Here is a 54500-nt window from a genome sequence, read left to right as displayed (position 1 = left end):
CCTCGGCCGTCAGGAAGCCATCGGAGGCAAGGCCACGGCGCAGCAATTCGCGTACCGCCGCCGAGCGGCTGGGCATGCGTTTGTCGAAACGCCAGTTTTCCAGTGCGGCCAGTTCATCCTGGGTCAACATGATCTGCAGTCGTTCCGGGCGTTCCAGGTCAGCCATGTGCGCCTCCAAGCGCAAAGATCAGGCGAGTTAGTAACCGTCTCATTCTACTTACAGTTAGGAATTTCGGCATCCTGCGTCAAGCGCGGTCAGTGGGTGAATGCAGCGTCGTACCAATGATGATCATCCAACGCAGGTTGCCCATTCGTGTAACTATGCTAACTAGCTGATTTTGTTAACACTTTTTTCACTTTTAACTTGCCATGCGCCGCCATGGGGCGCATCCTGCCAGCTTGAGGAAACCAACTCGCTTTGGGAGGTTTCAATGCGATACGATTATTCCACGCGACTGCGTGAAGACGTCTATGCGAGCGTCCGCGCAGCGTTCAAGACCGCGGGCATCATCAACGTGTCGGTGGTGGCGGAAAGGATCAGGGTCAGGAACCTGGCCGAGAACGTCGCCCTCGAGGACATTGAACATCTGGTCCTGCAGGCTGCCCAACTGGTTGGCGCTGCGATCGAATTCGACGCTTTGGGCAACGGATTGGCCCCGCCTGCAGCCGGATTCGTCGAGAACCGTGATGAGAGCTCGATGATCCCTCTCGGTCTGCATCGATCAGGCTCGATGCAATAACCAGAAGCGCCAAGGTGCGCCGGCTCCATGCGCCATGGAACCAGTCCGGCCTTCGGAGATTACCGCATCGTCCAGCAGAGGAGGATGTCGTGAAGGCCCTGCGCAGTCTGCTTGCCGAACTGTCGTCGAGCTGGCTCCAGCGCCGCAAGGCGCAAAAGCCATCCGCTGGAAATTCAGTCAAACCCGTGTCCCGCGTCCCCCGCCAGGCCGCGACGGTGAGGCCGGTACACAAGCCAAGGTCGCCCTCCTCCCGCGATGTCGCTTCCAATATGTGAACGACCGAGATCGACCCAGTCTCTGAGATCAGCCGGCACCCACGGCTAGGTCGAGGCCGCCGAGGCCTTTCGGGAGGTGGCGCGCTGTCGCCGCATCCGGCGTTTGGCGACGAGCTTGAGGGCAATTGGCGGCTCGTTCGACAGCGCGCCGACCACTGCGTCCACCATGCCATGCGCCACGAAGTCCGCGTTGATGTCACGGGCGAGCTTTTCGGCCGCTTCCTTGTCCTCATTGGCGGCTTGCGACCAGAATACGATTCCCACCCTCAACGCCGCTTTCGCCCGCTTCAGCCGGCGAACCAGAAACCGGGCGTGCTTGATGGAATCCCGGTTCAGGAAGCCGACCACCACGGTATCGATGGTTTCGAGCTCGAGACGGCGGATGTTGGCGGGTTCCATATCGGCAAAGCCGGCCTTCGACACCGTCGTGCCCTGGACTTCCAGCACCTGTGCCAGCATCGCGGCGGCGGCATCGTCCAGTTCACCGCGCCCGCCTGTGCAAAGCACCGACAGATCCGTGCCGTCCGGCAGTTCGGTCTCGTCTTCGCCGGAAGGATCCTTGTCATCCGGCTCCTCTTCGGCCGGCGGGTCATCCTCTTCCTCTGCTTCCTCATGCGCGCTGTCGTCGAGGTTTGCCACCATCACCAGGGCGCTCTCGGCCACCTGACGCCTTTGCTGGTCGCCCATGACACCGCGCGCACGGTCCTGCTCGCCCAGCAGCAGGGCGGGAATGGCCACCTTGTCGTAGAACTCGACCAGATATTTCTCTTCCAGCATCTCCTCGGCGTGATCCGTGGCTTCGTCAGGGTCACCGGCCAGCAGACGCTGGTAGAGGCGTGCATGAGGTTCGAGCACGGGCTCGTTGCCAAACAGGACATCGAGGAACTCAAACTGCGGCACGTGCCTGCCCAGCACCACCAGGCACACGGTGAGCGGCGTTGACAAAACCAGCCCGAGCGGGCCCCACAGCCACGTCCAGAAGATGGCCGCAACGATGATGGCCAGGGACGACAGCCCGGTTCGCGAGCCATAAAGCCAGGGTTCCACGACATTGCCGGTGATCAGTTCCATCACCACGAACAGGGCGGCTGTCCACAGCACGAGCGACCAGCCTGGCGCCACGGCCAGCGCCAGGAACAGCGGCAGCAGCATGCCGATGGCCGGGCCGATATAGGGAACGAAACGCAGGCCAAGTGCCAGCAACCCCCACAGCAAGGCATTCGGAATGCCCAGGACCCACAGGCCGGCCGCGATTGGTACGGCATACACGATGTTGACGACCAATTGCATCAGCAGGTACCGGCCAACACGCTTGCCGGCATCCTGAAGCGCCTCGGTGGTACGGTGAAGGTCGCCATACCCGACAAGGCGAATGAAGCGGTCGCGCAAATCCTCCCGCTCCAGCAGCATGAAGATGACGACGACGATGATCAGCCCGGCCGATCCGAGCGGGCTGATCAGCGGCCCGACTATGTTCTGCAGAACCTCCAGGGGTCTTTCGCGCGAGACGATCTCGACCGGCACCGGTTCACGCGGCTTTTCCGGGGTGGCGGCCGGCGGCGGCGTCTCCTGCCTGTCGATCTCCTGGCCGACACGTTCGACCACCTTGCTCAACCTGGCAATGATCCCTCCCCCAACGCCAGTCTCCTTGAGCGATCGGACCTTGGTCAGGATGTTGGCCTGGTAGACCGGGATGTTTTGCGCCAGTTCGCTGACCTGCGTGGCGACGATGAAGCTGAACAGGGCAAGTGCGGCGAAAGCCCCCAATACGCTGACGATGACGGCGGCAATCCGGGGAATGCCGGCCCGTTTGAGCGCGGACACAAGAGGGGCAAGCGCGAAAGTCAGCAACAGCGCGATCGCTATCGGTAGAAAAACCTCACGCCCGAAATACAACGCTGCCACCGTGGTGACGATGGTGGCTACATTGGGCAACGACGTTCGGGGGTGCGGGGCGGCGGGCGAAAGAATATCCTCCAAGCCATGCGCGGGCGACGCCATCCCGTTTCGACGATTGGCCGCCATTCCATGCCTCCCCTGCCAGTCCCATGATCGGGCATATAGAGCCGGCCAGCAACATTAGCCAGAGGTGGAAAGACACGCCGTCCAAAGGGCGGTTTATCCGATGCGGCGGCCGCTGACTCGGATCAGCGCGCGCCGTGCCGCGCCAGCGCATGCTCGATCAAGATATCGATGACCTCGCTGTAGCCGATGCCGATCGCGGCCAGCGCCTTGGCGTACATCGAGATGTCGGTGAAACCGGGCAGCGTGTTGACCTCGTTGACCAGCAGGGAGCCGTCGGCGCGCAGGAAGAAGTCGACGCGCGCCATCGCCTCGCAGCCGAGCGCCTTGAAGGCTTGCCCAGCCATTTCCCTCGCCCGGTCGATCACTGCTGCCGGCACATCGGCGGGCACTTTGACCACCGCGCCGTCGGCGTCGAGATATTTGGCCTCATAGGTGTAGAAGCCGTGCTTGCCGGCCGGGATGATCTCGCCGGGCAGCGACACCGTGAGCGAGCCGTCGGCCCGTTGCAGCACCGAGCACTCGATCTCGCGGCCTTCGACGAACGCCTCGATCAACGCCTTGCCGTCATAGCGGAAAGCCGTTTCGAGGGCTTGATCGAAACCATCCCTGTCGTTCACCTTGCTCACTCCGAACGACGAGCCCTGGCGCGCCGGCTTGGCGAAGAATGGCAGCCCCAGCGCCCCGGCGATCTCCTGGAAGGAACCGACGTCGTTACGATGGACAGTGACCGAGCGGGCGACGGCAAGCCCGGCCCCGTGCATGAGCCGCTTGGCGACATCCTTGTCCATCGCCGCGGCCGAGGCGAGGATGCCGCAGCCGACATAGGCGACGTCGGCAACCTCCGCATAGCCCTGCACCGAGCCGTCCTCCCCGAAAGGACCGTGCAGCACGGGGAAGACGACATCGACCGGCGCCAGGTCAGCCCGCGTTCCCTTAGGCGACGCTGAGATCAGCCGGCCCTTGCCGCCGGGCAGCAGGGCTATCTCCACGCCATCCTGCGACACTGGAGCTCCCGCCCCTGCGCCGATGGCCTCGGACGCCGGCTGCAGCAGCCATCTGCCCTCCCTGGAAATGGCGATCGGCACCACCTCGTAGCGCGTCCGGTCGATCGCCTTCAGCACATTGGCGGCCGAAAGCCGCGACACGTCATGCTCGGCCGAGCGCCCGCCATAGAGGATCGCAACCCTGATCTTTCCGGTCATCGAAATCCCTCAACTGTCAGAATCAAGTGGCGACGGCAATGCCGCGATTGGCAAAGAAGCGGTCGAAAGCGGCTGGCGCCAACACTGCGTTGACCTGTGTGGCACTGGTATGGCCGGATGGGTTGTGAAAGCGGAACCCTTCATCCGAGGCGGCGGTGACCAGAACCAAATGTCCGCCCTTCGATGGCGGCTCGCGCTCGGGCCAGCGGATCGAACTGCTGACCGAAGCGATGAAGAACCGCGACCGGCCGAGGATCGACCGAATGTCCGCCGTCGCGACACCGGTCATCACCTCGGCATCGAGGCCGAATTCCGCCTTCACGAAGGTGACGAAGGGCGCATAGATCAGCCCCTTGATCGAGCCTTCATTGACGACATAGCCGCCATACGGAGTGCATCGCCTGGCCAGTTCGATCGTCGGCACGATCTCGCCGCGCGTCGCCAGGATCATCTTGAGACACGCCATGCCGCAGACATTGGCGGCCCAGGCCGCGTATTCGTCGAGCGTGGCAGCGCCTGATCCCTGCCATAGCGGATCCCGCCGCAACGCGGCTTCGGCGCCGTCGGCGAGCACCGCCAGCGTCATGTCAGGCGTCTCCCACTGACTGAAAAACGGCACGGTTTCAGGCAATGGACTCATGCGAACTCCCCGGGTCTCCAACTCGTATACGAGCATACAAGATTGGAGAAAAGCCGCTCGGACCTGTCGAGGCGCGCGGCGTCTACTCGACCTTCGTCCAGCCAAAAACCAGCCAGGCGTATTTCGATTTTTCGTCGGGAGAGATCGGTCGGCGCACCGTGCGGCGTCACCTCGCCTTCGAAGCGAAAAACGTGTTTTTCCAGGACGCGCCGCGAAGGCGGCATCGGCCGTGCGACCAGTCCGATAACCCGCTCGGCATGCCAGGTCGAAGGCAAAAGCCAGGTCGCGCCTTTCCAGTCGTGCCGCCGGCTCACTTCGTATTGATCACCGAAGCGGCCCGATAGGTGTCCATGGTCGCGCCGTTGCGGTCCTCGTCGAACAGCGTATCGCTGCCGAAGCTGGCGCGCAGGCCGATGACGACCTTGTTGGCTCTGGTGTCCTGCGTAGACGTTTCGAACTTCCTCCGCTCGAATTCATAGCGTCCGAACACCGCCCATGGCGTTTCGTCGAACCGGTACATGGCCTGCACGGCGGCACCGACCACGTCTTCGTTGGTGCCGTTATAGTCGGTTCGGTTGAAGTCGAGCTCCGCATCGAGGCGAAGGTTCTTCCGGACGAAGTAGCGCGCCACCGCGCGTACGCCCCATTGGTCGCCATGAAAGTCGCTGATGGTGAGCTGGCCGAAACTGGCCTGGCCATAGAGGGTCAGATCGCCGAAATAGAGTTGTGCTTCCGGGCCGACCGCATAGTTGTTTACGGTCACGCCGCTTTCGCCGACAGATGTGTAGGCGGCGAAAATGCCGGCGGCGAAACGGTCGGGATCGCGGTAGAAGCCATGGACCGCACCGCGCGTGTCATCCAGGGGATCGTAATGGCCCCAGATGCGGTCGTAGGTCAGGTCGCCCTGCAAATTCCAGCGCTCGGCAAACGGAATGTTGACGCGCACGGCGCCGCCGCCGGCCCGGGTCGTGTAGTCGTCGCCGACGAAGCGAAGCCCGCCGAGATAGAGTTCGCCGTAGCCCGAAACATGCGGCGTCACCACCGTCTCCGCTGCCAGCGGCTGCTGCGTATCGGCGGCGTAAGCGGAGGTCGCGGCGACCAGCGACGACGCGGCGAAGATTGAAAAGCGATGCATTAGAGCCCTCGAATGCGAATTTCCGGACCAGCGTCCGGCCGTGGAGATCAGAATTTGTAGGCCACGCCGATCCGCAGATCCTGTGTCGTCAGTTCGATGGCATCCCGATTGAGGGGAGCGCCATTGGAGAAGGCGTGGCGCACGGAGGTGTGGCGGCCGAAATCGGCGAACCTGTATTCGCCCCGAACCACCCAATTGTCGGTGACGGCGTATTCGCCGCCCGCACCCAGCGTATAACCCGCGACGGTATCTCGGACGTCGGCATAGGGACCGCCCGGAATGTTGGTGGTCGTGTGTTTGTAGCTTGCCACCGCCAGGCCGCCGGTGACGAAAGGAAGCCAGCGATCGATCGCATAACCGGCTCTGAGGCGCACGGTGCCTACCGCCTCAAGCTCGAGCTCGCCACCAAAGGCGGGGTCGTCGACGCCGAGCGCCCGGTAGAGCGTCGTGTCGTTCACGCTTGCAAAGCTGTAGTCTCCCTCGACGCCAACAACCAATCCGCTGTCGAACTGCTTGTTGTAGCCGGCAAACACACCGCCGAAACCGCCGGACGGGCTGTAACCCCAGCCGTAATTGTCGAAGCTGCCCGGCGCGAAAGTCTGTCCGACCCTGGCGTCGCTCCGGGCATATCCGGCCTGTGCTCCGAAATAGCCGCCGGACCAGTTGTAGCTGGCCGCGACCGGCAAGGTCTCGGTGGGGTCGGCGGCCAACGCCATGCCGGCGGGAACGAAAAGAAAGGCAGTGGCGAGAAGAATCGTTTTCATTGCTTGTCTGCTGTCCCCGGGATGCTGCACCACGACCGACATGGTCAGTGGCGGTCAGTCGAAGCTACGGTGTTGCATTGATCGCCGGCGGCGTCTTGGGCTGGACAGCATCGGAATTGTCTTGGAGCGCGCCGCCGCACCCCGCCCGGCCGGTGTGGCCGTTCAGCATCAGCCGCGGCGCAGGCAAAACCCCGGCGCGGACGCCAGGGTTTTGTTCGAACCGGCGTGTCAGAACTTATAGCTGAGGCCGACGCGTAAATCGTGCGTCTTGAGATCGATGTTCGAAACCGTGCCAAGACCAAAAATCGGCACCGAGAGATCCTCTTTGCCAAAGTCGGAATAGCGATATTCGACGCGGGCGATCCATTTGTCGGTGAAAGCGTGCTCGACGCCGGCCCCAACCGTCCAGCCAAGATGGGTTTCGTCGTGGATTGTTACTGTACCGAGGGGACCACTGCTGACCACACTCATTTCATACTTGGCCGCTGCCACGCCGGCACTGATATAAGGCAACGTCCGATCGAACGCATAGCCGGCCCGCAGCCGGGCCGAACCCGACCACTTGAGTTCGCTCGACAACAACGCGCCGGCACCGGCGAAGGTCCCCACCGCATCGACATTGCTGTAGGCAAGGTCAGCCTCGGCGCCGAGCACGAAACGGTTCGCCAATTCCTGATTGACGCCGATATGGACGCCACCAATAAAACCGTCCGGATCGAAGGCAGCATTGACGTCGGTGCCCCCAATGCCGGCGCCGCCGATGAAGAGATTGGATTTCCCGGCTACGTAACCGAAGTGAACGCCGGCATAGAGGCCGGACCAGTCATAGCCGGCAGCAACCGGCAAGGTTTCGTTGACGTCCGCCGCGGACGCCATGCCGACCGGCGCAAGCGCGAGGATGGTGGCGAGAAGAATCGTTTTCACTGTTTGCTACCCCAATGATGTTGCTTTCCCCGGCCGTGGAAAATACTCTGCGGCGACCCGGGTATCGTCGAGGTTTTGCATTGTTCGCGGGCGGCGTCTTGGGCTGAGCCGCATTGGAATTGTCGTGGAGAGCGCTGCGGCACTCGGGCCGATCAGTGTGGCCGTTCGGCATCAGTCGATCGGTTCGAAGACAACTGATCCGACTCGCTTCGAGTCCTTGTCTTTGGTGCCGCGCTTCCGCCCGGAATTGCGAAAACAAGGAGTTAGAGCGGCCATCGATTCTGTGAGACGATGATTCGCTCTAACGGGCGGCGTTCGGCGTCGAGCCGAAGCGGCGGCGGAAACAGCGATTGAAGTAGGAGACGTCGGAAAAGCCGCTCAACAGCGCGATCTCGCTGACCCGCATGCGGTCGTTGCGCCGGTCACGCAGCATGCGGTGGGCCCTCTGCAGGCGCAGTTCGAGAATATGCTCGGCGAAACTCGAGCCCGTTTCCTGCAGGAGATCATGGACGTAGCGCGCGGAAAGCCGCAAACGCTGGGCGATGTGCTGGGCCGAGATGCCGGGATCGGCGAAATTGTCCCGCATCGTCTGCAGGATGGCTTGCAGCCTTGCCGCGCGCAGGCCTCGCACGCCCGCCAGCTCGGCGGTCTCGCCCTTGGCGCCCGTCGCCAATCCGATCAGGTCGACGATCGTTTCGGTGGCATGGGCGACAAGATCGGGCAAGAGCAATGCCGGCCCCGCTTCCAGGAAGCCGCAATAGCGCTTGAGCATGTCGAGCGCTTCATTGTCGACGCCGATGGTCAGCGCCAGGCGGTCCTCGACATGGGCGAAGGCATTTTCCATGATTTCGCGGGGCACCACGACATTGGTCCAGACATTGCGGTCGCCGCCGGTCATTTCCAGCGCTTCCGAAGCCGAGACCAGCGCGCCTTCGCCCCTGCCGATGCTGTAGTCGCGGCCGGTCTGCACACCGCTCAGCCTGGTGTCGCCATCGTTGACCAGCAGCAGATAGCCGTCGCGGCCGTCGTCGGCGATGTTGCGCGTCTTGCGGCTCGCATGCTTGATCGTCCCGGCCATCCGCCCGAGCACCAGCGGCCCGATGGCGGTGGCTTCGATATCCGCCTGGAACGGCACATTGCCGGAGATGGCATATTCGACCGACCAGATCTCGGCGACATGAATGTCCTGCCAGAGCGCGAAGCGCGCGCGGTCGTCGAGATGCGACGGCAGATCGAGCGAAGAGAAGACGTTCTTTTTCAACGAGCAACCGGCCTTTCCCGCGCACGCGTCTTCCCTGAAGCCGCACCGTATGGGACCGATTTGCCTCTTGTCCAGAGACGGCGCCATCCATGCTCCGCAGGACAATTTCAGTGCCGCCCAGGCCAAGAATCCGATCGGATTCGCCGGTGTGGCGTCCGAGTCTCCGAAATACCCCGGAAATGCGGCATCGGAATCACCTCGCCTCGACGCGGTCGATCGATTGCTCCTAGAACGTGATCTTCACCGACGCGGCGCTGCGGTTGGCCGGGCCGTGGTGGACGGCCTCGATGTTGTTGCCGTCCGGGTCGAGCAGGAAGGCGGCATAATAGCCGGGATGATAGGACCGCTCGCCAGGCGCGCCATTGTCCGTGCCGCCGGCTTCGAGCCCGGCCTTGTAGAAGGCATCGACCATGGCGTGATCCCTGGCCTGGAAGGCCAGATGATGACGTCCGGTCAGCTTTCCCAGCGCGGCCCGGCTGTCGGCGCTGGAAATGAACAATTCGTCGGCCCAGAAATAATCCTCGCCGGTGCCGCCGATCGGGACACCAAGGACTTGGAAAACCGCCTCGTAGAAACGCCGGCTGGCGGGGAGATCCCGGACCACGAGCTGGAGGTGGTCGATGAGCCGGCCGCGATGCAATTCCTGGGTTTCCATGAAAGCGCCTCCTCGCAAGGCCTCGAATTTAGGCGCGGTTGGCAGGGCGTCAACGCGGGGCGCGAGCCTCTGCTGACAGCCAGCGACAATTTTTCGAGCCCGATGGAACTTTTGCACCGATGGCAAGTTTGGAGGCGCGGCGGGAGAATTTTCGGTTGGATTGTTTTCAGAAGCTTGAAGCGCTGGTCGACGGCGCCAATGCCGATGCCATCGAGGAAGCGAACGCATTGCTGCGCCGGTTCAAGGACAGGTCCGAACAGACGACGCGGGCCATCGACGAGTTCATGCTGGACTTCAAGACATTGGTCTTCGTCGTCGAAGCCGGCGAAGAGGGTTTCGAAAAGCCGATCCGCAAGCTCGCCCGCGCCAGGCTTGCAAAGCTCAAGCAGCTGGTGAACGTGCCGGCTTAGGCGCATGCCGCTCTTTGCTATTACGCAATTCCTAGGGAAAGCGCTGGGCGCTTTCCCGGGAAAACCGTTTCACACTTTTCCTGGAATTTGCTCTACCCCTTGAGCAGCGCCGCCAGCCGGGGAATGCCTTCGCTCACCGCGCTGCGGGTGGCCAGCGTGAACGACAGCCGCAGCGTGTTGCGCCCGGTGCCGTCGGCGTAAAAGGCGTTGCCCGGCACGAAGGCGACCCGCGCCTCCTTCACCGACCGTGCCAGGAGATCCGTGGCGTCGGTGCCCTCCGGCAGCGTCACCCAGACGAACATGCCGCCTTCCGGACGGCTCCAGGTCACCCCCTCCGGCATGTTGGCTTCAAGCGCGCCGAGCAGGCCGTCGCGGCGCTCGCGGTAGGCGCCGATGAGTTTTTCCACCTGGCCGTCGAACACGGCTTCGGCGACGCGGTGCATCACCATCTGGTTGACGGACGGGCTGTGCAGGTCCGAAGCCTGCTTCATCAGCACCAGTTTTTCCACCACGTGGCGCGGCGCGCAAACCCAGCCGACACGCATGCCCGGCGACAGAATTTTCGAGAACGAGCCGCAATAGAGCGTGCGCGCCTTGTCGATGCCGCCGGACCTGATGCAGTCGAGCGCCAGGATCGGCGGCACACCCTCGCCGTCATAGCGCAGCGCCCGGTAGGCGGCATCCTCGATGACGGCGATGTCGAGCTCGCCGGCAAGGTCGAGCACCGCCTCGCGCTGCTTTCGGTCCAGCGTGTTGCCGGTCGGGTTGGCGAAATCGGGCACCAGATAGGCGAATTTCACCTTGCCGCCATGAGCGGCGGCAGCAGTGTGGTAGGCATCGGGCGTCATGTTGCCGCCCTCGGGCCGCAGCCGGTCGTAGCGCGGCTCGTAGGCGTTGAAGGCCTGCAGCGCGCCGAGATAGGTCGGCCATGTCACCAGCGCGGTATCGCCTGGCGACAGGAACAGCTTGCCGAGGTAATCCAGCGCCTGCTGCGAGCCGGAAGTGATGAAGATGTTGGCCTCGTCGCAGGCCACGCCGAGCTTGCCCATTTGCCCGGCGAGCCAGCGCCGCAGCGGCAGATAGCCTTCCGAAACCTGGTATTGGAGTGCTGCCCCCGCTTCCGGCCCGCCGAGCACGTCGGCATAGGCATCGCGGATGGCGTCCGCCGGAAACAGCGACGGATCGGGAATGCCGCCGGCGAAGGAGATGATGTCGGGCTGGTCGAGCAGCTTCAACAGCTCGCGGATTTCGGAGGCCTTCATGCGCGATGAGCGCGAGGCCAGAAGGTTCAAAAGGGTCACGACACGCCTCCCCGGACGTTTTTACAATAGGTCAACCTGACTGACCTATATCCGCTTTGCCAGGCGATTTGAATAGTGCCTGAAGGGCTTCCGCTATACGCCAGTCACCGCCAGGCCCGAACCGGCACGGGTTTCCGCTAAAGGCTCTTCTTGTAACCAATATGGCTGGCACTGAAGCCGAGCCCTTCATAGAAGCGGTGCGCATCCGCTCGCCCCTTGTCGGTGGTGAGCTGCACAAGGCCGCAGCCCCGCGCCCGGCACTCGTCGATCGCCCATTCGAACATCTTCTTGCCGACACCGTCGGAGCGCCTGCCGCTGACAACGCGAACCGCCTCGATCTGCCCGCGCCAGCCGCCCTTGCGCGAAATACCGGCAAGGAAGCTGATCTGCAAGGTGCCGATTACCTCCGCGCCATCCACGGCCACGGCAAGCAGCTGATTGGGATCGGCATCGATGGCGTCGAAGGCATCGATATAACCCCGCGCCAACGGCAACGAGGCGTCTTCGCGGGCGGCACCCAGCGGATCGTCGGCGAGCATGGCGACGATGGCTGCCAAGTCGGAGGCTTGCGCCTTGCGGAATTGGATGTCGGTCATGGACGTGAGATACGGCCGCCCGGCGCCGGCGGCAAGCCGCTGATGGAATGGAGATCAATGGGCGGCAGGACAACGAGGGGGGCGCAACCTCTCGAGGTTCAATCCCCGTCGCCCGCGGGCTTCGCCTTGCCGCACTGCGCCAGCACCTTGCCGATTGCCCCACTGGAACCCTTCAGCGCAAAACTGATCGAACCATATTTGGCAGCGCTGACCGACACGTCCCCCTTGGACCGCAATAGGTCGAGCAGCGGGTCCCCCTTCTCCAGATCGACCACGAAATAATTGTACATCGCCTCCAGCTGCAGGGTTTTCGTCACCGTCTTGCCGTCGGCCTTGAAGTCGAAAGCGCCGCTGATGCCCGGCTCCAGTTGTTGGCCGCTGGCGCCCAGATCGTAGCTCAGCACCGGTGTGTCGTAGCAATTGAGCATCAGATAGGCGTCGCCCTTCGGCCCGCCGCAGACCGAAGCGGTCAGCACGCTGCCACCCTCGTCTTCCTCCATCTTGGCGCTCCAGCCGCCGCAGGATGCCGCGAAGGCCGATTGCGAGCCAAGCACCGCCGCCAAGGCACCGGCGGCAACGAGATTTCTTCTCATGACTTCCCCCTCCGGGCCATTTGCAGCGCCCGCCGGCAGCATATAGGAAAAGCCGTTGAACAGCGTTGCCTGAATGGCAGGGCCGCGCGCCTCGGAGAGAGCAGTGTTGAGAGCCTGTGTTCGCCTGTATCTTCCGACCGCCGCCCTGGTGGCCTTTCCGCTTGCGGCGCATGCCGAGTGGAAGCCTGTCGAGAAGGTCGAGACCTACGCCATTTCAGGCCAGTCCGGGCTCGAGCTCTACCGGTCGATCGGCGAGAACGGGCCGAATGTCGGCATTACCCGCGCCATTGCTCACACCAATTTTAAGCTGACCTGGACCAGGGATTATCAGCCGCGTGCCGGAGCCTGCGTGCTGGTCTCGGCCAAGCCAAAGCTCATCATCACCTACACCTTGCCCAGCCCCTCCTCGCCGCTGCCGTCCGCCATCCAGAAGAACTGGGAGGTTTTCCTCGCAGGCGTCAGCGCCCACGAAAAGGTGCATGGCGCGACCATTGTCGACATGGCGCGCAAGATCGAGGCGGCGACGGTCGGCCTCACCGTTCCCGACGATCCCAAATGCAGCAAGATACGGGTCGAGATGACCAAACGCCTGTCCGCCCTTTCGCAGGCGCAGCGGCAGGCAAGCCGCGATTTCGACCGCATCGAACTCGGCCAGGGCGGCAATCTGCAAAAGCTCATTCTTGCCCTGGTCAATGGCGGCTGAGCCACCGCGCCTCGCGGCGCGGCGGCATATTCGCGGTTCGCTCCGCCCTAGCGGCTGAGATCAAGCGCGGCTGACAAATCCCCCATCGGCGGCTCGCCATTGGCGGCCAGCGCCTTGTCGCGGGCGACGATGCCCGTCAGCACCGGCAGATCGTAGCGCGCGGTGATGAAGCGCAGGATCGACGTCGTATCGTATTGCGTGTGGTCGACCGTGCCCATCCTGGCATAGGGCGAGACGATGAAGGCCGGGATGCGGTTGCCCGGGCCCCAGCGGTCGGCCTTGGGCGGCGCGACGTGATCCCAGAACCCGCCATTCTCGTCATAGGTGATGACGACCAGCATGTGGCTCCATTGCGGGCTCTTCTCCAGATGCGCGACGAGGTCGGCCAGATGCCGGTCGCCCGATGTCACGTCGGCATAGCCTGAGTGCTCGTTGAGATTGCCCTGCGGCTTGTAGAAGGCGACCTGCGGCAGCTTGCCGTCGTCGATCGCCTTGATGAACTCGACGCCATCCAGGCCGCCATCCCTGAGATGCTCGGTGCGCGCGGCGGTGCCGGGCGCGTAGGCGGCGAAATAGTTGAACGGCTGGTGGTGGAACTGGAAGTTCGGCACCGGCGTGGCGTTCTTGCCGTCGAGGGTAGCCTGCCAGGCGCCGGCGTACCAGGCCCAGTCGACCCCCTTCAGCGACAGGAGATCGCCGATGGTGATGTCGTGCTGCGGCGGCAGCGTGGTGGGCGCGGCCGGATCGGCCAGCGCCTTGTCGCCGCCCTCGGCAGGCTTGTTGGCGCTCGGCTGATAGGGCGGCTGCATGGTGTTGACGGCGTAGAAATCGGGCGTGATGGCGCCGTCATTGACGAATTTCGGCACGCCGCCCAGCGCCGACGGCGGCGAATTGTCGGCCACCTTCAAGGTCGTTCCGTCGGCCTCGACCACGGCGATCTGGCCCTTGATCGGACCGGTATCGGCATGCGGATAGACCGGCGTACAGGCGCAGGCGAGTTGGAAATGGTTGAGGAAGGAACCGCCAAAGGCGCCCTGGAAGAAATTGTCCGCCAGCACGTATTTCTTGGCTATCTGCCACATCGGCAGGATCGAGCCGTCATAATGGCCCATGACCAGCCCGCCGGAATCGGCCCAGGCGACGAATTTATCGTTCTTGCCGCCGTCGATCTGCATCTGCTCCTGGTAGAAACGGTGCCACAAATCGTGGGTGATGACATTGGTGCCTTCGTTGAAGCCCTTGGGATCGTCGATGGCGAAGGCGGCGTTGGCGAGATGCGCGGTCTGCGCCTCCGTCACCACGGGCGTGACGCCCTTTCCGGTCAGCCCGCCCCAGGCCGGCGGCAGTTCGGTCAGCGGCTTGCCGTCGCGGTCGAGCTGACGCGCCTGGTCGGCCGAGACATTGGCCAGTCCATTGGCGCCGGGGAAGCCACCATAAAGATTATCGAAGCTGCGGTTCTCCGCATAGATGACGACGACGGTGTCGATCTTGTCGAAGCCGGGAGGGGCGGCATTGGCGGCCGCAAGGGGAAACAAGGCCGAACCGGCCAGACAGAAGGAAGTGAGGAACTTGAGCCTCGTCATGGGAAGACCTCGTGGCTTGACTGTGGCTATGGGGCTATAGGGCTATGGGCTATGGGGCTACGGCGCGGGAACCATGGGCAGCTAACGTGGAGGCCTTGTCACCTTTGTGACATCCGCCGCCGCGGCGAACACGGTTTCGTGAGCACTGGGACCGGTCATCAATCCGTTGCACTGCGTTCTTATTTCCGGGCCAAAGCGGACCGTGCCCCATGATGACGAGACGATGGAAAAGCCTGGTGATCGCGAGTGCCGCGATCTCGACCTTTGGCTTTGCCGCACCCCCGAATACGGCGGGGCCGGACGGCGTCCATCCCGGTCCGCTATCGCGTGCGCAAACCTTCGCGCGCGCCGAGGCGCTGACTGCCTTGGGGCGAAAGATGTTCTTCGACCCGGCGCTCTCGGCTTCGGGAAAACAGGCCTGTTCCTCCTGCCACGATCCACGCCATGCCTTCGGTCCGGCCTCGGCAGCTCCCGTCGAGATGGGCGGCCCGAACCTCGACCAGTCCGGCGTGCGCGCGGTACCGTCGCTGCGCTACATCCAGGCCGCGCCCGCCTTCACCGAGCATTTCCACGATTCCGAGGACGAGGGCGACGAGAGCGTCGACAATGGCCCGACCGGCGGTCTGACCTGGGACGGCCGCGCCGATCACGGTGGGGACCAGGCGAAAATCCCCCTGCTCTCGCCGTTCGAGATGGCAAACAAGGATGAAGCAGCCGTCTCCGCGGCCTTGCGCAAGTCAGCCTATGCCGACGAGTTCAAGGCAACCTTCGGCAATGATGTCTTCGACCGCCCGGGCGATGCCTTCGACGCCGCCGCCGAGGCGCTTGGCACGTTCGAGCAGAGCGCGGTCGACTTCTACCCCTATTCCAGCCGCTACGACGCCTTCCTCGCCGGCAAGGCGACATTGTCGGCGCGGGAACTGCATGGCCGCGAACTGTTCGAGGACGAGGCGAAAGGCAATTGCGCCTCCTGCCACCTCAGCGAACCGGCCAATGACGGCGAGCCGCCGCAATTCACCGATTTCGGCCTGATCGCCATCGCCGTGCCGCGCAACCCGGCGATCCCGGCCAACGCCGACCCGGCCTATGTCGATCTCGGCCTGTGCGGCCCGCTGCGCACCGATTTCCGTGGCCGCACCGACTATTGCGGCCTGTTCAAGACACCGACCCTGCGCAACGTGGCGCTGCGCAAGAGCTTCTTCCACAACGGATATTTCCACACGCTGCGCAAAGCGGTGGCCTTCTACGCCAGCCGCGACACCGACCCCGGCCGCTGGTACCCGAAAAACGCTTACGGTACGGTCGATAAATATGACGATTTGCCAAAGGCTTACTGGCCGAACTTGAATCAAGACCCGCCCTTCGGCGGCAAGAAACCCGGCGACAAGCCGGCGCTCAACGACGCCGAGATCGACGACATCGTGGCGTTTCTGCAGACGCTGACGGATGCCGATCAGGCGGCGAAGCGGTCGCAGTGAACTGGGAAGCCGTCGTAAGGGTCGCTAGTTGACGTGGGGATTAGCCGAAGCCCTCCCTCGCTTCGTCATCCTAGGGCGGAGCAAGGAGCGAAGCGACGCGGCGCAGACCCTAGGATCCATGCCGCGACGCTTGCGACGGGTAAAAACTGTGCCGAACCTGGCTCCAACCTCCGACGAAACGCCATCAAACCGCGACCAACCTGTTCCGCGAAACAGCTCGAACCATTCCGGATTGGTCTTCTCGATCAGTTCGATCTTCCATTGTCGCGACCAGCGCTTCAGCGATTTCTCGCGTTGAATGGCGTGACGAATGTCGAAATGTTCCTCGTACCAGACCAACCGCTGCACACCGTAGCGCCTGGTGAAGCGCGAACCTTCGCCGGATTTGTGCTCCGGCATGCGGCGACCGAGATCGTTGGTGACACCGATGTAGATGGTGCCGCCCTTCTGGCTCGCGGTCATGTAAACATAGCCGGTCATGCGTTGACGGTAACCGCCAACCCGTCCGGGGACTATCCTCGTTCGCCGTATTTTTTCGGCCAACGTCGCGGCATGGATCCTAGGGTCTGCGCGGCGTCGCTTCGCTCCTTGCTACGCCTAGGATGACGAAGGCAGGGAGGGCTTCGGCTAATCTGAGAGGTATGGGATCGCCGCCAGCCGCCCCTCACAGCGCCCGGATCACACCCCCATCCACGCGGATATTCTGCCCGGTAATATACCCTGCCCCGTCCGACGCCAAAAACGCGATCGTCGCGGCGATCTCCTCTGATGTGCCATAGCGCTGCATCGGCACGTTGTCGCGGCGCTCTTCGGTGGCGGGCAGGCTGTCGATCCAGCCGGGCAGCACATTGTTCATGCGCACATTGTCGGCCGCGTAGGTGTTGGCGAAAATCTTGGCGTAGGCGGCAAGGCCGGCGCGGAACACGGCCGAGGTCGGGAACATCGCGTTCGGTTCTGCCACCCAGGCCGTCGAGATGTTGATGATGGCGCCGCCCTTCTGCTTGACCATCTGCGGCGCCACGATGCGCACCGGCCGGATGACGTTCATCAGGTAGACGTCCATGCCGGTGTGCCACTGCTCGTCCGTGATCTCCAGGATCGGCGCGCGCGGTCCATGGCCGCCGCTGTTGACCAGCACGTCGATGCGGCCATAGCGCTCCAGGGTCAGGTCGGCGAGCCGCTGCAGATCGTCGTTCGACTGGTTGGAGCCGGTGACGCCGAGCCCGCCAAGCTCCTTGGCCAGCGCCTCGCCCTTGCCGGACGAGGACAGGATGGCGACCTTGAAACCATCCGCCGCCAGCCGTTTGGCCGCCGCCGCCCCCATGCCGCTGCCGCCGGCCACGATGACGGCTGTCTTTTCTACACTCATCGGATTTCCTTTTCAGATTGGCGGGAGCTACGGTTTCAGCGGTCCTATAGCCGGTTTCGCCGCGCAGTTCGAACGAGAAAGCCTGAATCGAGCTGCAGAAAACTTGCGCGGTGAGCTGCGCCCTATCCTTCAACCGTCTCCAGCTCGCTCAGCAGCGTGCCTTCCATGTCGGGCTCGTCGCCGGAGCAGACGCACAGCATCTCGGCGTCGCCCTCGCCCACCGATAGATAGGCGTGGCCCATGGTGGAATCGATGTAGACGCTCTCGCCCGCTTTCAGCCGCACCGGCGCGTACTGGTCGGTATGCAGTTCGATCTCGCCCTTGAGCACGATCAGGAATTCCTCGCCGGCATGCCTGGTCAGCGGGCCGAATTCTTGCGGCGTGCGGGCGCGCGCATAGGCGTAAATCGGCACCATGCGCTTGCGCACCAGGTCGGTGGCGAGATACCGGTAGTCATAATTTCGGGTCAGCTGGCGCAGCGTGTTGGACTGCGAGGTGACCGAGCGGCGGGTGCGCGCTGCCGGCTGCTTGCGGTCGCCGCTGAGCAGTTCCGTCACATGGATGCCGAGCCCCTCGCAGATCTGCAGCAGCTTGTCGTAGGTCAGCGACATCTGGTCGTTCTCGACCTTGGACAGCGTCGACACCGCGACGCCGGTGAGCGCGCTGACCTCCTGCAAGGTCCAGCCATGGGTTTTTCTCAAAGCCCGCAGACAATCACCGAGATTGGGTTGCTCCGACATTGCCAGCTCCAAGGCGCGGGATCGCGCCGCTCCACCCTAGGTAGTCGAACTCCCCGCAGCCATCAACAACACCGAAATTTTCTTATACGCTAAATATTGACTGGATACGAAAATATTTTTACGACTGATGAATGCAGTCAAAGTCCTTCCAAAAGATTGTCGTCATCGGCGGCGGCATTGCCGGCCTCTCACTTGCCGCCGAGGTGGCGGCCTCGGCCGAAGTCACCGTCATCGAGCGCGAACCGCATCTCGGCTACCACGCCAGCGGACGCTCCGCCGCTCTGTTCACCGAGACCTATGGCAACCGCCTCGTGCGCGGGCTGACGCTGGCCAGCCGGCAGGCAATCGTCGAGGGCGGTTTCGTCGCCCACCGGCGTGGCGCGCTGCATGTCGGATGGACCGGTGACGATGCCGCCATCGACAAGCTGGCTCGTGATTTGCAGGCGCTGGTTCCATCAGTGCGCCGCCTCTCGCCGGCCGAGCTCCACGCGCTGGTTCCGGTCATTGCCCAGCAAGCCACATGCGGCGGCGTCTATGAGCCGGACGCGGTGGATGTCGACACGGACAAGATGCTTGCGACCTGCGCGTCCAAGCTCAAAGCCGGCGGCGGCACCATCCGCACCGGCGAGGAGGTCCGCGCCATCTCACGCGACGGCAGCGCTTTTAGGGTTGAAACAAGCGCCGGCGTCTACTCGGCTGACATCGTCGTCAACGCCGCCGGCGCCTGGGTCGATGTCGTCGCCGGCATGGTGAGACTCCCGGGCCTCGGCTTCCAGCCGAAACGGCGCACCGCCTTCCTGTTCGATCCGCCCGCCGGGTTGGACATCGCCGGCTGGCCGCTGGTGGTCGACCTGCACGAGCAGTTCTACTTCAAGCCCGATGCCGGCAGATTGATCGGTTCGCTCGCCGACGAGACGGATTCCGAGCCTTGCGATGCGTATCCCGAGGATATCGACGTCGCCATCGCCGTCGACCGCATCGAACAGGCGACGTCTATGCGCATCGGCCGCCCGTCGACGCCGTGGGCGGGCCTGCGTACCTTCGCTCCCGACCGCACGCCGGTCGCCGGCTTCGACCCGCGCCTGCCCGGCTTCTTCTGGCTCGGCGGCCAAGGTGGCTACGGTTTTCAGGTGTCGCTGACGCTGGCCAGGCTGAGCGCGGCGCTGATGCGCGGCGAGCCCCTGCCCAACGACGTCACCGCACTCGGCGTCACCGCTGGGGCGCTGGCGCCCGATCGCTTCCTTACCCCGGCGACGACGCCATGAAGTTCCTTCCCTCAACCCCGAATGTGTCATCAGGAGCGTTTGCGATGAAATCTCTGCGCGCGGTGCTTGCCCCGTCCCTTCTGGCCACGTCCCTTCTGGCCACGTCCGTTCTGGCCTCATCCATCCTTCTCGGCGGACAGGCCTACGCCAAGACGCTGGTCTATTGCTCGGAAGCCAATCCCGAGACCTTCAACCCGGCGATCGGCATCGCCGATTCCACCATGGACGCCGCCGCCAAGACGATCTTCAATCGGCTGGTCGAGTTCAAGCCGGGCACCACCGAGGTCGGCCCGGCGCTGGCAGAAAGCTGGGAGGTTTCGCCTGATGGCAAGACCTACACTTTCCATCTCAGGCACGGCGTGAAGTTTCAGTCGAACGAGCATTTTTCGCCCACGCGCGACTTCGACGCGGACGACGTGCTCTACACCTTCAACCGCCAGCGCGACGCCAACAATCCCTATCACAAGCTTGGCGGCGGCTCTTACGAGTACTTCAACGCGCTGGGCATGGGCACGCTGATCGACAGAATAGACAAGGTCGACGACTACACCGTGCGCTTCACGCTGACGGCTCCCAACGTCACATTCCTAGCCGGGCTGGCACTCGACTATCTCTCCATCCTGTCGCTGGAGCAGACCGAAAAGATGGTCGCGGCCGGCACGCCGGAGCTGATCGACAGCATGCCGGTCGGCACCGGACCGTTCGTGCTTGAGGCCTATGTGCCCGACAGCCAGGTCCGTTATGCCGCAAACAAGGATTACTGGCGCGGCGCGCCGAAGATCGACACGCTGGTCTTCGCCGTCACGCCCGAGCCGACCACCCGCGTCGAGCGCATCAAGGCCAATGAATGCCAGGTCGCCGCGCCGCCGCCGCCAAGTGCTGTCGCCGACCTGCGCAGCGATCCCGACATCACGGTTCTCGATCTCAAGGGCCAGAACATCGGCATCCTCGGCTTCAATGTCGAGCACCAGCCGCTGGGCGACGTGCGCGTGCGCACGGCACTGGCCAAGGCCGTCGACCGCAAGGCGATCGTCGATGCGGTCTACGCCGGCGCCGGCACGGTGGCCGGCAGCGTCGTGCCGCCGGCGCAGCTCGGCGCCGTCACCGATGCCGGCATCGACTACGATCCCGATGGCGCCAAGAAACTGCTCAAGGAAGCGGGCCACGAAAGCGGCCTCAAGATCAGCCTGTGGGCGATGCCGGTGTCGCGCCCCTACAACCCCAATGCCAAGCGCATGGCCGAGATGATCCAGGCCGACTGGGCGAAGGTCGGCGTGCAATCGGAGATCGTCAGCTTCGAATGGGGCGAATACCTCAAGCGCACCGCGGCGGGCGAACAGGACGCCTTCCTGCTCGGCGGCAGCAGCGACAATGGCGATCCCGACAACATGCTGAGCTATCTGCTCTCCTGCGACGGCGTGAAGGGCGGCTCCAACCGCTCGCGCTGGTGCGACAAGCATTTCGAGAAGCTGCTCGACGAGGGCCGCGTTGCCGCCGACCCGAAGGAGCGCGCCGCGATCTATGGAAAGGCGCAGGCCATCCTGAAGGCCGAGGTGCCTGTGGCGCCGATCGCCCATTCGATGGTGGCGATCCCGATCCGCAAGAGCGTGCTGAATTACGTGCTCGACCCCTTCGGCCGGCAGAATTTCGCCGCCGTCGATATTGCGGAGTGAGGCTTGTCACGCTGGGTGTCCCCCTCATCCGGCCGCTACGCGGCCGATTTTGCGAAGATCCCGCGATCCACAAAAAGCGAGACCACCATGCCAAAAGACCTGAACGCCCTCCTCGCCACCTACATCGCCGATGGCGCGGTGGGTGCGTCGCTCGCCTATACCAGGGGTCACACCACACCAACCGCCCTCACATCAGGCCTCGCCGATCGCGCGCAGGGCACGCCCGTCACGTCGGACCAGCTGTTCAAGATCGGCAGCTGCACCAAGACCTTCGTCGCCGCGGCCCTGGTCAAGCTCGCCGAGACCGGCAAGCTCGACCTCGGCGCGCCGATCGCCTCCTGGTTCCCGGACCTGCCTGGCGCCAAAACCATTTCGGTACGCCAGCTGGTCAACCATCGCAGCGGCCTGCCGGAATTCGAATATTACATTCCAATGGACCCGAGCCGGCAATGGACGCCGCAACAGCTGGTCGACATCGCCTTCGCCTCCGACAAACAGAAGCCGCCGGGCGGACCGGCCGTCTACAACAACACCGGCTATGTCCTGGCCGGCATGGTGATCGAGGCCGTCACCGGCCAGAAGCTGGGCGCCTATGTCAGAAGCGCGGTCCTTGAGCCACTCGGCCTGAACAACACCTGGTCGCCGGCGACCGAGGCCTTCCCCGATAAATCGATGGTGCGCGGCTATTACCACCGGCCGCCGCGGGCGCCGAACGCGCCCACCGACATCGCCTCGGGCGGCGAGATGTGGCAAATGGACGGCGTGCTGCCCTACTCCAATGAACTGCAGGATTCCTCCGACTCCTTCCCCTTCGGCGCCGCCTATGGCTGCGGCGACATGGTGTCGACGCCGTCAGACATGGTGGGCTTCATGCGCGGCCTGTTCTCCGGCGGACTGTTGTCGCCGCCGTTCTTCGCCGAGATGTTCGAACACCGCGTGCCGGCGAGTTTCCCCGGCACCCGCATGCGCGAGACGGGCGCGGGCATGTTCCAGAGCACCTATGCGGACCGCGCCTTCTACGGGCACCAGGGCAGCATTCCGGGCTATGTCGCCGTCATGCTGCACGATCCCGAGACGGACCTCACCATCGCCATGACCAGCAATGTCGGCTCCGGCAATCGCCTCTCCTTCCAGGCGAGCGGCATGCATCCGGTGGTGGATCAAGCGATCCGTATCATTCTCGACTGACCGCGTTTAGCCGCCCTGCCGCGACGATGGATCGGGCAGGCCCGGCAGCATCTGGCTCAGCACCCGGTCGCGAAGGAAGAAATGGTGGAAGATGGCGGCGGCCGCGTGCAGGCCGGCGATCCACATCATGACGTCGCCGAGCGTGCCGTGAATCTCCGCCAGCGGCGCGCCCCAGCTGCCGGAAAACGGACCGATAGCTCCCAGCCCATAGACAGTGACCGGGTGGCCGCCGAACAAGGCGCCGATCATGGCTGTCGCCGGAACGGCGAACAGCAGCGCATAAAGCGCCCAATGCGTTGCCTTCGAGGCGACCTCCATCCAGGACGGCATGGCCGGGGCATCGGGAATGCGGTCGAACCGGCGCCAGATCAGGCGAACGACCAGCAAGCAGAAAACAGTGAAGCCGAGCGACTCGTGCAGCAGCAGCGTCGACGCCCTGGCCGCTGAATAGACCCGCTCCGGCGGACCGCCCGCCGAGACCAGGAAGGCAATGAGCACCAGCAGTGCCGTCAGCCAATGAAATGCCTGGGCGAGACGCCCATAGCGGGTTGTCGTGCCGGACAGCGACATGCGGGAGCTCCGAAACGGTTGGATATCTCCCCTCGCCCGCGAATGTGGCCTTATTTCAGCTGTTCCTCAATCGCCTTGCCCGAGCGAATGGCATCGCCGAGTTCGCCGGCGCGCGGCCCGACAAGGTTCAGCTCATACTCGTGGAGCGGAAATTCGCGGCGGCCGCGGCCACGATATCGGCATTGTCCCTCGCCACCGTTCCATCGGCGAGCGTCTTGCCGTCCTCCAGCCCGACCCGTGTCGACCAGCGCTTTTGCCGCGCAAGGTCCACGAACGGCCAGACCGTGCCGTCGACGCCGTGCAGCAGGATCTGCCGCCGCACGCCTGCGCGTTCGAGAATGGCGGCGATGCCGTGCGCCTCGTCGAGGGCTGCAGGCAGGTCCGGTATGTCGATCTCGATCAGGATGCGCAGTACGCGGCCGTGATCGGCGAGCGCCACGAAGCGCTCGGCATCTTCCGTCGTGGCCAGGCCCGCCTCGATGCCGACGCCCTGCTTGCGCAACAACTCCATCACGGCGGGCGCGTCGGTTTCTGAAATATTGACCGAGGCATAGTCGGGCAGTTCCCACCAGGCGGCGATCGCCGCGCGGGTGCGCGCCACATCGTTCTCGATCCAGGCGCCGGTCGACACGCCGATCAATGTGCCCGGACAGGCCTGGCGCACGGCAAGGACCGTCGCATCCACCGCCGCCAGGCTTTCGCGCCCGTCGGCGCCGCGCGGATGGATGTGCAGTTCGGCGGCACCGGCGGCGACGCAGGAAGCCGCATCGCCGGCCATTGCCTTTGCCGTCAGCGGCAGCCTGGGATGGAAATCGCGCGAACGCGCGCCGTTGATGCAGGCTTGGACGATCATCGATTTCACCTCGGGCAAAAGAGCGCAGTCTAGACAAGCCGCCAAACCGCGCAAAGCCGGCAGGGCCGTCACTCCTGACACGATGGCGCCGCCAGCAGCACGGCGTTCGCCGGCATTTGAATAAAAGGCGCCTGTGGATATTTACCCCACCTTGCGCCAGGCAGGCCAATATCCATCAGGGCGGGATCATGGAGGGAACCATTGACCAGCGATTTTTCAGCCGCCCGTCTCCATCTCGAACGCGCCTACCACTATCTGCGCGGCAATGACGAGACAAGCCGCGCCACATGCGAGGCCCTCGACCTGTTGATCGAGATGGTAGCGGAAGCACAACACAGGAAGCCGGAACCCGGGGTGCTGGAATTTCCGCGAGCGTCGGCACGCCGACTCGGCTGAACAGCACGCGTGGCGTTGGTCAGCCCGCGCGGATCAAATCTTCGTCTTCACGCATGTCGCTCCGGGCCGCTTTTGGAGCGACATGCATTTGATCTCTCAGGACGCCTTGCGTCTCGACGCGGCACCGGCCATTCGCGCCGATTGCGCCACGACCCGCTCCAGCGGTTCGGGCCGGTGCAGCAGAAAACCCTGACCGAACTCGACGCCCATGTCGGCCAGCATGGCCACCGTGTCCTGCCGCTCGATCTTCTCGCCCACCACGGCGCAGCCGAGGCTGCGGGCAATGCTGGTGATGGCCAGCACGATCTCGCGGTCGAAGCGGCTTTCGGTGACGTGCTCGATGAAGGAGCCGTCGATCTTGATGGCATCGACCGGAAAGCGCCTGAGATATTCGAACGAACTCATGCCGGCGCCGAAATCGTCGAGACTGACCCGGCAGCGCCGCTCGCGCGCCTTGCGCACGAATGCCTCGGCGGCGTCGAAATTGGTGACGGCGGCGGTTTCGGTGATCTCGAAGCCGATGCCGGAATGCGGCGCCCCGGTCTCCTCGATGACCCGGTCGACAAAGTCCCATAGTCCTGGGTCGCTCAGCGTCTGCGCCGACAGGTTGAAGCCGAGCGTGATCGCGCCGGACTTCATCGCCGCGCCGTGCCGAGACAGGGCGGTGCGGATGATCCAGCGGTCGAGCCGCGCGGCAACGCCGAAGCGCTCCGCCGCCGGAATGAACTCGCCGGGCGGGATCAACCGGCCGCCCTGTCCGGCAAGCCGCGCCAGCACCTCGACATGGCGGCTCTCTTCCCAGGGCCTGCCCAGCCGGTGGATCTGCTGGCCGAACAATTTCAGCCTGCCGTCATCCATGGCGTCGACCGTGTCGGCGGCGAGCCGCGCCGCGTTGAGGCCGGCCGAACCGGAGACGGCATCGGTCGAAAACAGCGCGAAGCGATCGCGCCCGGCGGCCTTGGCAGCGTAGCAGGCATCGTCGGCGCAGGCCAGCGCGTCGGCAACCGTGGTGGCACGGTCGCGGACGACGGTGATGCCGATGCTGGCCGCCAGCCGGCGCGACGTCGCGGCAAGGCCGAGATCGGCGTCGCGCACGGCCGCCAGGATGGCGCCGGCCAGACCTTCGGCTTGCACGGCGTCGCAATCGGGCACCATCAGGGCGAACTCGTCGCCGCCGAGCCGCGCCGCATGCGCCGATGGCGGCAGGCAGCGGCCGATACCCGCCGCGACGCTCTTCAGCGCCAGATCGCCCGCGGCATGGCCGGCGAAATCGTTGAGGGCCTTGAAGTAGTCGAGGTCGACATAGAACACCGCCAGCGGCACGGCCGTGGCGATATGGTGGGCGAGCAGACGGTCGAAGGCGGCGCGGTTCCAAAGGCCGGTCAGCGCGTCGTGGCGGGCGGCGAAGGCAAGCTCCTGTTCGCGCAGCTTGTCCTCGGTGATGTCGCGCACGGTCCCCAGCACCTGGCCGGTGGCACCGGCGGCGGCGATGAAGCGCAGCAGCGATTCGACATGGCGGATCTGGCCGTCGCGCTTGATAATGCGGTACTGCGCGGCGATGACGCCGTCGGTTCCCAATGGCACCCTGTGGGCGCGTTCGGCGGCGTCCTTATCGTCGGGATGCAGGTAGCTGTGCCAGAGATCGGCCGTCACCTCGTCGGTCACTGCGACGAGGCCGAATATCTCTCTTGTGCGCGCGTCCCAATAGCTCTTGTTGGTAGCGATGTCGTAGTGCCAGATGCCGGTGCCGCTGGCGGCGAGCGCCAGGCGAAAGCGGATATTGACCTGTTCGAGCGCGGCTTCGGCCGCCTTCTGCTTGGAGATGTCGGTCTGCACGCCCATCAGCCTGAGCGGCTTCCCGTCGGCGTCGCTCTCGACGATGCCGCCTCGGTCGAGCACCCAAACCCAGTGGCCCTGCTTGTGCTTGAGCCTGAGTTCGGTCTCGATGGCGTCGGTCAGCCCGGCAATGTGGCGGTCGCCGCTGGCCTGCGCCCGTTCCCGGTCGTCGGGATGGGTAAGCTGCAGCCACAGGTCACTGGTATTGGCGAGTTCGCCGTCCTCGTAACCCAGCATCCGGGCCCAGGTCGCCGAATAGAAGCAGTCCCCCGTGCTGAGATCCCAGTCCCAGACGCCAAGATGGGCGCGCTCCAAGGCCTTGGCCCAGAACGCTCCGCTGCGACTTTTCTTATCCTGACCCGCCATTCGTCCGTTTTGCCCGCTCCACCCGCGGCAATCTGCGGCAAAACCAGAAAAGAAACCGTTACCGGGCCGCGGAGGGGGGATGTCCACGCTCCTAGCGACAGTCTTGGCATCAGCCTTTCGATTGGCCGGCAAGAACCGGAGTTTGGCCCGGCTCGATTGGTCATAGGAATGGGCGTGTTCACCAGCCAGTCCGGTGATCACGAAGCAAGACAGGAAAAGGACCTCCCAATGACCAAGCAGGAAGACAACAAGGCCGTCGTCATCAGATGGTTCACCGACTTCTGGGGTGAAACCTGCGACCTCTCCGTCGTCGACGCCGTCGCGGCCCCCGATATGCTGCTCAAATACTCGCTGCACGAGCCGCGCCGCGGGCGCGACGACATCAAGGCCTTCATGACCGATTTTCGCGCAGCCTTCCCGGATCTCAACTTCTGGGCCACCGCCGATCTCATCGCCGAGGGCGACTATGTCGTCGGCCAATGGGAGGGCGGCGGCACGCATACCGGCCCGGCCTTCGGCGATTTTCTCATCGGTTCGCTGCCCGCCGCCACCGGCCGCACGATGCGCTTCACCGGCACCACGGTGCTCAAGGTGATCGACGGCAGGATCGTCGAGGAAATCGGTCTCGACGACGGCGTCACCGCCCTTACCCAGCTCGGCCTCATCAAGCCCGCCTGAGAAATCTCACGCAGAACCGAGGTGGGGGCCAGGCGGCATTGCCGCCGCCTGGCTATGCCGCTTACTGGCTCGGCGCCATCGCGTGTTCGCACGACACTTTCGGGTTCATGTCGGCGAACGTGCCGGTCGGGTTGCCTTTCCAGGCCCAGACATGCAGTTCGTAGAACTCACCCAGGCCATAGCGGTTGGGCGCGCTGTTGAAGTTGAACAGCTGTCCCTCGAGCGACGCCGGCCCCTTCGAGGTGATGTATTCGACCGCCACCAGCGTCAGGGTGCCGTCGGTCATCGGCTCGTACATCACCGCTTCGGGACGGGCGATGTCGATCTTGTCGTCCTTCAGGTACCCGCCATTGACATAGTGGATGCCCATGGCGCCGCCGGTGATGCCGCTGGCGCAGGGAATGGGCGCATAGCCTTCCGCCGTCGCGGCGTTGACATCGAGAAACCGGCTGTTGGCGGCCCGCACCTTTTCGGCCAGCGGATTGGCACCGGACGTGGTTTCAGCCGCCTCCTGATGCGCCTGGGCAAAGGTGGTGCAGGCGGCCAGAATGGCCCCTGCCACGAAAAGCCCGTTGCGAAAATCGCGTATCATGTTTGTTCCATTCTTCTTGAAAAAGCACAGCGGGCCGGCCGCCGAAAATACGGAGGCCCGGCAGGCAAGCGCCGTGGCTGTTGTTGCTTGGTGATCCCGGATACGGTGCAAGGAATGCCGGGAGGGATCATCCCTTCGGCAGATACGGGATCGTTCCGGCCAGATCGGTGTCGTCGATCAGCTGGAAACGGCTGTCGCTGCCGCCCTGGCGGGCCGAAACGAAAGGCGCGTAGGCCGGATCGGTGGTGAAGGCGCGCGCCGCTGCTTCCGACGGGAACGCCATCAGGGCGATCAGCGTGGTGTCGAGCGGCTTGCCTTCGAGCGTCTTCACATTGCCGCTGCGCGACAGATATTTGCCGCCATGCTTGTGGACGAGGTCGTGCACCGAGGCGGCATAGGCCGGCACCCATTTCGGGTCCTTCATCTTGATGTCGGCGATAACGTAAGCAGTCATTGTCGTCTCCTGGTTGCGGCGCACAGGGATATCCGTGCAACCGTCCAGAGGGCTCGCATGGCGGGACCCGAGCCGACCAGTCCGCGATCTGTACTGGGCCGGTACAGTTTCTGTACTCGCCGCTTCAATCACGAAGGACTAATGTTGCCCGCAGGTTCTAGGGAGAGGCACGGTCATGACCCAGCACGGATACAAACAGTTCTGCCCGCTATCGATGGCCGCCGAGGTGCTGTGCACCCGCTGGACGATGGTGCTGATGCGTGAGCTTGTGGCCGGTTCGACCCGTTTCAACGACCTGCGCCGCGGCATGCCCAAAATGTCGCCGACCCTTCTGTCGCAACGGCTTAAGGAGCTCGAGCTGGCGGGTATCGTCGAGCGCAAGGAGGTCCCGGGAGAAAAAGGAATTTTCGACTATCGGCTGACGGAAGCCGGCCGCGATTTGCGCCCGGTCGTCGAGGCGATGGGCTTCTGGGGGCAGAAATGGGTCGAGTCCCGGCTGTCCCTCAAGAACCTCGATCCGTCGCTGCTGATGTGGGACATGCGGCGCAATTTGAACCCCTCGCCGCTGCCCGAGGGACGCACGGTGATACAATTTCTGTATCAGGAACTCCCCGCCTCCAAACGCTCCTGGTGGCTGATCGTCGAAAAGCACGGTGAAGTCGACCTGTGCTGGTACGATCCGGGCTTCGACGTCGACCTCTATGTCTCGACCGACCTGCACACGATGACGGCGATCTGGATGGGAGTGCTCACCGTCGAGAAGGCCGGCCCGAAGGTCACCCTGACCGGCGACCAGGCCATCGGCAGGAAGATGCAGGCCTGGCTGGGGCTGAGCCCGTTCGCGGTGGAACCCAAACGCGCGGCGTAGGAGCCGGTCCCGTCTGTGCAGGCGTCTCGGCTGCGCTCACATGCAACATCCCGGTTCCAATCACGCGTGCGCCTCCTGACAGTTGGCAGGAAACGGGTGGCGGGGCTGGCTTTTGGCGGCTTCAATGCCGGCCATGTTCATCACCCTGGCCAAACATCTGCAACCCGCGCCGCTGCCGGTGGCCGACGATCCACGCTGGGGGCGCATTGTCGCGCGTGACAAGTCGGCCGACGGCGCATTCTGGTATTCGGTGGCGACGACCGGCGTTTATTGCCGGCCCTCCTGTCCGTCGCGGCGCGCCAACCCAGCCAATGTCCAGTTGCACGACACTTTACAGGCGGCGAAGGCGACAGGCTTTCGCCCATGCCGGCGCTGCAATCCGGACGGCCCTTCGCTCGAGGCCGCCAACGCCGCGATGATCGCCGACGCCTGCCGCAGGATCGAGGCGAGCGAGGCGGAACCGTCGCTCGTCGAACTGGCCGATGCCGCCGGCCGCAGCCCCGGCTATTTCCACCGCGTCTTCAAGGCGGTGACCGGGCTGACGCCGAAGGATTATGCAGCGGCCCGGCGTGCCGCCCGGGTCCGCCAGGGCCTGGAAGATGGCGTCAGCGTGACATCGGCGATCTACGATGCGGGCTTCAATTCGAGCGGGCGCTTCTACGAGAAATCGACCGGCATGCTCGGCATGACGCCGACGCGCTATTGCGCCGGCGGCGCCAACGAAGAGATCCGCTTCGCCGTCGGCGAAACCTCGCTCGGCACCATCCTGGTCGCCTCGAGCCGGAAAGGCGTCGCCTCGATCCTGCTCGGCCAGGACCCCGACGCGCTGGTGCGCGACCTGCAGGACCGTTTCCCCAAGGCGCGGCTGGTCGGTGGCGACAGCGACTACGAGGCGCTGGTGGCCCGCGTCGTTGGCCTCGTCGAGGCGCCGGCGCTCGGTCTCGACCTGCCGCTCGACGTGCGCGGCACCGCCTTCCAGCAGCGTGTCTGGCAAGCTCTGCGGGATATCCCGGCCGGCCGCACCGTCTCCTACGCCGATATCGCGGGGCGTATCGGCGCGCCGAACGCAACCCGCGCCGTCGCCGCCGCCTGCGCCGCCAACGCCCTCGCGGTCGCCATCCCTTGCCACCGTGTGATCAGGAAGGATGGCGTCCTGTCGGGCTATGCCTGGGGCGCCGAGCGCAAACGCGCGCTGCTCGACCGCGAGGCCGGCGATGCTGCGGACAATGCCTCGCGGTCCTCGCGGGCCTGACGGCGATGCGCGCGATGGCCAGTTCTTCCACCACCGGTGCGAACGGTCAGGTCGCCAACGGCGCTGCCGTCAGCCTGGAGGACGCGAAGGCGCTGGTGTTGGCCGTCATCGGCACGCTTGTCGAGGATGGCAAGGCCGAGTGGAGCCGCACGACGACCGGCGAGTTCGAGCTGCGGCTGATATCAGGCGAAGTTTTTTTGCTGGACGAGGTCGGCGCCACCCGTGTCGCTTGAGGCGGTCCAAAACCGCACTTGCTTTCGCCGTTCAGCCCCCTGGATTGAATTTGAAAGCAAGCATCGGAGTGAGCGGCACCGGCCAGTTCGTTAGGGTCAAGGCATAGACAGGAGTGAAGGCAATGAACCACATTCAAACCGATATGCAGGCGACAACCACCAGCGTCCTTGACACCATCAGCTACGCCATCGGCCAGTCCGCGCTTGGAAACATCCTGGCGGCGCGCGGCCCCATCGGCGTCTGCGCCATCCTCATCGGCTCCGACGCCGGCACGTTGCGGCAGGACCTCGCCAACCGCTTCCCCGGCAGGGTGCTGCTCGAAGACGCGGCCGGCCTGCGCGATGATCTCGCGGCGATAGCGCGCTTCATCGAAACGCCCGGCGCCGGTCTCGACCTGCCGCTCGACATGCGCAACGGCACGCCCTTCCAGCAGCGCGTGTGGGAGGCGCTGCGCGCCATCCCATGCGGTGCCACCGTCACTTACACCGCCCTTGCCCGGCGCCTCGGCATGCCGGATGGCGCCCGCGCCGTGGCGACGGCCTGTGCCGCCAACGCCGTCGCGCTAGGCATTCCTTGCCACCGGGTGTTGCGCGCCGACGGCTCGCTGTCCGGCTACCGCTGGGGCATCGAGCGCAAGCGCGCCTTGCTGGAAAGGGAGGCCGCGATATGAACGCCGACGCCAGGGTCGCGCCACCGCTGGTCGCAGCCGCCGAGACACGCATCACCGCCTATGACTGGCCGGCGCTCGCCACCGAGCTCGACAGCTTCGGCTGCGCGGTGATGGAAAAGCTGCTCTCGGCCGATGAGTGCCGGCAACTCGCCGGCCTCTATCCCCAGGAGCAACATTTCCGCAGCCACATCCACATGGCCAGGCACGGTTTCGGCAAGGGCGAATACCGTTATTTCCGCTATCCCTTGCCCGATCTGGTCGGCGGCCTGCGCGGCGCGCTCTATCCCAGGCTGGCCGCGGTCGCCAACCGCTGGAACGAGCGCATGGGGATCGCCATGCGCTACCCCGCGACGCATAGCGCGTTTCTCGACCAGTGCCATGCCGCCGGTCAGGTCAGGCCGACGCCGCTTTTGCTGCAATATGTGCCCGGCGACTTCAACTGCCTGCACCAGGACCTCTATGGCGACCTCGCCTTCCCGCTCCAGGTGGCGATCCTGCTTTCCGAGCCGGGCGAGGATTTCACCGGCGGCGAGTTCGCGCTGACCGAACAGCGGCCGCGCATGCAGAGCCGGGTCGAAGTGGTGCCCTTGCGCCAGGGCGATGCGGTGGCTTTCGCGGTCCACAACCGGCCGGTGCAGGGCACGAAGGGCAATTACCGCGTCAACCTGCGCCACGGCGTCAGCCGCCTGCGCTCCGGCATGCGCCACACGGTCGGCATCATTTTTCACGATGCGAAGTGAGCGCCGGCTCATGCTCCCAATAGGGCGGATCGCCGAAAGCGTTGCGCAGCCATGCGGTAAGTGCGCGCAGTTTGGCGGATCCGCGCCGATCCTCGGGACAAGCGATATAGATGGTGGCTCCTTCAGGCTCCGCACCCACATCGACGACCGTCAATCGCTTGTCGGCGATCTCGGTGCGGATGAAGTAGGCGGGGAGCAGCGCCAGGCCAGGCCGGCAAGCGCGGCGTCGCGCATCAAAATCCCATTGTTGACGCGCAGCGCGGTTTCCGGGCGGATCGTCACCAGCCGCCGCGAAATCTTGAACCGCCAGTCGGCGGCACCTCGGATGGAATAGATGATGCCCTTATGGCGCTTCAGTTCATCGGTGGTCACGGGCAACCCGAATTGCTCGGTATAATCCGGCGAGGCCACCAGGAAGCGACGGCTGGAAGCTAGCTTCTTGACGATGACAGGTCCATCTTCGACGACCGGCCCATGACGCACAATGGCATCGTAGCCATCGGCCACCATGCTGACGAAACGATCCTCGAGATCGAGCGTCAGTTCAATTCCCGGGTGCTTGGCCAGGAAGCCATATAGCGCCGGGCCGAGATGGAGGATGCCGAAACTGGTCGGCACCGATATCCTGAGCGGCCCGGCGAGTTCGCCGCGGCGCTCGGCGATTTCGGCGCGGGCATCGGCCACCTCCTGCATGATGCGCTTGGCGCGCTCGTAAAAACCTCGTCCCGCCTCGGTGATGGAGAGTTTGCGGGTAGTGCGGTCCAGCAGCTTTGTGCCGAGGCCGCGCTCCAGTTCCGACAGTCGCTCGCTGATGACGGATTTCGACAGGCTCATGCGCCTGGCCGCTTCGCTGATCGAACCGGTTTCCGCTACGGCGACAAACGCGGCGGCCGATTCGAGCTTCAGCATTGTTCGGCTTTCCCAAATTCACCATCAGGCGACAGCCACCTAACGAAATCAAGGACATGGTGCCATAATTGTGCAGGTCGCGATACCGCGATCACAGAACAAAAGCTCGGAGAGTGCAGCATGTTTCGTCCGTTGGTTGTCGTCCTTGGTCTGCTGGCCATGAGTGTTCCGGCCTCTGCGCGCGTTGTCGCGTTTCCGGCCGGCTTCAAGACGCAGACGATCGAGACCAACGGCACCAGCCTGACCGTCCGTGTCGGCGGACAAGGGCCGGCGGTCGTGCTGCTGCATGGTTTCGCCGACACCGGCGACATGTGGGCGCCGGCTGCGATAGCGTTGATGAAGGACCACACCGTGATCGTGCCGGACCTGCGCGGCATGGGCCTTTCGGCGCATCCCGACGACGGCTACACGAAGAAGAACCAAGCCGTCGACATCGCCGGCGTGATGGACGCGCTGAAGATCGACAAGGCCGACCTGGTCACCCATGACATCGGCAACATGGTCGGCTATGCGCTGGCCGCGCAGTATCCGAAGCGCATCACCAAATGGGTTGTCATCGACGCGCCGCTGCCGGGCATAGGCGACTGGGACAAGATCAAGCAGAGCCCGCTGCTGTGGCATTTCAACTTCCGCGGCCCCGATATGGAACGGCTGGTGGCGGGCCGCGAGCGCATCTACCTCGATCGCTTCTACAACGAACTGTCGGCCGACCCCAAGAAGATCGACGAGGCGACGCGCGTCCACTACGCCAAGCTTTACGCCCGGCCACATGCCATGCACGACGCCTTCGAGCAGTTCAAGGCATTCGACCAGGATGCGATCGACAATCAGGCGATGCTCACCACGGGCGGCAAGCTGACCATGCCAGTGCTCGCGGCGGGTGCGGAAAAATCGGCCGGCACGACGCAGGCCGACATCTTGCGGTTGGTCGCCAGTGACGTGACCGGAGCCATCGTGCCTGCATCGGGCCATTGGATCATGGAGGAAAACCCGGACGCCACCGTCACGCTGATTACAGACTTCCTCGCCAAGTAACAGCACCGCTTCAGCCACCGCGGGCTCTGCCAGGGCGACCTTTGTAACGATGAAGCCGAGCGGGAGCGCGCCCAGCAAGGGTGCGGCCCGTCGCGGCAATGGGAGACATTCTATGCCGTTAACGCATTTCCTGGCTCTGGGAACCGCCGTTCTCCTGACGGCGACAGCACCGGCGTCAGCCGCCGATGTCCCGAAGAAAACGGTCGTCTTGGTGCACGGCGCGTTCGCCGACGGATCGAGCTGGAGCAAGGTCATTCCCTTGCTGCAGGCCAAGGGGCTCAATGTGGTGGCTGTGCAAAATCCGTTGAGCTCGCTTGCCGCCGATGTCGACGCAACCATGCGCGTCATTGATGCCCAGCCGGGTCCGGTCATTCTCGTCGGTCACTCCTGGGCCGGCGTCGTCATCAGCCAGGCCGGCGTGAACGACAAGGTCAAGGCGCTGGTCTACGTCGCCGCCTTCGCGCCGCCAAAGGGCGTGTCGATCAACGAGCTTGGCAAGGGTCAGCCGCCGCCGCCCTGGGCAGGCGCGCTGCAACCCGACAGCGGCGGCTATCTCAGGTTGAGCGCCGAGGGTGTCGCCAAATATTTCGCGCAGGACCTGCCGCCGGCGGAAATCGGGGTGATCGCCGCCACCCAGGGACCAGCCTTCTCCGGTATCTTCGACGAAAAGCTCACCGCGGCCGCGTATGAGACAAAGCCGAGCTGGTACATCGTCGCCAGGCACGACGGAATGATCCCGCCGGCGGCCGAGGCCGCGATGGCGAAGGCGATCGGCGCCAAGGTCACCGAGTTGCCGACCAGCCACGTCGCCATGCTCGCCAAGCCCCGCGAAGTCGCCGATGTTATCCTGGCGGCGGTGGACTCGGTGAAGTAGGCAGGGAAACGATACCGGCGAGGAGGCCAGGATAGATCCCCTCCGCGTTTGCCATCTCCAGGATCCACGGGCAGGAATAATAGTCGCTGATGCTGTCGATCACCCCGCCCGTGGCGCCGATCCGGACCAGATATGCCTGCCGCCAGACCTCGCCATATTGCCTGTCGACGACCAGCACCATCTCCCCTTCGAACGCGCCTGGCCGCACGCGCCAGGGCAGGTCGCTGCGCTCATATTCGACGAAGTAGGGCGAACCCGACAGCAAGCCGCTGTAGCAGTCCGACACCTGGAGGCGTGCATCGGCGCTGGTCAGTGCCCGCACGCCGTCCCAGTCCCTGGCGTTGAAGAGCGCGACATAGCGATCAAGCAGCCGCTCCAGTTCGGGATCGTGTGGCGGCGCCGCGGCCGGTTGCGCGGGTAGAGCGGCGAGCTTGGCGCGGCCGCGATTGAGCGCCGATTTGACGCCGCCCGGTGTCGAGCCGACCAGCTCGGCGATCTCCTCCAGCGAATGGTCGAAGACATCCTTGAGCAGCACGCAGGCGCGCTCCTTCGGTGGCAGATGCACCACCAACCGCTCGATGGCGCGGCCGGCGCCCGGACCGGCCGGCTCGACCGGCTGCACCACGTCGTCGTCGGCATAGAAGGCCTCTGCCGCGTGCCGCGTGCGGCGATTGCGGATGAAATCGATGCACCTGTTATGCGCGATGCGGAAAAGCCACGGCCGCAGCGTGTGCGCATCGTCGAGCAGCTCGATCTTGCGATAGGCCTCGAACAGCGCCTCCTGCATGATGTCCTCGCCATCCAGCGCCGAGCCGGTCATGCGGGCGCAATAGCGATGCAGCCTGGCGCGCAGATGCGAAACCGTCTCCAGGAACGCGGCATAGCGCAGGTCGAACACGCGGTCGGGCTCAGGCCAGACCCGCATGCCTCGTGCCGTGTCGGGGGATTTGCGGATCTGCTGGTTCATCGCGGCACATAGGTCAGGGTCACCACGCCATTGGCAAAACGGTTGATGTCGACCAGTTCGAGATCGATCGGCCCGACGTCGTCGAAGGCGCGCTTGCCCTGCCCGACCCATGTCGGCACGATCGACAGATGATACTCGTCCACCAGCCCAGTGGAAAGCAAGGTGCGGTCGAGCTGCGACACGCCATATTTCAGGATGTCGCCGCCCGGCTGGCGTTTCAGCGCCGCGAGCGCCTCGGCGACGTCGCCCTCGATCAGCGCGGCATTCCACGACACCGTCTTCAGCGTCGTCGAGGCGACCAGCTTCTTCAGGCCGTTGATGCGGTCCATGTACGGACCCTTGGTCCCGGGCCAGCGCGCGAAGAACATCTCGTAGGTGGCGCGGCCAAGCAGGAAGAACTCGACGTTCGAAATCGCCCGCAAGGCATGGTCCACATTCTCTCCGACGAAGAATGGCGACGCCCACGTCATCGGCGCCTCGATGACGCCATCCAGCGAGACGAAACTCGACACGATCAGCCGCCGCATGCTCACGCCGCCTTTTCGCTGGTCTTCTCACCGGGAGCCGGCAGCCCCAGTCTCGGCCGCACCCAGGCGGCGAAGCGGGCAATGGCGTCATCGGCCTCCGGCGCCCGCCCTGCCATCATCTGGAACGAGTGGAGCATGCCGTCAAAGACGTCGAGCCGCGTCTCGACGCCCGCCTGCCTCGCCCGCTCGGCGAACATGCGGCTTTCGTCGACCAGCGTCTCGTCGGCGCCGGCCTGCAGGAAGACGGGCGGAAAGCCGGAGAGGTCGGCGTAGAGCGGACTGACTTCGGGATCGCGCCGATCGGCATCGCCGATGAAATTGGCCGCCAGCCAGTCGACGGCTTCCCTGGCGAAGGCCGGGTCCTTGTCGCGGTTGGTCTCGTAGCTGGCGCCGGTCAACGCCATGTCGAACCAGCCGGAGATGATCAGCGTGGCGACCGGCAGCGGCCGCCTTTGCGCGCGCAGCCGCTGCAGGACGCCATAGGTCGGCACCGCGCCGCAGGAGTCGCCGGCGATCACGATCCGCTTGGGGTCGAGGCCTTGATCGACGAGCCAGTCCCAGGCCGATGACGCGGCCTCGAGCTGGGCCGGATGCTTGGCTTGGTGCGCCAGCGGATAGTCGTAGAGCAGCGCTCGGCAGCCGATGGCCTTGGCGAGATGACCGACCAGCTTGCGGTGCGTATAGATGGAGCCGCCGACGAAGCCGCCGCCATGCGCGTAAAACAGCACCCGCTGCTCGTCGGCGCCCTTCGGCACCACCCACATCGCCGGCACGCCGCCGGCATCGACCTCGATATAATCGACGCCGCCCGGTTCGCCGGTCAGTGCCGTCCAATTGACGTCGTTGTAGTCGATGACCGCCTGAGGGCTGGTCAACTTGCCCGCATTGGCCGCGAGCGCGGCGTAGTGGTTCCTGTTTGCCTGACTTTGCATGCTCGCCATGACCGTTTCTCCGTGGTTGCCGATCGCGGTCCGGCGCGACCTTCAGGCAAGAGACGGACGGGCAGGCAAAAAGGATACGTGCCGACCTGCGTTTTTTTCGGCGGCCTACGCCTCGCCCCGCAACATCGCCGCGTGGCGTTGGGCGAATTCGACGAACGGCGTTGCGCGCACGCCGAACATATCGTGGGTGGCAAGATGCACCCGCGATTTCGGCCGCCGCAGGCGCTCGGTCAACTGCTCGTCCAGCGCATCGGCGAAGTCGGCGGGGACGCCGGCGGCCAGCAGGTTGCGCCGGCGGTCCTGCGGGCTGATGTCGACGTAGCGGACCGGCTTGCCGATCGCCTGCGAAATCCGCGCCGCGATGTCGCTCATCGCCAGCGCCTCGGGTCCGGTCATGTCGAGGCTCTCGCCTTCATGGCCGCCATCGCGCAGCAGCCGGACGGCGACCTTGGCGATATCCTCGACATCGACCGGCGACAGTTCGGTGCCGCCAAGCGCCAGATAGAAGGCGCCCTCGGCGGCGATGGTCGGCGCGTCGCGCAGATAGACCTGCATGAACTGGCTGGGGCGCAGATGCGTCCACGCCATGCCGGCTCCTTCGAGATAGCGCTCGACCTGCTCATGCATGCGCGTGAAGCGGAACTTCGTCGCGTCATAGCCGATGTTGGATTCGGCACCGGAAAACTTCACCACATGCGCGACGCCGGCCTGCTTGCAGGCGTCGATAAAACGGCACTGCGTCTCGACCATGTCTTGCGCGGCGGTCGAAATCATCAGCACGCGATCGACACTATCGAGAGCCGCGCCAAGCGTCTCCGCCCGGCGCATGTCGCCCTCGACCAGCTCGACGCCGGCAAGTCCGCCGAGCCCTGCCGCGGATGCCCGGTTGAGATCGCGAACCAGCGCCCTCACTTGATGCTTCTGCCGCGCGAACTCGCGCACGACTGCCTTGCCGTTCAGGCCGGTGGCGCCTGTCACCAGGATCATCTGTCTCTCCATTCAGCATTGATGTGGCCGCCCTTCCGGCGACCCACCTTGAAGACGAAGAGAAGTGGGCAAAGGATTCCGGCCAAACGTCTTTTTACCGGCGTGCGGCCTGCGCGCCGGCGATCAGCCCGCCGGCGCGTAGCGGCTGACCACCATGCCGCAGGCATAAGCCTTCGAACCAAGCAGAAGCAGGTTTCGGAACCCGCCCTCATCGAAGATCCGGCGGCCGGCGCCCAGCACGGCCGGATTGACGAACAGCTGGAACTCGTCGACCAACCCGGCCGCGATCAGCGCCGACGCAAAGCCCGCCCCGCCAAAGACGGCCATGTCGCCGCCCTCACCCGCCTTCAATGCGTTGACCTCGCGCGGCAGGTCGCCGCTCACCACCGTCGTGCGCTCCCATCGCGAGGTCTCGAGCCTGTCGCTCGGCACCACCTTGCGCGCTTCGACGATACGCTGGGCGAAGGCATAGAACGGATCGGCCGGATATTTCCGCGCCGCGTTGCCCCAATGGGTGAGGTAACCTTCCTCAGCCATCTTGCGGCTGAGCAGGATGGTGTCGATGCCGGCAAACACCGCGTTGAAATCACGCTTCAGCTCCTCGTCCCAGCCGATGTCGTCGCCCCATCCCCAGAGTTGCCAGGGATGGTCGGCATCGCCGCCGACGAAACCGTCGACCGACATCTGCATCTGAAGGATCAGCTTTTTCATGGGGTTCTCCTCGTTTCCGGATTCCAGGCAGGAAGGATCACGCCGCGCTTTGCGCACGGGCAAAGGCTTGTGCCCAGCTCTCGAAAGTGGTCGGCGTGGCGTTGCGGATTGACGGTGCCTCAAGCGCCCAGCGTTCACCCTTGTTGAAACTCGCCGCCGTTTCGCCGAGCGCATCGGCAAAGCTCGGTGACAGGCCGTTGGCGATCATCCCGGCGCGCGCCTCAGTGAATGGAGCCGCCTTGTAAGTGACCTGCCTCCCCATCGCGCTGCCCAGGATCGCGGTGGCCTGCTCGAAGGTATAATAGCCTCCGCCATGCAATTCGATAACCCGCTCGCTTGGAAAGCGCGTGGCGTCCAGCAGGGCGGCGGCGCGCTGGCCGACATCGCTGGCGGCAATCAAAGGCATCGGCAGATCGCCACGGAACGGCGTCATGAAGATGCCGGAAGCGGCCTGCCGGACAAAGCCCATGCCCTTGGCGAAGTTCTCCATGAAGAACGAGGCGCGCAAAAACACCAGTTCGTCGAGGCCGAGCGCCGCCAGCCGTTCCTCCATCAAGGCGGCGCCGAGCGAAGTTCCCATCCTGAGATGGGCGTTGAGGCCGCTGAGCAGCACGACGCGGCGCACGCCTGACTTCGCGATCGCCGCCGCCAGCCGCGCGCCGACTTCATCTTCGAAGCGATGAAGATCGGGCGCCGTGACGTCGAACGGAATCATTACATAGGCGCTGTCGGCACCGGAAAAGGCGGAGGCGAGCGCGTCGCTATCGTCAAGCGCGACACCCAGGCTGCGCGCCACGCCGCGCACAATATGCCCCTGCCCGGTCAGGACCTGGGCGACCGCCTTGCCAACCTCGTTGGTGGCCCCGATGACCACGACGGTTCTTGGTGAGCTGATTTTCCCGACGGCCTGACTCATGACGTCCTCCTGCTGGCCAAGTTGCGATCCAACGATTTACTTTTGAAAGCATTTGACTGACGGAAAGAACGATGTCAATAGTAAAGTGATTTAAAAATGGAACCGTAGAGATGTCGACGCGTGAAAGATCCGGCTGCCCGATCAGCCTGTCGCTGGAACTGCTCGGCGACCGCTGGACGCTGCTCATCATCCGCGACCTGGTCTTCGCCGGCAAAAAGCATTTTCGCGAGTTCCTGCAATCCGATGAAGGCATCTCCTCGCGCACATTGGCCGAGCGGCTGCAGACGCTGCAGGACGAAGGCATCCTCACCCGCAGCGACGACCCTAGCCATGGGCTGAAGGCGATCTACCGGCTGACCGAAGCCGGCATCGATCTCCTGCCGGTGCTGGCCACGCTCGGCGCCTGGGGCAGCAAGCACCGCAAATCCGACGACAAACTCGCCCGCATCGCCGACGAACTGGCGGCCGGCGGCGAGCCGGCGCTGGAACGGATGAAGGCGGCACTGCGGGCGGAGCATGTTGTCTAGGAAGTGGCGCTGCCTCCTCCGCCCTGTGGAAAAGGAGGCACTTTACGCGCCTCGGTTACGCCCAAAGGACACGATGCAGCAAAGACCCAATTGACAACGATCTCTGTTTGTTCACTATATGTTTCTGTCTATCAGCAATCGCGGATGAGCGGAACAGGATGGAAACGACGGCCACCATCCTGCATGCCGATCTCGACGCCTTCTATGCCTCGGTCGAGCAACTGCTCGACCCGTCGCTGCGCGGCAAGCCGATCGCGGTTGGCGGCGGCGTGGTGCTCGCCGCCTCTTACGAAGCGCGCGCCTTTGGCGTGCGCGGCGGCATGCCTGGACGCAAAGCGCGCGAGCTTTGCCCGCAATTGATCTTCGTCGGCGGCAATTTCAGCCACTACCAGCGGCTGGGCGACGCGGCGATCAAGGTGCTCGACGATTTCACGCCGGTGGTCGAACGCATCTCCATCGACGAGGCCTTCGCTGATGTCGCCGGCTGCACGCATCTGTTCGGCTCCCCGCGGGAAATCGCGACGGTGATCCGCGGCCGTGTGCGGGCCGAACTCGGCCTGCCGATCTCGATCGGCGTGGCTCGCACCAAGCATCTGGCCAAGATCGCCTCGCAAGTCGCCAAGCCAGACGGGCTGGTGGTGGTCGAGCCCGGCACCGAGCTTGCCTTTCTGCACGATTTGCCGGTCTCGCTGATGTGGGGCGTCGGCCCGGCAACCAGGGCGCGCTTGGCCGAGATCGGCGTCGAGACCATCGGCGAGCTGGCCCGGACCCACAGCGGCGCCCTGACCCGGCTGCTAGGCCCCGCGGCCGGCGAAAAGCTCGCGGCGCTGTCGTGGAACCGCGATCCGCGCAAGCTGCAGACGAAGCGCCGGGCGCACTCGGCCGGCGCGCAATCGGCGCTCGGGCAAAAGCCGGCCGTGGCGCGAGTGATCGTGCCGACACTGCTGCATCTGGCCGATCGCGTCGCCAGCCGGCTGCGCGCCAAGAACCGCCCCGGCCGCACGGTAACCGTGCGCGTGCGCTTTGCCGATCTCAGCGCCGTCACGCGCTCGATCACGCTGGAACAGCCGATCTCGGCGACCGCCATGCTGGCCGAGATCGCAGGGGATTTGGTGCGCGGCGTGCTCGCCGAGCATCCCCGGGAGAAAACGATCTCGCTGCTGGCGATCTCGGTCTCGCACCTGGAGGAGAGCGCCGAACTGCAGCTCGACCTGCCGCTCGGCCTCGCCGACGAGAAGCGCCGCCCGGGCAGCCAAAAAGGCCTCGCGCGCTTCGGCGCCGACCGCGCCATCGACAAGATCCGCCAGCGTTTCGGCAAACAGGCGGTCGGCTACGGTACGGTGGCCCTGGAAGCGGCCCGCTCGGTGCCCGACGCATTCAGGGAACTGGCGGAAAAGGAGCTTTGAGTGGAAAAGGGACTGTCCCCGACGGCGCGCCAACCGACACCATGGCGCGCTTCGCTACTGTCGGGCCGACGCTGCACCGACCCCATAGAGTTGCCCGCCTCCCGGCACGGCGCCTGTTTCCGTCCCGCCGCGCTCTGTAAACACAAGGCCGGAGCCCGGCACGAGATCGCGGATTGTGCGCGACGTAACGATCTCGCCCGGCAAGGCTTGGTCGAGCATCAGCACTGCTTGGTCGATGGCGGTGCCGGTTAAATCACCGTCTTGCTTTTCGCACTCGCCAATATGCACCGCGGCACGGACGCCGAGGCCAGATGGCTTCAAACCGTCGCGGATCGCCATGGCGCATTGGATCGCCCGCGTCGGACGCTGGAAGGCAGCGAGGAGGCCATTCGCGTTGCGCCGTATCTCCCTGCCCTGGGCCAGTTGGACTTGATCGCAGATCGCGTCGACATATCCCCGCCTCAAATCCTGGCCATCGGGGGACGCAGATGGCGAGGTGATGTCCACGCAGAGAATGGTGACCAGCACACGCTCGCCGGGTGCCGCCGGCAAGGTGCCGCTGACAAAGGACTGAATCTCATCGATCAGGCGATCGGAGCCTTCCCCCCAGATGACATGGTCGTTGCCCGCGAGCTCGATGTAGCTCGCTCCCGGTATGTGTCTCGCCAGGTAGCGCCCCTCCTCGGCCTTGACCCAGCGATCGCCCGTTCTCTGAACGATTAGCGTTGGAACGTGGATGGCTCCCAGTATCTCCCGAACGTCGATTTCGGTGCTCCAGTACCACAGCGAGATCGCATCGGCGGGCGAAGCTGAATTGCGCAGGAAGGCCGCGAACCATTCGCGCTCGAATGCATCGTTCATCAGGCTGGGCGCGGCATTGCTGAGGTCGGCCGGCTCTCCCCATTCGCGCTCGATGGCGACGAGTTCTCTTTCCACCTGCGCCTTGGTTTTGGCCCAGGGGTAGTCCGGCGCCCATACACCTCGGGCATAGGTCCCGTTCAAGATGAGGGCTGCCGTGCGTTCAGGATAGGTCGCGGCAAACAGCATGCACATGCTGCCGCCCTCGGAGCTGCCGAACAGGACGGTACGCTTCGAACCGACCGCGTCCAGGACCGCGCGCACGTCTTCCATACGCTCTTCGAGCGTCGGCAGGCCGACATTGCGATCCGACAGTCCGGTGCCGCGCTTGTCCATCCGGATCAGCCGGCAAAAAGAGCCGAGACGGTGCAGGACATGCGCCAGCCTGGGCGATGCCCAGGCAAGGTCGAGATTGGAAACCCAGCCTGGCACATAAATGAGGTCTACGGGGCCGTTGCCCGTTACCTGATACGCGATGTTGCTGCCAGCCGATTTGACATAGTGGGTCGGCGGCGATGCAGCCTGAGCACCGGGCGCAACCGGCCCGGCGGCTGCTGGAGCAGCCGACGCCGTGCGTCGGGCCCGAAGCTGTTCATAGAGCTGCCTCGTTTCCGGTTCCGGCTGAACACGTAGCTGCCGCTGCAAGGCGTCGCGGCAGAGCTCATATTGTTTCAGCGCCAAATTGACGCGGCCCTGGGCCGCACAGGCCCGCATCAAGGCCCGGTGGACGTCTTCACGCAGCGGCTCCCAGGCTAGCAAGCGTGTCGCCGCCTGCACGCAGGACGCCAGATCGTTCTGCGCGAAGTAATGCGCGACGAGCTTTTCCAGCACCAAGACGGCCGTGGCCCGCAGCCGTGCGCGTTCGATCCGCAGCCAGTCCTCGAAGGGTTCCTCCTTCAGGCTGAAGCCATCGAGGAGATCGCCTCGATAGAGGCTGATGGCCTGCTCAAGCTGCTCGGGTGCCGCCTCGGCGGCCAGCACCTCGAACCGGGCGACGTCGAAATCGAGATCATCCAGCGCCAGCATGATGCTGTCGCCATCGGTCAGGAAGCGAACGCCATGGGCCGAGGGCATAGCCTTCCTCACGACAGAAAGAGCCTGCCGAAGGTTCATGCGTGCCTGCGGCTCGCCGGTGTCGCCCCACAGCAGGGCGGCAAGCTTTTCGCGCGAGAGGGAATGCCCCGAATGGATCGCAAGATAGGCGACCATGGCGCGCGCCTTGCGGGTGAAGGACGGGGCCACGGCACCGCCAGCGAAATCGAACCCACCCAACAGTGAAGGCGCGCCATCGGATCCACCACAGCTTCAGCGGCAATCCTTTACCGGTGCCGATACCAATTCAACCGGCTTTCCGCGTCGCGCGACGCTTTTCACGATTTCGTCACGCTGGCGCGAACGCGATTCCGACGGGTGTGTCGCACGGTGCTGCTGACAACTGTCATGGAGAATACCATGCTGCTCCCGCACCCAACAGACTGGCCGCTCCTGTTTTACGGCGATCCCTGGCTTACGTCGCGGTCTCCGGACCGGGTCGCCCCGCAGCGCCACGACCTGGCGCTGGCGGGGTACCTGGACAAACAGGCGGCCAACCGGGAGGCGATGAATCGCCGGCCAGGCCTCCTCGGTCGCCTTGTCGACAAGATCCGCCAGCCTTTCGGCAAACAGGCGGTCGGCTACGATACGGTGGCCCTGGAAGCGGCCCGCTCAGTACCCGACGCATTCAGGGAACTGGCGGAAAAGGAGCTTTGCGCGGCGGGGTCAGTTTGCAGATCGTCGACATCGCTGCAATGATCGAGGGAAGGAGCGGAGACGCCGATGTTCGGGGCCTCCCAAAGAGAGTTGCCGGGTGACTGTCCTCGACAAGGCAAAGCAATGGGCGAGAGCCATCAAGCGCGATGTGATGGCCCTATGGCTGGCCGCCCGCGATCCTCGCGTTCCCTGGTACGCCAAGCTTGCCGCCGGCATGGTCGCCGCCTACGCGCTCAGTCCTATCGATCTGATACCCGATTTCATTCCCGTACTCGGATATCTGGACGATCTGATCATCGTACCGCTTGGCATCCTGCTCGCGGTGAAGTTGATCCCCGCCGATCTGATGGCGGAGTTTCGCGCGGAGGCCATTCGCCGATCGAGGCCGACCAGCCGCGGCGGTCTCGCATTCATTGTCGGACTTTGGGTTTTGATGGCCGCCGCGCTCATCTGGCTATTCTGGCCAGATCGCTCGGCCTGATATGGATTTCAGGCTGGGCGTTCACCCGGCAGACCACGAATGAAGTTGGTCGCCTGGTCGAAAGGTTCCCCTGTCAAAGCCTAGCGGTGCCGAAAATCCGGTCCCAGAATATCGAGGTCACGCCGAAATTGGCGTTGTCGTCGATATGGTGGTGCACCGCGTGGCGGCGCTTGAGCGTGTAGAGATAGCTCGGATGGGGCGGATGCCAGTGATGGATCATGTGGTGGATGCTGATGTACCAGAGATAGCCCAGCATCAACCCGCAACTCACCGCGCTGGCGGTCGCGAAGTCGGAGACCATCCAGACGGGCAGGAACGCCACCAGCGCATGCACGCCCAGGCTGAGCCAGGTGGGCGTGCCCACCGGACTGCGCTCCTCGACGTGGTGACGGTCGTGCAGGTCTCGGATCCAGGGGACGTGGTGCAGCACGAAACGGTGCAGCACATATTCGATCAGCGTCCACAGGCCAAGGCAGATCAGCATCGTGCCGACCCAGTCCGGCGCGCTTTCTTCTCCGGCCTCGATCAGTCCGGCCACCCCCAATATCGCGATCACCAGGGGATAGACCACGAAGTCGCTGTAGTAGCCGATCAGACCCAGCTGCATTCGGACGCCTCACCTGATTTTCGACGCCGCCCCAGAAACGATGCTATCAGTTTGCCGGACTCGCGTATGAGGTGCAATGCGGATGCATCTGACATAGCGTCGCAATTTCCAGGTGCAAGATCGGCAGCCATGATCTCAGAATCGGCCGGCTTCGCACCGGTGCCGCAAACGGACATGCAAACATGGCAAAACGCAGCGCGGGTCTGCTGATCTATCGCCGGAGCGATGACGGTATCGGGGTGCTGCTGGTTCATCCCGGCGGCCCCTTCTGGGCAAAGAAGGACGATGGCGCCTGGTCGATCCCGAAGGGCCTCATCGACGAGGACGAGGACGAATTGGCGGCGGCACGACGCGAGACCGAGGAAGAGCTCGGCATGAAGGTCGAAGGCCCCTTCGCTCGCCTTGGCGACTATCGGCAACCGGGCGGCAAGATCGTCATGGCTTGGTCCGTCGAGGCCGACATCGATGTGACCGCCATCAAGAGCAACACCTTCACCATGGAATGGCCGCCGCGGTCGGGATCGATGAAGGAATTCCCGGAGGTCGACAGGGCCGGCTGGTTCACCTTGGCCGAGGCCGGGGTGAAGATTCTGCAGGGTCAGCGCCCTATGCTGTCGGATTTGGCAGAACAGTTGGGTATCGAATAGTTGCCGACGGCAAAAGCCGCCGATCTCCCCTCGGAGGTCGGCTGTTCATCCCGCAAACCTGGCCGCGGTCCAAGCCCCGCCAGCCGCGTTCGACTCCACCGCGGCGGCGACGAACTTCACGCCGCGCGCGCCGTCGATCACGTCTGGCACCCGCGCCGCGCGGGCGGGATCCACCGCGCCGCCCGAGCGGTGGGCTCGGATGATGTCGGCGGCGTCGCGGTAGAAATTGGCGAAGGCCTCGATATAGCCTTCGGGATGCGCCGCCGGCATGCGCGACACGCGGCGGGATTCCTCCGTCGAGCCATGGCCGCCGCGCACCAGCGTGCGGGTTTCCTCGCCATATCTGGAAAAGCGCAGTTCCTCCGGCCGGCCGCCCGACCATTCGAGCCCGGCCCTGTCGCCATAAATGCGCACGGAGAGGTCGTTGTAGTGGCCGGGCGACGTCTGGCTGGCCAGGATCGTGCCGCGTGCGCCATCGGTCCAGCGCACCAGCACATGGGCATTGTCGTCGAGCCGGCGTCCGGGCACCGCGGTGAACAGGTCGGCCGACACCGTCTCGGCCTCGCGGCCCGAAATGAAGCCTGCCAGGTTGAAGGCATGCACGCCGATATCGGCCAGCACCGCCGACTGCCCCGCCCTCGCCGGATCGGTGCGCCATTCCGCCTGCTTCTGGCCGTCGGCATCGATCGGCTTGGTCAGCCAGTCCTGGATGTAGGCGCCATGCACAGACACGACCCGGCCAAGCTCGCCCGCCATCACCATCTCGCGCGCCTGGCGCACCATCGCGTAGCCGGTGTTGTTGAGCGTGACGACGAAGCGGCGGTTTTTCGCCTTCGTGAGTGCAACCAGTGCCTCGGCGTCCGCCAGCGTCGTCGACAGCGGTTTGTCGCAGATCACGTCGATGCCGGCCTCGAGGAAGGCGGTGGCGATCGGCGCGTGCAGATGGTTGGGCGTGACGATGACGACCGCCTCTATGCCATCCGGCCGCGCGGCCTCCGCTTTGGCCATGGCGCGGTACTCGGCATAGCTGCGCTCCGGCGCGATGCCGATCTCGGCGGCCGAGGCGGCGGCATTGTCCGGGTCGGACGACAGCGCGCCGGCAACCAGCGCGATCTGGTCGTCGAGGCGCATGGCCAGCCGATGCACGGCGCCGATGAAGGCATTGCGGCCGCCGCCGACCATGCCGACCCGCAGACGCTGGCGCGTCGATCCATCCGATGTTGCGTAGACCATGTTTTCTCCTCGGGCTGATCACTAGCGGGGTCGTCATCCCAGGGCGTAGCAAGGAGCGAAGCGACGCGCGTAGACCCAGGATCTGCGCGGCTGCTTCGCCCTGGGATGACGAAATCGCCGAGCCTCGCCCTATCCTCATCGAACACCATTTCCAAAATCCATATTGTAAAACGATCGTATCGCGCTAGCCTGAATTCATGAGCGGGGAGAGAAAACCATCCGGACGATCCAGTGCCGACGAGGCAGCGACGCGCAAACGCGGCCGTTCGCTGGCGGCACTCGGCTATATACAGCCGCGAACCTATGAGGAGTTGCGCGCGGTGCTGTCTTCCGGCACCGTGCATTTTCCCAAGCGCCTGCGCCAGGTGGCGATCTTCCTGTGGCAGCACCCGAGCGAGGTGGCGCTCGGCACCATTGCCCAAGTGGCGGCACAGGCCGGCGTGCAGCCCTCGACGCTGGTGCGCTTCGCCCAGATCTTCGGCTATTCCGGCTTTTCCGATTTCCAGGGCCTGTTCAAGGACCACGTCAAGGGATCGTGGCCGGAAGGCCGCGTCGAGCAGCGCGCCGAGGCCGAGCCCAGTGCCGCCACGCATTTCCTGCGCGGCATGGTCGGCGCCTCGCAAGCCTCGCTCGGCCGCATCGAAAGCGGCTTCGATATCGAAAGCTTCGAGAAGATGGTGGCGACGCTGGCCAAGGCGGACCTGATCTACGTCATCGGCTCCAAGCGCGCCTTCCCCGTCACCACCTATCTGTCGCTGACGCTTTCGCAGCAAGGCGTGCGCAATGTGCTGGTCGACAATGTCGGCTCGACCGCGCTCGATCAGGTCGGCTGCATTGGCGCACGCGACGCCGTGCTGGCGGTGTCCTTCAGCCCCTACAATTCGATCACGCCGGACCTGGTGGCCGTGGCGCATGAACGCAAGGCCCGCATCGTCACTATTACCGACAGCACCTTCTCGCCGCTCATCCGGCTGTCGGACAGCTGGCTGGAAGTGGTGGAATCCGACTTCGCCGGCTTCCGCTCGCTGGCGGCGTCGCTGGCGGTGGGCATGGCGCTGGTCCAAGGCGTCGCGGCGCGCCGCGGCACATGAGGCGCCGCTGGTACAATTGACTATCGGGAATCAACATTCCATATTTCAATAAATAGAAACTTTGTTCCGGGAGGAGGAATGGAGATCAGGCTCGAAGGCAAGGTGGCGCTGGTCACCGGGTCGACGCAAGGCATCGGCCGTGCCATTGCCGAGACGCTGGCGCGCTCCGGCGCTGCCGGCCTGCTGATCACCGGGCGCGACAGCAAGCGCGGCGAGGCCGTGGCTGCGGAACTGTCGGCCCTGGGTACGCCGACGCTCTTCGTCGCCGCCGACCTTGGAGACACGGAAACTCCCGCCCTCTTGGCGCAGGCCTGCATCGACCGCTTCGGCCGCATCGACGGCCTCGTCAACGCCGCCGGCCTGACCGACCGCGCCTCCTTCCTCGACGCCACGCCGGACGACTGGTCGGCGCTGTTTGCCGTCAACGCCCGTGCGCCCTTCTTCCTGATGCAGGCCGTGATCGCCGACATGAAGAAGCGTGGCCACGGCGGCGCCATCGTCAACATCCTCTCGATAAACGCCCATTGCGGCTCGCCGGAACTCGCCGTCTATTCCGCCACCAAGGGCGCGCTGGCGACGCTGACCAAGAATGCCGCCAACGCCCACCGCTTCGACCGCATCCGCGTCAACGGCATCAATGTCGGCTGGACCGACACGCCGGCCGAACGCATCATGCAGGCGCAGACGCTGGGCAATGGCCCGGGATGGCTCGACGCCGCCAATGCCGCGCAGCCCTTCGGTCGGCTGCTCAAGCCGGACGATATCGCCAATCTCGCCGTGTTCCTGCTTTCCGACGCAGCCGGGCCGATGACCGGCGCGGTGATCGACCAGGAGCAGGCGGTGATCGGGGCGAACCGGTGAACTCCATCGAAAGGCTCGGGCCCAGACTGCTGGAGCGGCTGCCCGCAGCCGTGCAAAAGCCGTCATACGACCGCGCGGCGCTCTCACCAGGCATGGCGCATCTGGGCGTCGGCGCCTTCCATCGCTGTCACCAGGCCGAATACACCGACGACCTGCTTTCGCGCCGGTTCGACCGCTGGGGCATCGTCGGCATCAACATTCGCCCGCCCGCCCTGGCCGAGACGCTTGGCCGGCAAGACGGCCTCTACACAAGGCTGATCCGCGACAACGATCATGTCGAGGCACGCGTCATCGGCAGCATCGTGAAGGTGGTCGACAGCCAGGACAGCGCCGCACCGGCGCTCGAGGTGCTCGTCTCCGCCGACATCGAGCTGGTGACGATGACGGTGACCGAAAAAGGCTATTGCCATGTCCCCTCGACTGGCGCGCTCGACCTCGATCATCCCGACATCGTCCACGACCTCGCCAACCCAGAAGCGCCCCGCAGCGTGCCCGGCATCCTCACGCGGGCGCTGGAGCAACGTAGGGCCACGCATGGCCCGAAGCTGACGCTGCTCTCCTGCGACAACATTCCGACCAACGGCGTCATCCTGGAAAATGTCGTGCGGAGCTTTGCCGAACGGCGCGGCAATGGCCTGGCCGACTGGATCGCGGCCAATGCCGCCTTCCCCTCGGCCATGGTCGACCGCATCGCTCCGGCGGTGACACAGGACGATCTCGACAGCGTCGAGCGACGGTTCGGCTATCGCGACGCCGCCGTCGCCGTCGGCGAACCCTTCCGGCAATGGGTGATCGAGAAAAAGTTCGCCGGCCGCATGCCGCGCTGGGACCTGGCCGGCGCCACTTTTGTCGACGACGTCACCCCGTTCGAGCATCTCAAGATGCGGGTGCTCAACGGCGCCCAGACGACACTCGCCACGCTCGGCGTACTGGCCGGCCTCGAACACACGTCGGATGCCATCGCCGACCCGCTGCTTTCGGTGTTCGTCAGGCGAATGCTGGTCGAGCAAACCCTGCCGACACTGATGCCGGTGGCTGGCATGAATCCATCTGCTTATGTCGAGCAGAGCCTTGGCCGGTTGAAGAACACCGCGATCCGCCATCGCAACCACCAGATCGCCACCGACGGCTCGCAAAAAATCGTGCAGCGCCTGCTCAACCCGATCCGCGACCGCCTGAACCTGGGGGCCAGCATCGGCCTGCTGTCGGTGCCGGTCGCCGGCTGGATGGCTTATCTGATCCTGGCCTCGGCGCGCTTCGGCAAGCGCTGGCCGGTGTCGGATCCCTATGCCGGCACGGTCGCCGCGATTGCGGACGAAACCGGCCACGATGCGCGGGCGCTGGCTTCCGCCATCCTGGCCATCGACACGATATTCGACCCGGGCCTTGCCGCGGACGAGACGTTCCGGCAGGCCGTCACGTCAGCGCTTGGCGAACTGCTTTCGGGCGATCCGAAGGCGGCAGTCCGTCACAGTCTCGAACAAGATGAGGTCGCGAGGTTGAAGCGATCCAAACAATCGGCATTATAGGCATCGATCGCGGGTTCGCGGTCAGGGGAGGCATGATGAAACTTGGACTGCTCACCGCACCGTTCGCGGACACGCCGCTTGGCGAGGTCGCCGGCTGGGCAAGCTCTGTCGGCTTCGAGGCACTGGAAATCGCCTGCTGGCCGAAAACCTCCGGCGCGACCCGCCGCTATGCCGGCACCAACCATATCGATGTCGATGGCACTTCGGCCTCGCGGGCGAAAGAAATCGTTGCATCGCTGGCGGAAAAGAACCTCACGGTCTCCGGCCTCGGTTATTACCCCAACCCGCTGCACCCGGATGCCGCCCATCGCGACGCGGTCATCGGCCACCTGAAGAAGGTCATCGTCCTGGCGGCAAACATGGGCGTTCCCCTGGTCAACACCTTCTGCGGCGGCGATGCCTCCAAGACAGTCGACGTCAACTGGCAGGACGCGCTGAAAGTCTGGCCGGAAATCGTTGCCCATGCGCGCGGCCACGGGGTAAAACTCGCCTTCGAAAACTGCCCAATGATCTTCAGCTATGATGAATGGCCGGGCGGGCACAACATCGCCTATTCGCCGCAGGTCTGGCGTCGCATTCTCGAAGCCTGGGGCGGCGATGTCGGCATGAATTTCGACCCCTCGCATCTGGTCTGGCAGATGATCGACCAGGCCCGCTTCATCCGGGAATTCGGCCCCTATATGCTGCATGTCCACGCCAAGGACCTGATGATTGATCGTGATGGTTTGTACGAGCGCGGAAGTCTGTCGGCGGGCATAGGCTGGCAGGTGCCGCGCATGCCGGGGCTGGGCGATGTCGACTGGAGCGGCTTCTTCTCGGGCCTCTACCGCGCCGGTTATGACGGATCGGTCATCATCGAACACGAGGACAGGCGATTTGAAGGCAGCGACGAGCAGGTGAAGCGGGGCTTTCTGCTCGCCCGCGACGTGCTGCGTCCCTTCGTCAAGTAACGGCAAAGCGAGCCACTTGACTCTGATTGTGAGTGGCGCGGCCCAACAGGTTAAAACTGAACTGAAAAACAATGTGGAGGAAGACTGAAATGAAGAACTATCTGACCATGGTCCCGCTGCTTGCCAGCGCGGCGCTGCTGGCCTCGGTGGGCGTGTCGTCCGCTGCCGGCAAATACACGATCGGCATTTCCAACACCGTGCAGGGCAATGGCTGGCGCGAGGAAATGGTTTGCGCCATGAAGGCGCAGGCGCTCGCCTCCGGCGAAGTGACCAAGCTCAACATCGCCCACCGCAACACCGATGCCGCCGGCCAGCTGGAAGACATCCGCAACCTGATCAGCGCCAAGGTCGACGCCATCGTCGTCAACCCCGCCGACCCGGCCGGCATCAAGGCCGGCCTGGAAGAAGCCACCAAGGCCGGCATCGTCGTCGTCGCCGTCGACCAGGCGGTCACCGAGCCGTCGGCTTACATCATTTCCAACAACCAGGAGCAGTATGCGTATCTCGGTGCCAAATGGCTGTTCCAGCAGATGGGCGGCAAGGGCGAGGTGTTTTACATGCGCGGCGCGGCGGGCGCTTCGGCCGATAGCGATCGCGACAAAGGCTTCAAGAAGGCACTGGCCGAATTCCCCGACGTGAAGGTGGCGCAGGAGGTCTTCACCGGCTGGCAGCAGGACCAGGCCAAGCAGCAGATGCTGTCCTTCCTGGCCACCGGCACGCCGTTCAACGGCGTGTGGACGTCGGGCATCGATAACGTCATCGTCGACGCGCTGGTCGAATCGCAGGCGCCGCTGGTGCCCGTGGTCGGCGCCGACAATGCCGGCTTCGTCGGCCAGCTGAGCTCGGTCAAGGGCCTCGTGGGTGCCGCCGTCACCAACCCCGGCTCGATCGGTGGTGCCGGCGTGACGCTGGCGCTGCAGATCCTCGACGGCAAGAAGCCGGCCCAGCAGACCGTGCTGGTCGACCCGCAGCTGTGGGAGAATGCCACCGAGGAAGGCAAGGCCAAGCTGAAAGCCGCCGCCGACCCGTCGCTGAGCCCTGAATGGCCGGTCTCGATCATGATCCCCGACTGGACGACGTATACCAAGGACCAGATCGTGGCCTGCAAGGGCCCGGGCGAGTAAGCAGCGGCTTTGCTGACCATGGTCGGCGCCGCCCCTCACTGTCCTGCCGGACATCTCTCCCGGTAAAACGGGGCGAGAGAAGCTGGCCGCAACGCCGGAGGGCAAGCCCCCTCTCCCCGTCTCTATACGGGGAGAGGATGCCGGCAGGCAGGTGAGGGGCGGCGCCGACGCTGCAAACTGTTTGAGCTTCAAATCGAGACCCAAATCATTTGACCACCAGTCCCCTCCTCGACGCGTCAGGCGTCGCCAAGAACTACGGCGCGGTCGCGGCTCTCCGCGATGCGTCGCTCTCCGTGCTGCCGGGCGAGGTGCATGCGCTGATGGGTGCCAATGGCGCCGGCAAGTCGACGCTGGTGAAGATCCTGACCGGCGCGATATCAGCCAATGCCGGACGCATCCTGATCCGTGGCGAGGCGCGCGACATACGCTCGCCCGCCGCCGCGCGCCGGGCCGGGCTGCTGCCCGTCTACCAGGAGCCGTCGCTGATCCCCGATCTCGACGTGCTGTCCAATCTGCGGCTGACCGGCACGCCGGTCGAGCCGTTCCGCGCCTGGGTACGCGAACTCGGCATACCTGACCTCGACCTGCGCGACACCGCGCGCGACATCCCGCTCGCCATCCTGCGCGTGCTTGATCTGGCGCGCGCACTCGCCGTCGAGCCCGACGTGCTGCTGCTCGACGAGATGACGGCCGCACTCCCCGCCAACCTTGCCGAAAAGGTGCTGGAAGTGGTGCGCAGGCAGGGCGACGCCGGCCGCGCCGTGATCTTCATCTCCCACCGCTTCGTCGAAATCTCGGCCCTTTGCGACCGCGCCACGGTGCTGCGCGACGGCGCGACCGTCGGCGTCGTCGACATCGTGCCGGGCATCGAGGAGAAGATCGTCGAGCTGATGCTCGGCACTCGCATCGTCAAGACCCATGTCGCCGCCCGCGGCGACAGCGAAAAGGCCCGCCCCCCTGCCCGCCCGCGCATCGCCGTGCGAAACCTGCGCGTCGGGACCAAACTCAGCGACGTCTCCTTCGATCTCCGCGATGGCGAGGTGGCCGGCGTCGTGGCGCTGGAAGGCCAGGGCCAGGACGAACTGTTCGCCGCACTTGCCGGCTCGATCAAACCATCGGGCGGCACGATCGAGGTCGACGGCAGCCCGGTGAAATTCGCCCACCCGATCGACGCCATCCGATCGGGGATCGCCTATGTGCCGGGCGACCGTTCCGAGGCGCTCGCCATGCAGCGCTCGGTGCGCGAGAACATTGCGCTCCCCTTCAGTGCCGCCTTGCGCAACTGGGGGCCTATTCGTATGCGCAAGGAGCGCGCCACCGTGGCGAGCGCCATCCAACGCCTGCAGATCGACACCCGCGCGCAAGGCGAGGTGCAGCGCCTTTCCGGCGGCAACCAGCAAAAGGTCACCATCGCCCGCTGGATCGCGGCCGACGCGCGCACCATCCTGTGTTTCGACCCGACGCGCGGCATCGATGTGGGCACCAAGCAGGAGATCTATCGTCTGCTGCGCGAGCTCGCCGGCAACGGCAAGTCGGTTCTG

General features: G+C 64.7%; 56 protein-coding genes and 2 pseudogenes (2 of these 58 running past the window's edge). 27 read left to right on the top strand and 31 right to left on the bottom strand.

Features of this window, described 5'->3' with window-relative positions; all coding sequences use genetic code 11:
- Positions 1–166, bottom strand: partial view of a hypothetical protein gene (locus tag FJ950_RS19980; RefSeq protein WP_140618054.1) — the 5' portion only. The gene continues 77 nt to the left of window position 1, outside the view; only the first 166 of its 243 coding nucleotides appear in the window; the start codon lies at positions 164–166; its stop codon lies beyond the left edge, outside the window.
- 265 nt (positions 167–431) lie between these two features.
- On the opposite strand from FJ950_RS19980, the gene FJ950_RS19975 reads away from it, so the two are divergent.
- On the top strand, positions 432–740 hold the full coding sequence (locus FJ950_RS19975) for a hypothetical protein (protein WP_140618053.1): 309 nt from the start codon (positions 432–434) through the stop codon (positions 738–740).
- Positions 741–1060: 320 nt separating this feature from the next.
- Here the strand turns inward: FJ950_RS19975 and FJ950_RS19965 are convergent, their stop codons facing one another.
- The 8 genes from FJ950_RS19965 to FJ950_RS19925 form a co-directional block, all read right to left on the bottom strand.
- A complete protein-coding gene (locus FJ950_RS19965; RefSeq protein ID WP_140618052.1) occupies positions 1061–3040 on the bottom strand; it encodes an AI-2E family transporter in 1980 nt (659 codons plus the stop codon).
- Positions 3041–3162: 122 nt separating this feature from the next.
- Positions 3163–4242, bottom strand: coding sequence for a D-alanine--D-alanine ligase family protein (locus FJ950_RS19960; protein ID WP_140618051.1), 1080 nt, complete (start codon positions 4240–4242; stop codon positions 3163–3165).
- 22 nt (positions 4243–4264) lie between these two features.
- Positions 4265–4882 (bottom strand): C39 family peptidase, encoded by a 618-nt coding sequence (locus FJ950_RS19955; RefSeq protein WP_140618050.1) that lies wholly within the window; start codon positions 4880–4882, stop codon positions 4265–4267.
- A 310-nt stretch (positions 4883–5192) separates the two neighbouring features.
- Positions 5193–6017, bottom strand: coding sequence for an outer membrane beta-barrel protein (locus FJ950_RS19945; protein WP_140618049.1), 825 nt, complete (start codon positions 6015–6017; stop codon positions 5193–5195).
- A 47-nt stretch (positions 6018–6064) separates the two neighbouring features.
- Positions 6065–6781: an outer membrane protein gene (locus FJ950_RS19940; protein WP_140618048.1), complete on the bottom strand. Its 717-nt coding sequence runs from the start codon at positions 6779–6781 to the stop codon at positions 6065–6067.
- Between the two features lie 228 nt (positions 6782–7009).
- Positions 7010–7657, bottom strand: coding sequence for an outer membrane protein (locus tag FJ950_RS19935; RefSeq protein WP_246681353.1), 648 nt, complete (start codon positions 7655–7657; stop codon positions 7010–7012).
- Between the two features lie 349 nt (positions 7658–8006).
- Positions 8007–8966 carry an AraC family transcriptional regulator gene (locus FJ950_RS19930; RefSeq protein WP_140618046.1) on the bottom strand — a complete coding sequence of 320 codons (960 nt, stop codon included), beginning with the start codon at positions 8964–8966 and terminating at the stop codon, positions 8007–8009.
- A 226-nt stretch (positions 8967–9192) separates the two neighbouring features.
- Positions 9193–9621 (bottom strand): VOC family protein, encoded by a 429-nt coding sequence (locus tag FJ950_RS19925; RefSeq protein WP_015317017.1) that lies wholly within the window; start codon positions 9619–9621, stop codon positions 9193–9195.
- A gap of 155 nt (positions 9622–9776) precedes the next feature.
- Between FJ950_RS19925 and FJ950_RS19920 the strand changes: the two genes are divergently transcribed.
- Positions 9777–10031, top strand: a complete 255-nt coding sequence (locus FJ950_RS19920; RefSeq protein ID WP_224683893.1) for a hypothetical protein — start codon at positions 9777–9779, stop codon at positions 10029–10031.
- Positions 10032–10123: 92 nt separating this feature from the next.
- Here FJ950_RS19920 and FJ950_RS19915 read toward each other — a convergent pair whose 3' ends face one another.
- From FJ950_RS19915 to FJ950_RS19905, 3 genes are all read right to left on the bottom strand, one after another.
- Positions 10124–11293 carry a PLP-dependent aminotransferase family protein gene (locus tag FJ950_RS19915; protein ID WP_181171350.1) on the bottom strand — a complete coding sequence of 390 codons (1170 nt, stop codon included), beginning with the start codon at positions 11291–11293 and terminating at the stop codon, positions 10124–10126.
- A gap of 176 nt (positions 11294–11469) precedes the next feature.
- Complete coding sequence (locus FJ950_RS19910; RefSeq protein WP_140618044.1) at positions 11470–11928, bottom strand: GNAT family N-acetyltransferase; 459 nt, start codon at positions 11926–11928, stop codon at positions 11470–11472.
- A 98-nt stretch (positions 11929–12026) separates the two neighbouring features.
- Complete coding sequence (locus tag FJ950_RS19905; protein WP_246681352.1) at positions 12027–12521, bottom strand: hypothetical protein; 495 nt, start codon at positions 12519–12521, stop codon at positions 12027–12029.
- 106 nt (positions 12522–12627) lie between these two features.
- Here FJ950_RS19905 and FJ950_RS19900 point away from each other — a divergent pair, with 106 nt between their 5' ends.
- Positions 12628–13224 (top strand): DUF922 domain-containing Zn-dependent protease, encoded by a 597-nt coding sequence (locus FJ950_RS19900; protein WP_041163408.1) that lies wholly within the window; start codon positions 12628–12630, stop codon positions 13222–13224.
- Positions 13225–13271: 47 nt separating this feature from the next.
- On the opposite strand, the gene FJ950_RS19895 is transcribed toward FJ950_RS19900, so the two are convergent.
- Positions 13272–14807: an acid phosphatase gene (locus FJ950_RS19895; RefSeq protein WP_140618043.1), complete on the bottom strand. Its 1536-nt coding sequence runs from the start codon at positions 14805–14807 to the stop codon at positions 13272–13274.
- A gap of 209 nt (positions 14808–15016) precedes the next feature.
- Between FJ950_RS19895 and FJ950_RS19890 the strand changes: the two genes are divergently transcribed.
- The gene (locus FJ950_RS19890; RefSeq protein WP_140618042.1) at positions 15017–16285 is read left to right on the top strand and encodes a cytochrome-c peroxidase; all 1269 of its coding nucleotides are present in this window, start codon (positions 15017–15019) and stop codon (positions 16283–16285) included.
- Between the two features lie 195 nt (positions 16286–16480).
- Here the strand turns inward: FJ950_RS19890 and FJ950_RS19885 are convergent.
- The 3 genes and pseudogenes from FJ950_RS19885 to FJ950_RS19875 form a co-directional block, all read right to left on the bottom strand.
- A pseudogene (locus FJ950_RS19885) lies at positions 16481–16765 on the bottom strand (GIY-YIG nuclease family protein); the annotation flags it as partial.
- Positions 16766–16949: 184 nt separating this feature from the next.
- A complete protein-coding gene (locus tag FJ950_RS19880; protein WP_140618041.1) occupies positions 16950–17654 on the bottom strand; it encodes an SDR family oxidoreductase in 705 nt (234 codons plus the stop codon).
- Between the two features lie 122 nt (positions 17655–17776).
- Positions 17777–18394: an XRE family transcriptional regulator gene (locus tag FJ950_RS19875; protein WP_140618040.1), complete on the bottom strand. Its 618-nt coding sequence runs from the start codon at positions 18392–18394 to the stop codon at positions 17777–17779.
- A gap of 131 nt (positions 18395–18525) precedes the next feature.
- Here FJ950_RS19875 and FJ950_RS19870 point away from each other — a divergent pair, with 131 nt between their 5' ends.
- From FJ950_RS19870 to FJ950_RS19860, 3 genes are all read left to right on the top strand, one after another.
- Entirely contained in the window at positions 18526–19659 is a 1134-nt protein-coding gene (locus FJ950_RS19870; protein WP_140618039.1) for an FAD-binding oxidoreductase, read from the top strand.
- Positions 19660–19703: 44 nt separating this feature from the next.
- Positions 19704–21332 (top strand): ABC transporter substrate-binding protein, encoded by a 1629-nt coding sequence (locus tag FJ950_RS19865; RefSeq protein ID WP_140618038.1) that lies wholly within the window; start codon positions 19704–19706, stop codon positions 21330–21332.
- An 87-nt stretch (positions 21333–21419) separates the two neighbouring features.
- On the top strand, positions 21420–22520 hold the full coding sequence (locus FJ950_RS19860) for a serine hydrolase domain-containing protein (protein WP_140618037.1): 1101 nt from the start codon (positions 21420–21422) through the stop codon (positions 22518–22520).
- Between the two features lie 6 nt (positions 22521–22526).
- Here the strand turns inward: FJ950_RS19860 and FJ950_RS19855 are convergent, their stop codons facing one another.
- Together FJ950_RS19855 and FJ950_RS19850 are read right to left on the bottom strand one after the other, a co-directional pair.
- Entirely contained in the window at positions 22527–23090 is a 564-nt protein-coding gene (locus tag FJ950_RS19855; RefSeq protein ID WP_140618036.1) for a cytochrome b, read from the bottom strand.
- A gap of 127 nt (positions 23091–23217) precedes the next feature.
- The gene (locus FJ950_RS19850) at positions 23218–23943 is read right to left on the bottom strand and encodes a 3-keto-5-aminohexanoate cleavage protein (RefSeq protein ID WP_140618035.1); all 726 of its coding nucleotides are present in this window, start codon (positions 23941–23943) and stop codon (positions 23218–23220) included.
- A 201-nt stretch (positions 23944–24144) separates the two neighbouring features.
- Here FJ950_RS19850 and FJ950_RS19845 point away from each other — a divergent pair, with 201 nt between their 5' ends.
- Complete coding sequence (locus tag FJ950_RS19845) at positions 24145–24339, top strand: hypothetical protein (protein WP_023774040.1); 195 nt, start codon at positions 24145–24147, stop codon at positions 24337–24339.
- 96 nt (positions 24340–24435) lie between these two features.
- Here the strand turns inward: FJ950_RS19845 and FJ950_RS19840 are convergent, their stop codons facing one another.
- Positions 24436–26541 (bottom strand): EAL domain-containing protein, encoded by a 2106-nt coding sequence (locus tag FJ950_RS19840; protein ID WP_140618034.1) that lies wholly within the window; start codon positions 26539–26541, stop codon positions 24436–24438.
- Between the two features lie 228 nt (positions 26542–26769).
- Here FJ950_RS19840 and FJ950_RS19835 point away from each other — a divergent pair, with 228 nt between their 5' ends.
- Entirely contained in the window at positions 26770–27219 is a 450-nt protein-coding gene (locus FJ950_RS19835) for an ester cyclase (RefSeq protein ID WP_140618033.1), read from the top strand.
- A 61-nt stretch (positions 27220–27280) separates the two neighbouring features.
- Here the strand turns inward: FJ950_RS19835 and FJ950_RS19830 are convergent, their stop codons facing one another.
- Both FJ950_RS19830 and FJ950_RS19825 read right to left on the bottom strand, forming a co-directional pair.
- Complete coding sequence (locus tag FJ950_RS19830) at positions 27281–27811, bottom strand: hypothetical protein (protein WP_015316998.1); 531 nt, start codon at positions 27809–27811, stop codon at positions 27281–27283.
- Positions 27812–27938: 127 nt separating this feature from the next.
- The gene (locus FJ950_RS19825) at positions 27939–28265 is read right to left on the bottom strand and encodes a DUF1330 domain-containing protein (protein WP_015316997.1); all 327 of its coding nucleotides are present in this window, start codon (positions 28263–28265) and stop codon (positions 27939–27941) included.
- A 175-nt stretch (positions 28266–28440) separates the two neighbouring features.
- Between FJ950_RS19825 and FJ950_RS19820 the strand changes: the two genes are divergently transcribed.
- From FJ950_RS19820 to FJ950_RS19800, 5 genes are all read left to right on the top strand, one after another.
- Positions 28441–29133 carry a helix-turn-helix domain-containing protein gene (locus FJ950_RS19820; protein ID WP_140618032.1) on the top strand — a complete coding sequence of 231 codons (693 nt, stop codon included), beginning with the start codon at positions 28441–28443 and terminating at the stop codon, positions 29131–29133.
- Positions 29134–29266: 133 nt separating this feature from the next.
- A complete protein-coding gene (ada, locus tag FJ950_RS19815; RefSeq protein WP_140618090.1) occupies positions 29267–30385 on the top strand; it encodes a bifunctional DNA-binding transcriptional regulator/O6-methylguanine-DNA methyltransferase Ada in 1119 nt (372 codons plus the stop codon).
- Positions 30386–30399: 14 nt separating this feature from the next.
- On the top strand, positions 30400–30618 hold the full coding sequence (locus FJ950_RS19810) for a hypothetical protein (protein ID WP_246681351.1): 219 nt from the start codon (positions 30400–30402) through the stop codon (positions 30616–30618).
- Between the two features lie 122 nt (positions 30619–30740).
- Positions 30741–31289 (top strand): methylated-DNA--[protein]-cysteine S-methyltransferase, encoded by a 549-nt coding sequence (locus FJ950_RS19805; RefSeq protein ID WP_140618030.1) that lies wholly within the window; start codon positions 30741–30743, stop codon positions 31287–31289.
- On the top strand, positions 31286–32029 hold the full coding sequence (locus tag FJ950_RS19800; RefSeq protein ID WP_140618029.1) for a 2OG-Fe(II) oxygenase: 744 nt from the start codon (positions 31286–31288) through the stop codon (positions 32027–32029). The genes FJ950_RS19805 and FJ950_RS19800 overlap by 4 nt, the downstream gene beginning before the upstream one ends.
- Here the strand turns inward: FJ950_RS19800 and FJ950_RS19795 are convergent.
- Positions 32007–32938 (bottom strand): annotated as a pseudogene (locus tag FJ950_RS19795) (LysR substrate-binding domain-containing protein). The gene FJ950_RS19800 and the pseudogene FJ950_RS19795 overlap by 23 nt on opposite strands.
- 120 nt (positions 32939–33058) lie before the next feature.
- Between FJ950_RS19795 and FJ950_RS19790 the strand changes: the two are divergent.
- The gene (locus tag FJ950_RS19790) at positions 33059–33973 is read left to right on the top strand and encodes an alpha/beta hydrolase (RefSeq protein WP_140618028.1); all 915 of its coding nucleotides are present in this window, start codon (positions 33059–33061) and stop codon (positions 33971–33973) included.
- A gap of 112 nt (positions 33974–34085) precedes the next feature.
- Positions 34086–34847, top strand: a complete 762-nt coding sequence (locus FJ950_RS19785; protein ID WP_015316989.1) for an alpha/beta hydrolase — start codon at positions 34086–34088, stop codon at positions 34845–34847.
- Here the strand turns inward: FJ950_RS19785 and FJ950_RS19780 are convergent.
- The 6 genes from FJ950_RS19780 to FJ950_RS19755 form a co-directional block, all read right to left on the bottom strand.
- On the bottom strand, positions 34816–35814 hold the full coding sequence (locus tag FJ950_RS19780) for a sigma-70 family RNA polymerase sigma factor (protein ID WP_140618027.1): 999 nt from the start codon (positions 35812–35814) through the stop codon (positions 34816–34818). The two genes, FJ950_RS19785 and FJ950_RS19780, sit on opposite strands and share 32 nt — an antisense overlap.
- Positions 35811–36341, bottom strand: coding sequence for a dihydrofolate reductase family protein (locus FJ950_RS19775; RefSeq protein ID WP_140618026.1), 531 nt, complete (start codon positions 36339–36341; stop codon positions 35811–35813). Before FJ950_RS19775 ends, FJ950_RS19780 begins: the two co-directional genes overlap by 4 nt.
- Before the next feature lie 2 nt (positions 36342–36343).
- Complete coding sequence (locus tag FJ950_RS19770) at positions 36344–37282, bottom strand: alpha/beta hydrolase (RefSeq protein WP_140618025.1); 939 nt, start codon at positions 37280–37282, stop codon at positions 36344–36346.
- A gap of 105 nt (positions 37283–37387) precedes the next feature.
- The gene (locus tag FJ950_RS19765; RefSeq protein WP_140618024.1) at positions 37388–38269 is read right to left on the bottom strand and encodes an SDR family oxidoreductase; all 882 of its coding nucleotides are present in this window, start codon (positions 38267–38269) and stop codon (positions 37388–37390) included.
- Positions 38270–38392: 123 nt separating this feature from the next.
- Positions 38393–38980, bottom strand: a complete 588-nt coding sequence (locus FJ950_RS19760; RefSeq protein WP_140618023.1) for a dihydrofolate reductase family protein — start codon at positions 38978–38980, stop codon at positions 38393–38395.
- A 37-nt stretch (positions 38981–39017) separates the two neighbouring features.
- On the bottom strand, positions 39018–39896 hold the full coding sequence (locus FJ950_RS19755; RefSeq protein ID WP_140618022.1) for an NmrA family NAD(P)-binding protein: 879 nt from the start codon (positions 39894–39896) through the stop codon (positions 39018–39020).
- Between the two features lie 110 nt (positions 39897–40006).
- Here FJ950_RS19755 and FJ950_RS19750 point away from each other — a divergent pair, with 110 nt between their 5' ends.
- Both FJ950_RS19750 and dinB read left to right on the top strand, forming a co-directional pair.
- Positions 40007–40423 (top strand): helix-turn-helix domain-containing protein, encoded by a 417-nt coding sequence (locus tag FJ950_RS19750; RefSeq protein WP_015316982.1) that lies wholly within the window; start codon positions 40007–40009, stop codon positions 40421–40423.
- A gap of 158 nt (positions 40424–40581) precedes the next feature.
- Complete coding sequence (dinB, locus tag FJ950_RS19745; RefSeq protein WP_140618021.1) at positions 40582–41829, top strand: DNA polymerase IV; 1248 nt, start codon at positions 40582–40584, stop codon at positions 41827–41829.
- A gap of 54 nt (positions 41830–41883) precedes the next feature.
- Here dinB and FJ950_RS19740 read toward each other — a convergent pair whose 3' ends face one another.
- Positions 41884–43713, bottom strand: a complete 1830-nt coding sequence (locus tag FJ950_RS19740; protein WP_224642207.1) for an alpha/beta fold hydrolase — start codon at positions 43711–43713, stop codon at positions 41884–41886.
- Positions 43714–44139: 426 nt separating this feature from the next.
- Here FJ950_RS19740 and FJ950_RS19735 point away from each other — a divergent pair, with 426 nt between their 5' ends.
- Positions 44140–44478 (top strand): hypothetical protein, encoded by a 339-nt coding sequence (locus FJ950_RS19735; RefSeq protein ID WP_140618020.1) that lies wholly within the window; start codon positions 44140–44142, stop codon positions 44476–44478.
- Between the two features lie 55 nt (positions 44479–44533).
- On the top strand, positions 44534–44917 hold the full coding sequence (locus tag FJ950_RS19730; protein ID WP_015316980.1) for a YkvA family protein: 384 nt from the start codon (positions 44534–44536) through the stop codon (positions 44915–44917).
- Between the two features lie 73 nt (positions 44918–44990).
- On the opposite strand, the gene FJ950_RS19725 is transcribed toward FJ950_RS19730, so the two are convergent.
- Positions 44991–45524, bottom strand: coding sequence for a sterol desaturase family protein (locus FJ950_RS19725; protein ID WP_140618019.1), 534 nt, complete (start codon positions 45522–45524; stop codon positions 44991–44993).
- A gap of 182 nt (positions 45525–45706) precedes the next feature.
- Here FJ950_RS19725 and FJ950_RS19720 point away from each other — a divergent pair, with 182 nt between their 5' ends.
- A complete protein-coding gene (locus tag FJ950_RS19720; RefSeq protein ID WP_015316978.1) occupies positions 45707–46171 on the top strand; it encodes an NUDIX domain-containing protein in 465 nt (154 codons plus the stop codon).
- A gap of 45 nt (positions 46172–46216) precedes the next feature.
- On the opposite strand, the gene FJ950_RS19715 is transcribed toward FJ950_RS19720, so the two are convergent.
- A complete protein-coding gene (locus FJ950_RS19715; protein ID WP_140618018.1) occupies positions 46217–47404 on the bottom strand; it encodes a Gfo/Idh/MocA family oxidoreductase in 1188 nt (395 codons plus the stop codon).
- 197 nt (positions 47405–47601) lie between these two features.
- On the opposite strand from FJ950_RS19715, the gene FJ950_RS19710 reads away from it, so the two are divergent.
- The 6 genes from FJ950_RS19710 to FJ950_RS19685 all read left to right on the top strand — a co-directional run.
- Entirely contained in the window at positions 47602–48495 is an 894-nt protein-coding gene (locus tag FJ950_RS19710) for a MurR/RpiR family transcriptional regulator (protein ID WP_140618017.1), read from the top strand.
- A gap of 78 nt (positions 48496–48573) precedes the next feature.
- Entirely contained in the window at positions 48574–49356 is a 783-nt protein-coding gene (locus FJ950_RS19705; protein WP_140618016.1) for an SDR family oxidoreductase, read from the top strand.
- Entirely contained in the window at positions 49353–50885 is a 1533-nt protein-coding gene (locus tag FJ950_RS19700) for a mannitol dehydrogenase family protein (protein ID WP_140618015.1), read from the top strand. Before FJ950_RS19705 ends, FJ950_RS19700 begins: the two co-directional genes overlap by 4 nt.
- A 35-nt stretch (positions 50886–50920) precedes the next feature.
- A complete protein-coding gene (locus FJ950_RS19695; protein ID WP_140618014.1) occupies positions 50921–51835 on the top strand; it encodes a sugar phosphate isomerase/epimerase in 915 nt (304 codons plus the stop codon).
- Positions 51836–51924: 89 nt separating this feature from the next.
- Entirely contained in the window at positions 51925–52959 is a 1035-nt protein-coding gene (locus tag FJ950_RS19690) for an ABC transporter substrate-binding protein (protein ID WP_015316972.1), read from the top strand.
- A gap of 209 nt (positions 52960–53168) precedes the next feature.
- A protein-coding gene (locus FJ950_RS19685) for a sugar ABC transporter ATP-binding protein (protein WP_140618013.1) crosses the window boundary here: on the top strand, positions 53169–54500 show its 5' portion. 216 nt of this gene lie beyond the right edge of the window; 1332 of the gene's 1548 nt are visible here — the first part of the coding sequence; the start codon lies at positions 53169–53171; the stop codon falls past the right edge of the window.

The organism is Mesorhizobium sp. B2-3-14 (genome assembly GCF_006442175.1).
GTDB classification, from domain to species: Bacteria; Pseudomonadota; Alphaproteobacteria; order Rhizobiales; family Rhizobiaceae; genus Mesorhizobium; species Mesorhizobium australicum.
Note: the sequence above shows the minus strand (reverse complement) of the source record. Positions and strands in the feature narration are given on the sequence as shown.

Excerpts from the sequence above, each read along its gene's own strand:
- FJ950_RS19975 (WP_140618053.1), top strand. The coding sequence starts at position 432 with ATGCGATACGATTATTCCACGCGACTGCGTGAAGACGTCTATGCGAGC.
- FJ950_RS19965 (WP_140618052.1), bottom strand. The coding sequence starts at position 3,040 with ATGGCGGCCAATCGTCGAAACGGGATGGCGTCGCCCGCGCATGGCTTG.
- FJ950_RS19960 (WP_140618051.1), bottom strand. The coding sequence starts at position 4,242 with ATGACCGGAAAGATCAGGGTTGCGATCCTCTATGGCGGGCGCTCGGCC.
- FJ950_RS19955 (WP_140618050.1), bottom strand. The coding sequence starts at position 4,882 with ATGAGTCCATTGCCTGAAACCGTGCCGTTTTTCAGTCAGTGGGAGACG.
- FJ950_RS19945 (WP_140618049.1), bottom strand. The coding sequence starts at position 6,017 with ATGCATCGCTTTTCAATCTTCGCCGCGTCGTCGCTGGTCGCCGCGACC.
- FJ950_RS19940 (WP_140618048.1), bottom strand. The coding sequence starts at position 6,781 with ATGAAAACGATTCTTCTCGCCACTGCCTTTCTTTTCGTTCCCGCCGGC.
- FJ950_RS19935 (WP_246681353.1), bottom strand. The coding sequence starts at position 7,657 with ATGGCGTCCGCGGCGGACGTCAACGAAACCTTGCCGGTTGCTGCCGGC.
- FJ950_RS19925 (WP_015317017.1), bottom strand. The coding sequence starts at position 9,621 with ATGGAAACCCAGGAATTGCATCGCGGCCGGCTCATCGACCACCTCCAG.
- FJ950_RS19915 (WP_181171350.1), bottom strand. The coding sequence starts at position 11,293 with ATGAAGGCCTCCGAAATCCGCGAGCTGTTGAAGCTGCTCGACCAGCCC.
- FJ950_RS19910 (WP_140618044.1), bottom strand. The coding sequence starts at position 11,928 with ATGACCGACATCCAATTCCGCAAGGCGCAAGCCTCCGACTTGGCAGCC.
- FJ950_RS19905 (WP_246681352.1), bottom strand. The coding sequence starts at position 12,521 with ATGAGAAGAAATCTCGTTGCCGCCGGTGCCTTGGCGGCGGTGCTTGGC.
- FJ950_RS19895 (WP_140618043.1), bottom strand. The coding sequence starts at position 14,807 with ATGACGAGGCTCAAGTTCCTCACTTCCTTCTGTCTGGCCGGTTCGGCC.
- FJ950_RS19890 (WP_140618042.1), top strand. The coding sequence starts at position 15,017 with ATGATGACGAGACGATGGAAAAGCCTGGTGATCGCGAGTGCCGCGATC.
- FJ950_RS19880 (WP_140618041.1), bottom strand. The coding sequence starts at position 17,654 with ATGAGTGTAGAAAAGACAGCCGTCATCGTGGCCGGCGGCAGCGGCATG.
- FJ950_RS19875 (WP_140618040.1), bottom strand. The coding sequence starts at position 18,394 with ATGTCGGAGCAACCCAATCTCGGTGATTGTCTGCGGGCTTTGAGAAAA.
- FJ950_RS19870 (WP_140618039.1), top strand. The coding sequence starts at position 18,526 with ATGCAGTCAAAGTCCTTCCAAAAGATTGTCGTCATCGGCGGCGGCATT.
- FJ950_RS19865 (WP_140618038.1), top strand. The coding sequence starts at position 19,704 with ATGAAATCTCTGCGCGCGGTGCTTGCCCCGTCCCTTCTGGCCACGTCC.
- FJ950_RS19860 (WP_140618037.1), top strand. The coding sequence starts at position 21,420 with ATGCCAAAAGACCTGAACGCCCTCCTCGCCACCTACATCGCCGATGGC.
- FJ950_RS19855 (WP_140618036.1), bottom strand. The coding sequence starts at position 23,090 with ATGTCGCTGTCCGGCACGACAACCCGCTATGGGCGTCTCGCCCAGGCA.
- FJ950_RS19850 (WP_140618035.1), bottom strand. The coding sequence starts at position 23,943 with ATGATCGTCCAAGCCTGCATCAACGGCGCGCGTTCGCGCGATTTCCAT.
- FJ950_RS19840 (WP_140618034.1), bottom strand. The coding sequence starts at position 26,541 with ATGGCGGGTCAGGATAAGAAAAGTCGCAGCGGAGCGTTCTGGGCCAAG.
- FJ950_RS19835 (WP_140618033.1), top strand. The coding sequence starts at position 26,770 with ATGACCAAGCAGGAAGACAACAAGGCCGTCGTCATCAGATGGTTCACC.
- FJ950_RS19830 (WP_015316998.1), bottom strand. The coding sequence starts at position 27,811 with ATGATACGCGATTTTCGCAACGGGCTTTTCGTGGCAGGGGCCATTCTG.
- FJ950_RS19825 (WP_015316997.1), bottom strand. The coding sequence starts at position 28,265 with ATGACTGCTTACGTTATCGCCGACATCAAGATGAAGGACCCGAAATGG.
- FJ950_RS19820 (WP_140618032.1), top strand. The coding sequence starts at position 28,441 with ATGACCCAGCACGGATACAAACAGTTCTGCCCGCTATCGATGGCCGCC.
- ada (WP_140618090.1), top strand. The coding sequence starts at position 29,267 with ATGTTCATCACCCTGGCCAAACATCTGCAACCCGCGCCGCTGCCGGTG.
- FJ950_RS19810 (WP_246681351.1), top strand. The coding sequence starts at position 30,400 with ATGGCCAGTTCTTCCACCACCGGTGCGAACGGTCAGGTCGCCAACGGC.
- FJ950_RS19805 (WP_140618030.1), top strand. The coding sequence starts at position 30,741 with ATGAACCACATTCAAACCGATATGCAGGCGACAACCACCAGCGTCCTT.
- FJ950_RS19800 (WP_140618029.1), top strand. The coding sequence starts at position 31,286 with ATGAACGCCGACGCCAGGGTCGCGCCACCGCTGGTCGCAGCCGCCGAG.
- FJ950_RS19790 (WP_140618028.1), top strand. The coding sequence starts at position 33,059 with ATGTTTCGTCCGTTGGTTGTCGTCCTTGGTCTGCTGGCCATGAGTGTT.
- FJ950_RS19785 (WP_015316989.1), top strand. The coding sequence starts at position 34,086 with ATGCCGTTAACGCATTTCCTGGCTCTGGGAACCGCCGTTCTCCTGACG.
- FJ950_RS19780 (WP_140618027.1), bottom strand. The coding sequence starts at position 35,814 with ATGAACCAGCAGATCCGCAAATCCCCCGACACGGCACGAGGCATGCGG.
- FJ950_RS19775 (WP_140618026.1), bottom strand. The coding sequence starts at position 36,341 with ATGCGGCGGCTGATCGTGTCGAGTTTCGTCTCGCTGGATGGCGTCATC.
- FJ950_RS19770 (WP_140618025.1), bottom strand. The coding sequence starts at position 37,282 with ATGGCGAGCATGCAAAGTCAGGCAAACAGGAACCACTACGCCGCGCTC.
- FJ950_RS19765 (WP_140618024.1), bottom strand. The coding sequence starts at position 38,269 with ATGATCCTGGTGACAGGCGCCACCGGCCTGAACGGCAAGGCAGTCGTG.
- FJ950_RS19760 (WP_140618023.1), bottom strand. The coding sequence starts at position 38,980 with ATGAAAAAGCTGATCCTTCAGATGCAGATGTCGGTCGACGGTTTCGTC.
- FJ950_RS19755 (WP_140618022.1), bottom strand. The coding sequence starts at position 39,896 with ATGAGTCAGGCCGTCGGGAAAATCAGCTCACCAAGAACCGTCGTGGTC.
- FJ950_RS19750 (WP_015316982.1), top strand. The coding sequence starts at position 40,007 with ATGTCGACGCGTGAAAGATCCGGCTGCCCGATCAGCCTGTCGCTGGAA.
- dinB (WP_140618021.1), top strand. The coding sequence starts at position 40,582 with ATGGAAACGACGGCCACCATCCTGCATGCCGATCTCGACGCCTTCTAT.
- FJ950_RS19740 (WP_224642207.1), bottom strand. The coding sequence starts at position 43,713 with ATGCTGGCGCTGGATGATCTCGATTTCGACGTCGCCCGGTTCGAGGTG.
- FJ950_RS19735 (WP_140618020.1), top strand. The coding sequence starts at position 44,140 with ATGCTGCTCCCGCACCCAACAGACTGGCCGCTCCTGTTTTACGGCGAT.
- FJ950_RS19725 (WP_140618019.1), bottom strand. The coding sequence starts at position 45,524 with ATGCAGCTGGGTCTGATCGGCTACTACAGCGACTTCGTGGTCTATCCC.
- FJ950_RS19720 (WP_015316978.1), top strand. The coding sequence starts at position 45,707 with ATGGCAAAACGCAGCGCGGGTCTGCTGATCTATCGCCGGAGCGATGAC.
- FJ950_RS19715 (WP_140618018.1), bottom strand. The coding sequence starts at position 47,404 with ATGGTCTACGCAACATCGGATGGATCGACGCGCCAGCGTCTGCGGGTC.
- FJ950_RS19710 (WP_140618017.1), top strand. The coding sequence starts at position 47,602 with ATGAGCGGGGAGAGAAAACCATCCGGACGATCCAGTGCCGACGAGGCA.
- FJ950_RS19705 (WP_140618016.1), top strand. The coding sequence starts at position 48,574 with ATGGAGATCAGGCTCGAAGGCAAGGTGGCGCTGGTCACCGGGTCGACG.
- FJ950_RS19695 (WP_140618014.1), top strand. The coding sequence starts at position 50,921 with ATGAAACTTGGACTGCTCACCGCACCGTTCGCGGACACGCCGCTTGGC.
- FJ950_RS19690 (WP_015316972.1), top strand. The coding sequence starts at position 51,925 with ATGAAGAACTATCTGACCATGGTCCCGCTGCTTGCCAGCGCGGCGCTG.